Source organism: Kaistella palustris DSM 21579 (assembly GCF_000422265.1).
Classification (GTDB): domain Bacteria; phylum Bacteroidota; class Bacteroidia; order Flavobacteriales; family Weeksellaceae; genus Kaistella; species Kaistella palustris.
This window is the reverse complement of record NZ_AULL01000018.1, coordinates 114,466-156,056: the sequence shown is the minus strand read 5'-3', so window position 1 is coordinate 156,056 and position 41,591 is coordinate 114,466. Positions and strand designations below refer to the sequence as shown.

At 42.0% G+C, this 41,591-nt stretch carries 40 protein-coding genes (1 of these 40 running past the window's edge); 16 read left to right on the top strand and 24 right to left on the bottom strand.

Translation table 11 applies throughout. The features are described from left to right. Together H562_RS0109130 and H562_RS0109125 are read right to left on the bottom strand one after the other, a co-directional pair. On the bottom strand, positions 1–1,100 hold a 1,100-nt coding region (locus tag H562_RS0109130), incomplete at its 3' end, for a right-handed parallel beta-helix repeat-containing protein (RefSeq protein ID WP_027377225.1). A 252-nt stretch (positions 1,101–1,352) separates the two neighbouring features. After that, positions 1,353–2,579, bottom strand: a complete 1,227-nt coding sequence (locus H562_RS0109125) for an exo-beta-N-acetylmuramidase NamZ family protein (protein WP_027377224.1) — start codon at positions 2,577–2,579, stop codon at positions 1,353–1,355. Here H562_RS0109125 and H562_RS0109120 point away from each other — a divergent pair. Beyond that, the gene (locus H562_RS0109120) at positions 2,554–3,783 is read left to right on the top strand and encodes an ABC transporter permease (protein WP_027377223.1); all 1,230 of its coding nucleotides are present in this window, start codon (positions 2,554–2,556) and stop codon (positions 3,781–3,783) included. The genes H562_RS0109125 and H562_RS0109120 overlap by 26 nt on opposite strands. Positions 3,784–3,792: 9 nt before the next feature. Beyond that, positions 3,793–4,773, top strand: a complete 981-nt coding sequence (locus tag H562_RS0109115) for a PLP-dependent cysteine synthase family protein (protein WP_027377222.1) — start codon at positions 3,793–3,795, stop codon at positions 4,771–4,773. Positions 4,774–4,897: 124 nt separating this feature from the next. On the opposite strand, the gene H562_RS0109110 is transcribed toward H562_RS0109115, so the two are convergent. From H562_RS0109110 to H562_RS0109090, 5 genes are all read right to left on the bottom strand, one after another. After that, a complete protein-coding gene (locus H562_RS0109110; protein WP_034691003.1) occupies positions 4,898–6,199 on the bottom strand; it encodes a glycosyltransferase in 1,302 nt (433 codons plus the stop codon). Positions 6,200–6,253: 54 nt separating this feature from the next. Further along, complete coding sequence (locus H562_RS0109105; protein ID WP_027377220.1) at positions 6,254–6,559, bottom strand: GIY-YIG nuclease family protein; 306 nt, start codon at positions 6,557–6,559, stop codon at positions 6,254–6,256. 77 nt (positions 6,560–6,636) lie between these two features. Continuing rightward, positions 6,637–9,204: a YfhO family protein gene (locus tag H562_RS0109100; RefSeq protein WP_027377219.1), complete on the bottom strand. Its 2,568-nt coding sequence runs from the start codon at positions 9,202–9,204 to the stop codon at positions 6,637–6,639. A gap of 57 nt (positions 9,205–9,261) precedes the next feature. Continuing rightward, positions 9,262–9,486 carry a hypothetical protein gene (locus tag H562_RS0109095; RefSeq protein WP_027377218.1) on the bottom strand — a complete coding sequence of 75 codons (225 nt, stop codon included), beginning with the start codon at positions 9,484–9,486 and terminating at the stop codon, positions 9,262–9,264. Between the two features lie 65 nt (positions 9,487–9,551). Further along, the gene (locus H562_RS0109090; protein WP_027377217.1) at positions 9,552–10,613 is read right to left on the bottom strand and encodes a DUF6263 family protein; all 1,062 of its coding nucleotides are present in this window, start codon (positions 10,611–10,613) and stop codon (positions 9,552–9,554) included. A gap of 323 nt (positions 10,614–10,936) precedes the next feature. Here H562_RS0109090 and H562_RS0109085 point away from each other — a divergent pair, with 323 nt between their 5' ends. Beyond that, positions 10,937–12,985 carry a M3 family metallopeptidase gene (locus H562_RS0109085; protein ID WP_027377216.1) on the top strand — a complete coding sequence of 683 codons (2,049 nt, stop codon included), beginning with the start codon at positions 10,937–10,939 and terminating at the stop codon, positions 12,983–12,985. A 59-nt stretch (positions 12,986–13,044) separates the two neighbouring features. Here H562_RS0109085 and H562_RS0109080 read toward each other — a convergent pair whose 3' ends face one another. Both H562_RS0109080 and panD read right to left on the bottom strand, forming a co-directional pair. Then, positions 13,045–14,103 carry a lysylphosphatidylglycerol synthase transmembrane domain-containing protein gene (locus H562_RS0109080; protein WP_027377215.1) on the bottom strand — a complete coding sequence of 353 codons (1,059 nt, stop codon included), beginning with the start codon at positions 14,101–14,103 and terminating at the stop codon, positions 13,045–13,047. A gap of 20 nt (positions 14,104–14,123) precedes the next feature. Then, on the bottom strand, positions 14,124–14,474 hold the full coding sequence (gene panD / locus H562_RS0109075) for an aspartate 1-decarboxylase (RefSeq protein ID WP_027377214.1): 351 nt from the start codon (positions 14,472–14,474) through the stop codon (positions 14,124–14,126). A gap of 378 nt (positions 14,475–14,852) precedes the next feature. Here panD and H562_RS0109070 point away from each other — a divergent pair, with 378 nt between their 5' ends. Beyond that, on the top strand, positions 14,853–15,143 hold the full coding sequence (locus H562_RS0109070; RefSeq protein ID WP_027377213.1) for an HU family DNA-binding protein: 291 nt from the start codon (positions 14,853–14,855) through the stop codon (positions 15,141–15,143). A gap of 69 nt (positions 15,144–15,212) precedes the next feature. Here the strand turns inward: H562_RS0109070 and pdxH are convergent, their stop codons facing one another. Beyond that, a complete protein-coding gene (gene pdxH / locus H562_RS0109065) occupies positions 15,213–15,857 on the bottom strand; it encodes a pyridoxamine 5'-phosphate oxidase (RefSeq protein WP_027377212.1) in 645 nt (214 codons plus the stop codon). Between the two features lie 51 nt (positions 15,858–15,908). Between pdxH and H562_RS0109060 the strand changes: the two genes are divergently transcribed. Beyond that, a complete protein-coding gene (locus H562_RS0109060; RefSeq protein ID WP_027377211.1) occupies positions 15,909–16,457 on the top strand; it encodes a YqgE/AlgH family protein in 549 nt (182 codons plus the stop codon). A gap of 129 nt (positions 16,458–16,586) precedes the next feature. Here H562_RS0109060 and H562_RS0109055 read toward each other — a convergent pair whose 3' ends face one another. The 9 genes from H562_RS0109055 to H562_RS0109010 form a co-directional block, all read right to left on the bottom strand. Further along, the gene (locus H562_RS0109055; protein ID WP_051190461.1) at positions 16,587–17,393 is read right to left on the bottom strand and encodes an aminotransferase class IV; all 807 of its coding nucleotides are present in this window, start codon (positions 17,391–17,393) and stop codon (positions 16,587–16,589) included. Between the two features lie 74 nt (positions 17,394–17,467). Continuing rightward, positions 17,468–17,854 (bottom strand): START-like domain-containing protein, encoded by a 387-nt coding sequence (locus H562_RS0109050; RefSeq protein WP_027377209.1) that lies wholly within the window; start codon positions 17,852–17,854, stop codon positions 17,468–17,470. A 242-nt stretch (positions 17,855–18,096) separates the two neighbouring features. Beyond that, entirely contained in the window at positions 18,097–19,272 is a 1,176-nt protein-coding gene (locus tag H562_RS0109040; RefSeq protein ID WP_027377208.1) for an aspartate aminotransferase family protein, read from the bottom strand. A 129-nt stretch (positions 19,273–19,401) separates the two neighbouring features. Next, positions 19,402–21,138 (bottom strand): OstA-like protein, encoded by a 1,737-nt coding sequence (locus H562_RS0109035; protein ID WP_027377207.1) that lies wholly within the window; start codon positions 21,136–21,138, stop codon positions 19,402–19,404. Continuing rightward, positions 21,138–21,611: a Fur family transcriptional regulator gene (locus H562_RS0109030; RefSeq protein ID WP_027377206.1), complete on the bottom strand. Its 474-nt coding sequence runs from the start codon at positions 21,609–21,611 to the stop codon at positions 21,138–21,140. Before H562_RS0109030 ends, H562_RS0109035 begins: the two co-directional genes overlap by 1 nt. A gap of 76 nt (positions 21,612–21,687) precedes the next feature. Continuing rightward, positions 21,688–23,679 (bottom strand): KUP/HAK/KT family potassium transporter, encoded by a 1,992-nt coding sequence (locus tag H562_RS0109025; protein ID WP_027377205.1) that lies wholly within the window; start codon positions 23,677–23,679, stop codon positions 21,688–21,690. A gap of 110 nt (positions 23,680–23,789) precedes the next feature. Further along, positions 23,790–24,773 (bottom strand): pyruvate dehydrogenase complex E1 component subunit beta, encoded by a 984-nt coding sequence (locus tag H562_RS0109020; RefSeq protein ID WP_027377204.1) that lies wholly within the window; start codon positions 24,771–24,773, stop codon positions 23,790–23,792. A gap of 114 nt (positions 24,774–24,887) precedes the next feature. After that, positions 24,888–25,307, bottom strand: a complete 420-nt coding sequence (locus H562_RS0109015; protein WP_027377203.1) for a DUF2147 domain-containing protein — start codon at positions 25,305–25,307, stop codon at positions 24,888–24,890. Positions 25,308–25,500: 193 nt separating this feature from the next. After that, positions 25,501–27,423: an LTA synthase family protein gene (locus H562_RS0109010; protein WP_027377202.1), complete on the bottom strand. Its 1,923-nt coding sequence runs from the start codon at positions 27,421–27,423 to the stop codon at positions 25,501–25,503. 189 nt (positions 27,424–27,612) lie between these two features. Here H562_RS0109010 and H562_RS0109005 point away from each other — a divergent pair, with 189 nt between their 5' ends. The 5 genes from H562_RS0109005 (at position 27,613) to H562_RS0108985 (ending at position 30,748) form a co-directional block, all read left to right on the top strand. Beyond that, complete coding sequence (locus tag H562_RS0109005; protein ID WP_027377201.1) at positions 27,613–28,323, top strand: CDP-alcohol phosphatidyltransferase family protein; 711 nt, start codon at positions 27,613–27,615, stop codon at positions 28,321–28,323. 45 nt (positions 28,324–28,368) lie between these two features. After that, positions 28,369–29,133, top strand: coding sequence for a 3'-5' exonuclease (locus H562_RS0109000; RefSeq protein WP_027377200.1), 765 nt, complete (start codon positions 28,369–28,371; stop codon positions 29,131–29,133). A gap of 19 nt (positions 29,134–29,152) precedes the next feature. Continuing rightward, positions 29,153–29,575 (top strand): putative signal transducing protein, encoded by a 423-nt coding sequence (locus tag H562_RS0108995; protein WP_027377199.1) that lies wholly within the window; start codon positions 29,153–29,155, stop codon positions 29,573–29,575. 23 nt (positions 29,576–29,598) lie between these two features. Then, entirely contained in the window at positions 29,599–30,207 is a 609-nt protein-coding gene (locus H562_RS0108990) for a fumarylacetoacetate hydrolase family protein (protein WP_027377198.1), read from the top strand. A 106-nt stretch (positions 30,208–30,313) separates the two neighbouring features. Next, positions 30,314–30,748 carry a universal stress protein gene (locus tag H562_RS0108985; RefSeq protein ID WP_027377197.1) on the top strand — a complete coding sequence of 145 codons (435 nt, stop codon included), beginning with the start codon at positions 30,314–30,316 and terminating at the stop codon, positions 30,746–30,748. Between the two features lie 80 nt (positions 30,749–30,828). On the opposite strand, the gene H562_RS0108980 is transcribed toward H562_RS0108985, so the two are convergent. Beyond that, entirely contained in the window at positions 30,829–31,062 is a 234-nt protein-coding gene (locus H562_RS0108980; protein WP_027377196.1) for a hypothetical protein, read from the bottom strand. A gap of 42 nt (positions 31,063–31,104) precedes the next feature. On the opposite strand from H562_RS0108980, the gene H562_RS0108975 reads away from it, so the two are divergent. From H562_RS0108975 to H562_RS14920, 3 genes are read left to right on the top strand one after another with little or no spacing between them, the layout of a single operon-like run. Beyond that, positions 31,105–32,013, top strand: a complete 909-nt coding sequence (locus H562_RS0108975; protein WP_027377195.1) for a DUF6427 family protein — start codon at positions 31,105–31,107, stop codon at positions 32,011–32,013. A 5-nt stretch (positions 32,014–32,018) separates the two neighbouring features. Continuing rightward, entirely contained in the window at positions 32,019–32,603 is a 585-nt protein-coding gene (locus H562_RS0108970) for a DUF3109 family protein (RefSeq protein WP_027377194.1), read from the top strand. A gap of 24 nt (positions 32,604–32,627) precedes the next feature. Then, positions 32,628–33,272 carry an MgtC/SapB family protein gene (locus H562_RS14920; RefSeq protein WP_051190460.1) on the top strand — a complete coding sequence of 215 codons (645 nt, stop codon included), beginning with the start codon at positions 32,628–32,630 and terminating at the stop codon, positions 33,270–33,272. Between the two features lie 124 nt (positions 33,273–33,396). Here H562_RS14920 and H562_RS0108960 read toward each other — a convergent pair whose 3' ends face one another. The 4 genes from H562_RS0108960 to H562_RS15410 form a co-directional block, all read right to left on the bottom strand. Then, complete coding sequence (locus H562_RS0108960; RefSeq protein WP_027377193.1) at positions 33,397–34,731, bottom strand: trigger factor; 1,335 nt, start codon at positions 34,729–34,731, stop codon at positions 33,397–33,399. A 96-nt stretch (positions 34,732–34,827) separates the two neighbouring features. Further along, on the bottom strand, positions 34,828–35,385 hold the full coding sequence (locus H562_RS0108955) for a hypothetical protein (protein ID WP_027377192.1): 558 nt from the start codon (positions 35,383–35,385) through the stop codon (positions 34,828–34,830). 11 nt (positions 35,386–35,396) lie between these two features. Continuing rightward, positions 35,397–37,781 carry a TonB-dependent receptor gene (locus H562_RS0108950; RefSeq protein WP_051190459.1) on the bottom strand — a complete coding sequence of 795 codons (2,385 nt, stop codon included), beginning with the start codon at positions 37,779–37,781 and terminating at the stop codon, positions 35,397–35,399. A gap of 79 nt (positions 37,782–37,860) precedes the next feature. Beyond that, positions 37,861–38,217: a hypothetical protein gene (locus H562_RS15410; protein WP_051190458.1), complete on the bottom strand. Its 357-nt coding sequence runs from the start codon at positions 38,215–38,217 to the stop codon at positions 37,861–37,863. A 165-nt stretch (positions 38,218–38,382) separates the two neighbouring features. Between H562_RS15410 and pfkA the strand changes: the two genes are divergently transcribed. From pfkA to H562_RS0108920, 3 genes are all read left to right on the top strand, one after another. After that, positions 38,383–39,369 (top strand): 6-phosphofructokinase, encoded by a 987-nt coding sequence (gene pfkA / locus H562_RS0108940; RefSeq protein WP_027377190.1) that lies wholly within the window; start codon positions 38,383–38,385, stop codon positions 39,367–39,369. 33 nt (positions 39,370–39,402) lie between these two features. Next, on the top strand, positions 39,403–40,413 hold the full coding sequence (gap, locus tag H562_RS0108935; RefSeq protein WP_027377189.1) for a type I glyceraldehyde-3-phosphate dehydrogenase: 1,011 nt from the start codon (positions 39,403–39,405) through the stop codon (positions 40,411–40,413). Positions 40,414–41,190: 777 nt separating this feature from the next. Beyond that, positions 41,191–41,591 carry the start of an oxygenase MpaB family protein gene (locus H562_RS0108920; RefSeq protein ID WP_394330173.1) on the top strand. Its footprint extends 409 nt past the window's final position, so only the first 401 of its 810 coding nucleotides appear in the window; it begins with the start codon at positions 41,191–41,193; its stop codon lies beyond the right edge, outside the window.

The window sequence follows — 41,591 nt, the reverse complement described above, 5'->3', positions numbered from 1 at the left end:
GTTGCAGCATTTACATAAATACCGTTTGAACCGTAACCTGTAGCATTTGTATTGCTTACATCGGTAACCTGGTTACCGGTTACGGTACCGTTGTTAATGGCTGCTCCAACCAAGATCCCTGAGGAAGTGGAAGTAGATGCCGTGCTTACACCGGTTATTTTGTTACCGCTGATCGTGAAGTTTTTTGCATTCTGCAAAGCGATTCCACGGAAGCCCATTCTGTCCAAAGGATCAGTAGAACCAATCGTGTTGTCTTTAATAACAGCACCATCATCCTGACTGGTAGCAAGTCCCAGGATGAACATGGCGTTCTGTGCTTTGGTAAAGGTGTTACTTTCAATAGTAAGGTGATTGTTCGGAATTGTTCCCGCCGAACCAAAAGTAGGTCCGGATACCAGAACTCCAGCAATTGTACCTGAGCTCGATAAACCTGTAAACTTAATATTTTTAAAGGTTACGTAATCCGCACCATCTGTCGCTGTACTTGCAACCCAGGCTATTACTGGATTGTCTGCTGCTGTAGCGTCTGTATTGTTCAGTGTAAGATTATCGGTGTTTGTGCCGTTATTGCTTCCGTCAATGGTCACGTAATCTGCACCGTTCACTTTGATTAAAACAGGAGCTGACCCGGAAATTGTGGCATCCACATCAACAGCTGGTTTTATAGTCAACGTATTGGTTTCACTTGAACCGGCATTCGCGTTGATGACGATTGGGAATGTTTCAGCGGTATAAGCAGCATCCAACAGCGTGAAGGTTACCGGACCAGTTATCGCCGCGGAATTAAAGTCTGCAACAGCGGCCGTCAAGGTCGGATAATCCCCTGCTGCACCCACGGTATACATACCGCTTAGCGCCACTGCCCGGCGGGCAACAGAGTTTTTCGGAGTTGTTCGGTTAACCTTTGCTGCGGCAGCGTTGATCTGCGCATCGTAACTTAGCAGCGCCAGTGCGGCCGGGTTTTCGGTAACCCTCATGCTTTGTGCCTGTGAATAATTCACAGCGGTTCCAATTAAAACGCAGGTAAGTGCGATCTTGAAGGAACTTCTGAAAAACGTACTTTGTAACGCACTTTCAGAAACAATGTAATTTTCTTTCATAAAATTGATTAATTTATATTAAACTCGCACCAAATTTAAACAAACATTATGAATGACAAAATATAATTGCTCTTATTTTCTACATAACTGTTATTTTTTTTGTTAAAATCTCCCTACGTCCCATTACTGCAGTGAAAATGAGATAAAAAAAACCTCCGGAAAGGAAGTTTTTGGCAAAAAAGTAAGCCGGTTTTAACTAAAAAACAGCGTTTTTCGCAGTTTTAATATTTATAATTATTTCGAATTTTACTTTCAGTCGTCGTAAATCATATATTTTTCTCGGATTTTTTGAAAGTCCTTTAAATCATTTGCCCAACTCTTGCGGATTTCACTTTCCGTTTTACCGGCCAGGATTTGTTTTCGTAAATCATCTGTACCCGCGAGTTTATCAAAAAACAGATTTTTTAGAAAGAAGTCCTGCCGCGGATTCTCGTAATTATTAAATGCATTCAGCAACCAGGTTAAATTGATTGCCCGAAGATCATCCGTCGATCCCGAAAGGTTCTCGCCATAACACAATTTTCCGTTCAGAAAAGGATTTTTAGCACCCGCAGTTGGGTGTGGTGTAAACGTGTAAGGTAAGTTTTTTGTCCAGGGCGAACCGTAAATCTGAAAAGGAAGTTCGGTACCCCGCCCTACAGAAACCTGTGTGCCCTCAAAAAAACAGAGACTCGGATACAGATTTATAGCGGCAGCATTTGGCAGATTTGGCGATGGCGCTGCAGAAATTTCATAGCGCTGCTTTTTATGATAGTTCTGCATGGGAATTAAGGTGTAATCTGCCTGAATTCCGTCTTTCAACCACCTTTCACCATTAACCATTTTCCCGTATTCGCCGATTGTTAAACCGTATACCACAGGAACGTTGTGCATGCCCACAAAACTCTTCCATGGATCTTTTAGAACCGGTCCATCAATATATCCGTCATGAGGATTTGGGCGGTCCAGCACGATCACTTCAGTGTTATTTTCCGCCGCGGCTTCCATCACATAAGTAAGTGTAGAAATGTATGTGTAAAACCTCACGCCTACATCCTGAATATCAAAAAGAATAATATCAATGCCCCGCAATTGTTCAGCCTTAGGTTTCTTATTGCTTCCGTAAAGGGAAATCACTGGAATTCCAGTCTTGGAATCAACCCCATTTTTTACTGTTTCACCAGCACCTGCTTCACCGCGAAAACCATGCTCCGGTGCGAAAATCGTTTTAACAGTGACGCCGTTTTTAATAAGGAAATCGACAAGGAAAGTTTTATCCTGCAGTAAACCTGTTTGATTTGTGACCACTGCCACCGATTTGTTTTTAAGCAGCGGTAGGTACAGTTCCGGGCGGTCGGCGCCGGTTTTAAAGCAGTTTTTGCCAATATTCTGGGCACCTGCGAAACTGCAAAAACCAAAATAAATTAGCACAAGTAGAAGTAAATCTTTAATTTTGGCACTTAAAGTAACCCGCTTGAATTTTCCGTTATATTTTTCCAAAAAAATAGCTTTTTCCAAAGATAATAAAAATAATCTCTCACGGATTATTGTGTTTATTGGTCGGCTTTCTGTGGCTTTAGGTGTCATAGTATCACTGATCACTGTTTCTACAGGTGTGGGTTCAAAAAAGGCGATCAAAGAAAGAATGGCTGATTTTTCGGGACACATTTCCATTAAATCAAAACAGTCCAACAATTCCTATAATTCCTCGGTCGTAAGTAATGACGGACTTCAGCTGAAAAAGATCCAGGCGTTGCCTGATGTAGCATCCACCCAGAAATACGTTTCGGTGAGTGGCATATTAAGAAACGAACATAATTTTGCGGGCATCATATATAAAGGCGTAGGAAAGGATTTTGATGCGGCTCGTTTTAAGAAATTCCTGGTTGCCGGCACGGTTCCCAAAATAACGGAAGTAGGTTACAACAATGGAGTCTGCATTTCCAAAAAAATTGCGCAGGATCTTCACCTGAATGTGAAGGACAGCATTGTGGCCATATTTTCCAAAGGCAATCAAAGCCCGCTGTACCGCAAATTTGAAGTGGTAGGAATTTACAAGACCGACATCAAAATGATCGACGACCTGTTCATCATCGGTGATATCAACCACGCCAAAAAAATTCAGGGCATGACGGGTTCCGAAGTAGGCGGAATTGATGTATTTCTAAAGAACATCAACAATATCGATAACGATGCGCCCATTATCGATAAACTCGCAGGCTACAAAAACTATACGGTGAAGGCGACAGACGCCTATCCGCAAATCATGGATTTCATCGCCATTTTCGATACCAATATTGCGCTCATCATCATCATCATGCTCATAGTTGTGGTAATCAACATTGTGATGGTGTTGCTGATACTGATAATTGAACGTACAAATTCTATCGGTATGCTGAAAACTTTAGGCGCGACAAATGGCCAGATCCGCACGATATTCATTAATTATACTTTGATGATAATGGTACCCGGCTTAATTTTCGGAAATCTGATCGGCATCGGCTTTCTCCTGATCCAGAAATATTTTGGCCTCATTAAGCTGAATCCCGAAAATTATTACCTCAGCGTGGTACCCGTAGACCTTAATTTACTTTACATCTTTGCAATATCTGTGGGGATACTCATCGTTTCCGCAGTATCCCTCATTTTACCAAGCTATCTGATCAGCAAGATCTCACCGGTAAAAGTCCTTAAATACAATTAATTACAATTTATGAAATACGCTCAAAATATTCTTGAAACCATAGGAAATACGCCACTTGTAAAACTCAACAAAGTGTTGGGCGAAGATTTTCCGGCCCTGGTTTTAGCGAAAGTTGAAACATTTAATCCCGGTAATTCCGTGAAAGACCGCATGGCACTGAAAATGATTGAAGATGCTGAAAAAGACGGCCGCTTAAAACCCGGTGGAACCATCATCGAGGGAACTTCCGGAAACACAGGAATGGGTCTGGCGCTTGCCGCAATAGTAAAAGGTTATAAATGTATTTTTGTAACCAACTCCAAACAGTCAAAGGAAAAATGCGATATTATGCGTGCTGTAGGTGCCGAAGTTATCGTATGCCCAACTGACGTAAAACCCACGGATCCTCGCTCCTACTATTCCGTCTCCAAAAGACTCGCCACCGAAACCGAAGGCGGCTGGTACGTGAATCAGTACGACAATCTCTCAAACAGAGCCGCACATTACGAGTCAACAGCGCCCGAGATCTGGGAACAGACCGAAGGTCAGCTCACCCATTTTGTAGCCGGTGCCGGCACAGGCGGAACTGTGACAGGTTGTGGCCAGTTTTTTAAAGAAAAAAATCCGGACATTAAAATTATTGGCGTAGATACATACGGCTCAATTTTAAAGGAATTTCACGAAACGGGTGAACTTCATCCGGAGCACGCCTACACGTATATCACTGAGGGAATTGGCGAGGATATTATCCCGGAGAATTACGATATGTCCATCATCGACCATTTCGAAAAGGTAACTGATAAAGACGGTGCCATCTACGCCCGTAAACTGGCTAAAGAAGAAGGAATTTTCTGCGGCTATTCTGCCGGAAGTGCTATCGCCGCTCTAGTGCAGATGAAAGACCAGTTTACCAAAAATGATGTAATTGTGGTTTTACTCCACGATCACGGTTCCCGGTATGTGGGTAAAGTCTACAATGACGAATGGATGCAGGAACAGGGTTGGCTCTAGAATTCCCCTTCCCTGAAGGGGTGGCAAAATTTTATTTAAAATTTTGGCGGGGTAGTTTTCCACGAATTATAAAATTAAGCCGGTGATTCGCCGGCTTTTCATTTAATGGTTCCGTATGTGTTCGCTAAAGTCCCAGTAATTCTGCTAGCTTCTGTGTGAGATTTTTCCTCGAAAACTGAGCAATTTTTCCAGTGTTGGCATGCGCATTTCCAGATTTCCACTCTGCGTATTTATCAAGTAAAAAATGCTTTACCTTTTCCTCATCGCTGTATGTAAAATGTTTCCCGGCCTGGGTTTCTGTAAGGATTTGCTTTACGTCACTGTCAGCAGGTCCAAAAGAAATGATCGGTTTTCCGGTGGCTAGATATTCGAAAATTTTTCCCGGAATAATACCTTTCGAAGTTTCTTCGGGAAAATTGGTCAGCAGCAGCAGATCCGAGTTCCACATTTCAGCATTTGCCTCCGCATGCGGAAGATATCCCAAATTAAGAAGGTGATTTTTAAGGCCGGAATTCTCGAGGTAATGTAATATTTTATCATCGATTCTTCCCACAAATTTTAATTCGATATCATTTTTAAAATTTTCATTTTCCGTAATGATTTCGTTTAAAGTTTTCCATAAAATCGTGGGATTCCGCAGCTGCTCGAGCATTCCGATATAACTCAGGGTAAATTTTTTATTTTCCCCGATGTTAACCTTAACCACTTTCGAAGCGGTATTTACATCAAAACCATTGGTGATACAAAAAGCGTTTGCCCCTTTCCGACGAAAGTTTTCGGCATCGCTGAAACTTGTCGCCAACGTGATATCTGCCTTGTCAAAAACCTGCTGTTCGAGTTTCCGGTGTTTCCTGTCAGAAGTTGCACTAAGTTTCAAATGTTTGTAATAGGAAATCTCAGTCCATGGATCCCGAAAATCTGCGATCCATTTCAGGTGCGGAAATTCCTTTTTCAAATGCAGACCGATTAAATGAACAGAGTGTGGCGGACCAGTCGTCACAAAAGCTTCAAAATTATTTTCCTCTAAATATTTCCTAAGAAATTTCACCGAAGGTTTTACCCAAAAAACACGCGCGTCAGGAATGAAAAAATTTCCCCGGATCCAAATCGAAAGTCTGGCTTTCCAGGACTGATTTTTGCCTACATCAAACTGTCCGGCTTTGAATTTTTTATTATCCTTCCCGAAAAATTCTGCCAGCTGATAAGGTTCCCAGATTGGCTTTCTAATAATTTCCACTTCCGCCGGGACTTCTGCCGCCAAAGTTTGATCTACCAGTGGATAGCTTGGGTTTTCAGGAATGTAAACAGTAGGCCTCCACCCAAACTCCGGTAAATATTTAACAAATTTCAGCCACCGCTGTACACCGGGACCACCGGCCGGCGGCCAATAATAGGTAATGACTAATATTTTTTTCGGTGTACTGATTATATGATTTTTTAATTTGTCATTCTGAAACGGAGTAAAGCGAAGTGAAGAATCTCAAATTTCATCATTTAAGAATCTCCAAGTGGGATTAACCAAATTAATTAGATCTTCCTTCTTCTTTCTCGTCCATCCTTTTATTTGCTTTTCTCGGCTTATTGCCGTCTCAATATCTTGAAATTGCTCGAAGTATATAAGATAAAAACATTTATACTTCGTAGTGAAATGTTTCGAAATTGCTTCAGGATTGCAATGCCAACACACCCTTTCTGCAAGGTTGATTGTAACTCCAGTATATAAAACCGTCTTCATCTTATTTGTTAAAATATAAATAAAGTAGTTATGTGTTCCTAGAGTTTTCATTGATCGTTATTAGTTAGATTCTTCACTTCGCTTTGCTCCGTTCAGAATGACAGAAACAATAAGTTAACAAAAAATAATCACTTCTTTACCAACTCCTTTTCCTGTCTTTTCCGGTATAAAAAATAAATCCCCAATCCACTCAACAATAAAAATACTCCAAATGCGATCATCGAGATCAGTTTTCCTTTCGCAATCACTTCCGGAGCGAAAATCATCTTGACCGTATGCTTCCCTGCCGGAACATACACGGCACGCAATAAATAATCTGCTTTGATGTAAGGTACCTCCTTCTCATCCACAAGCATTTTCCAGCCTTTAGGATAATAAATCTCGGAGAAAACGGCGAGTTGCGGTGTTTTTGACTGCGAACTGAATTCCAGTTCGTTTGGCTGATATTTTACGAGATCTAAAAATGCCGTGGAATCCGGCTGCAGATTTTTCCCGGTGAAATAATTTTTGTCGTCCACTGAGACAATGGCGACTCTTTTTGTATCAACTTCGCCGATCTGTTCAAGTTCCTCATTCGGCGATTTTACAAACTGTACTTCAGAAACAAACCACGCGTTACCGTTGGCCTGCGGGTTTGGGACCGCCTGCGGCTGCTCAGCATCGCCAAAGATCATATATTTGGTATTGAGCATATTTAAGATACGCGGCACTTTGGCGGTATCCATTCTGCCAAAAAAATATTCATTGATCAGATCGTCGTATCGACGGAGTTTCACGGCGTGATAGCCGCCTATCGACGACTTGAAGTAAGACGTGTTTGTCTCGCCAAAAGCTCCCAATACCTGATTATAGATTCGGTAATGCGTTTTGTCTTTTTCCGCAATGGTTTCCAGCGTTTTATTCACTGCCGCGTTGGCAAGCAGTGACTGCAGGTTTTGGTTATCTCCCACTTTCTGCATCAGCAATTCCGAATTTTCGGTCTGAAAAGGATTTTCTGTAAATGTCTTATCAATGAAGTTTTCATTGTTCAGGTAACGTTTGTTTACAGACCATAAATCAAATAAACTCACCAGAGCAATGATAACGATTACCACGTTTTGGTTCAGTTTTTTCCTTAAACCTAAAAATAAAGCCACGCTGCAAATACCGACGTACACCATTGCTTTTACCGCGTCGACACGGAACATTTTTGCTCTTGCATCAACTAAAAAATCCAGCAGATAAGGCGGCAGATATGTTTTCTCAGTCGGCGTGTAAAAACCCAACAATGATTTTCCGAATAGGAGCAACAGCAGTGTAATCCCCAGAACAGCCGAACTCACATAAATCAGGATTTTCTTTTTATAATCATCATTCAATACATTTTCCGGCGAAGTTTCCGTTTTTTCATCTGAGTTGAAAAAGCGGTAAAGTCCTATTATGGCAATAAGCGGAAAAAGAAGCTCTACTACTACCAATATAGAACTCGGCGCGCGGAATTTATTGTAAAACGGTACTACCTCAATAAAAAAATCCGAGAGCGGTAAAAAGTTACTACCCCAGGCTAGCAGAACGGTCAGAATCGAAGCCGACAATATCCAGTAGCGGTATTTTTTCCAGGCAAAGAAAAATCCCAGAATCGCGAGAAAGCAAACTGCTGCTCCCTGATACGCAGGTCCCGAAGTGCCCGGCTGTTCGCCCCAGTATGTAAGCGAACCCGACAAACCTTTTGATATCTGGTCCATTTCCTGTTGCGAAGACACGTTACTCTGTACCATATCCTGGATTTGGCTCATCATTTCTGCAGAACCTTCTTCTGTACTGGAGCCGCCCATCAGCCGTGGGATAAACAGGTTTAATGTTTCCAGTTTGCCGTAACTCCACATAAGCATACTCTCTTTATCCATCCCCGATTTTCCGGAAGAATGGGTTTGTGTATCAAGTATTTGTTTTCCACGTACTGTTTCTGTAATGTATTCGGAATTCGCCATGATCCGCTGCGAATTCATACCGACACCCAGCACAAAAGCAAGTGCCAAAATTCCCGTGGAAATACCAAAATGCTTCCAGCCGGTTTTTCCCTGTATCGCGCGGATCAGCTCCGAAAGAAATAAAAATGCAAGCGCCAGAAATAAGTAATAAGTCATCTGCGGGTGATTTGCCGCAATTTGAAGGCCCATGAAAAGTGTGGTGACAACAAAGCCGGTAATATATTTTTTCCGGATGTACACCAAAAGTACTCCGGCCAGCAGTGGCGCAAAATAGGCAACCGTATGGATTTTACCGTTATGTCCGGCAGCAAGCGCAATATAAAAATAGGTTGAAAGTCCAAAAAAAGTCGCTCCCAGAAACGCATATTTCCAGTTTCTTACAGCAACAAGACCAAGCAGGAAAAAGCCTCCAAAAAGAAGAAAAATGTAGTTCGCCGGCTTGGGCAGAAAGTTCAGAAGATCATCAACGGTCTTTATCACGTCCCCACGAAACTGCGCACCCATCTGGTAAGTCGGCATGCCGCCAAACATAGAATCGCTCCAATACGTTTCTTCCCCGTTTTGTGCACGGTAATCCAAAAGTTCTTTAGCACCGCCTTTGTACTGCACAATATCATGCTGAAAAAGCTGCTTGCCCGTGAGAACAGGATTTGCGTAAAACAGGGCGATCAGCACAAAAACCACCAGGCTTCCGACAATAAAAATAGTATTTCTGTTTTTTAACATATTGAGTCAGCTGTATAAAAAAACCTTCCGAAAGCAGGATTCTCGAAAGGGTATAAATTAGTTTTTGGTTTCGTTGCCGTCTTTTATTTCTTCATAATCCACGGTTTCCGCGTCCCAGTTAATCCGGGAATCCAGATTTTTTTTCGTTTTCTGTGTCGCCGTGCCTTCGTCTTTTCGGGCGGTTGGGAACTTGAAAAGTGCCGTAAAAAAAAGCCGCTTCAGAATATTCCAAAGAAAGAAAATAATGATTGTGGCAATTATTATTTCAAAGATAAACTTCATACTGTAGAAGAATTAATTGAGCCGGTCTGCGGCTACGTTCGCAAAATGCTCATCACTATTAAAAATTATTTCCCAGGATTTACATTGACTGTTGAGTTGGATACACTTTTCATTGTCTGGGTCTGTTTTCCGTCAGAGAGTGTTTCAGCCTGCGTGGTCTTTACATTAATGGTTTGATTTTTAATCCAGCCCGTATTTTCGTCCAGGGTGATTTTTCCGTTTTGTGAAAGTTCAGAACTCATTGTTCTTGTAATTCCTTCCTGCGTTCTCTTGTCGGATTTGTGCGGAATACCGCCCGCCACATCAATTACTGCTACACCGTTCCCCACACTTTTCAGTGTGTAGGTTGTAGTAAGTTTAATCTTTCCGTCGGGTGTTGCATTTTCTGATTGCGTCCACTTGCTGCCAATTTTCGCCCCGTTTGCAGGAATGATGGTGAGATTTTTTGAGAACTGATCCGTAAGCACTTTCTGGTTAAAGCTTTGTTTAAAGTTTTTTGCAAATGCAGCTTTTTCCTTTGCATCCTTGATCGTTCCTGCGAGTGATGAAGTGACCTTGGTGTAGATCGGGTCAAAACCGGTAATTGAAAGGACTTTGCCAGTTTTGTCCATCTTCAAATTGAGTTTATTTCCCACCAGCGCTTTGTTCACTTTCCACATCATTTTAAGCTGCTCCTCTTTAGGCTCGCCCAGATTGGTATCTACTACAATGGATTTTCCGTTTGCGGCCTGCGAATTCTTCTTTCGTAATAGGTTAATGGTGATGTCATAAACACCATTTGTAAAATCATTTACGGTAAAAGTCATCTCATCGGTACTTTCGCTTGTGCCGCTTTGGGTTTTACCATCGGGCGCGGTCATTGTCTGCACGTCTTTCTGATTGGTGGTCAGTGGATATGTTTTACCTTTCTCGAGTTTAAAGGACTGATAGTAAACACCCAAAGAATCTTTAATGGCCGGCGATATCACAGCAGGCTTGTCGGCAACTGTTATTGAACTGTCGCTCGCAGGAACTTCTACAGTGACGGTTTTTCCGGTTTCCGGATCGACTTTGGTTACGGTTTTGGTTTCTTTTTTACAGGAAATTAAAGCTATTGAAAGTAAGGAAAGGACTGCAATTTTTCTCATTAAATTTTTTCTGATATTATCTTTATTTACGCCCTCCACAGAATTTAATGTTTTCCCGGAAGAGCAACGACAAATTTAAGGTAATAATTTTTCATGGTTTCAAACATTATAATTATTTTAACAGCCTTTGGCCTGCAAAGTTGCTGTTACCGATGCTAATTAGCTGAAAATTTCAGTATCGCTGAAATCTCTTTTTAAAGTTTAAATATAAGTACGCGATCAGTGAAGCTTTTTCATACTGATAAATTAGACTAAATTTTGTTTTCAGTAAATTTGTTTTCCATTATTTAAAAAACCAAAGATCACAACCCGATACGATAATTATGCAAAACCCACTATTACAACCTTTTACTACAAAACATCAGTCTGCTCCATTCAACGAAATTAAGGAAGAACATTTTCTGCCGGCTTTTCAGCAGCTTATTGCAGACTCTGAAAAAGAAATTGAAGAAATAGTGAACAGTGAAACAGCGCCTACATTTGAAAATGTGATCGAAGCACTTGCTTTTTCGGGCGAACAGTTAGAAATGGTGTCAAGCATCTTTTTCAACCTCAATTCTGCCGAAACCAATGATGAAATTCAGAAGATCGCTCAGGAAGTTTCGCCACTGCTCACCGAATATTCCGCCAGGATCTCTCAAAATGAAAGGCTTTTCGCAAAAATCAACACCGTTTTTACAGAAAAAGCAAACTATTCCCTGACCGAAGAGCAGGAAATGTTGCTGACCGAAACCTACAAAGGTTTTGTAAGAAGCGGCGCACTTTTAAATAAAGAACAAAAGGAAAAATTTAAAGAAATCAGCATTGAACTTTCGAAAAAATCTTTGCAGTTTGGCCAGAATGTACTTGCAGAAACCAATAATTATTTTAAATTAATTACTGATGAAAAGGAATTGGCAGGCATTCCGGAGGCGGTCCTGAACCAGTACCGGGAAGAAGCAAAAGAGCGCGGCCTTGAAGGATTTGTGGTGACTCTACAGTATCCAAGTTTTCTGCCGCTGATGACTTACGCCGAAAACCGCGAACTGCGGAAAGAAATGGCTTTGGCTAACGGAAAAAAAGCCTTTAACAACAATGAGTTCGACAACCGGAACCTGATCACGGAAATCATTTCACTGAAGCAGGAAAAAGCGCATCTGTTGGGCTACAGCAGTTATGCAGATTATGTTTTGGAGGAACGTATGGCGAAATCGCCTTCTGCCGTCAAAAGTTTTTTGAATGAACTTTTGGAAAAAGCAAAACCCTACGCCGAAAAAGAGATCGAAGAGTTAAGGGCGCTTGCTAAAACTGATGGAATCAGTGAGATGCAGTCTTATGACCACGCATATTATGCTGAAAAACTGCGCAAAGAAAAATACGATATCGATGATGAAGAACTGAAACCGTACTTTCCTTTAGAAAAAGTTCAGGAAGCCGTTTTCATGCTGGCCAAAAGACTTTTTAACCTGGAATTCAAAGAAACAACGGAAATTCCAAAGTATCATGAAGAAGTAAAAACCTACGAAATTTTCGAAAATCAGGAGGCATCAACCGACCAACAACAATCCACAAACCAATTCAAAGCCCTGCTTTACGCTGATTATTCCCCGCGGAAAGGAAAAAGAGCCGGTGCGTGGATGACAAGTTTTAAAAATCAGTTCAGGAAAAACGGCGTAGATCACCGTCCGCATATTTCCGTCGTCTGCAATTTTTCCAAACCTAACGGAGATCTGCCGAGCCTGCTGACTTTTCAGGAAGTCACTACACTTTTCCACGAGTTTGGCCATGCGCTGCACGGGGTTCTGGCAGACACAACCTATCCGAATCTGTCTGGAACCTCTGTGAAATGGGATTTTGTAGAACTGCCTTCGCAGTTTCTGGAAAATTTCTGCTACGAACCGGAATTTTTAAAAACCTTCGCCAGACATTATGAAACGGGAGAAATCCTGCCAGATGATAAAATCCAGAAGATATCGGACTCGAAAAATTTTATGGAAGGTTACCAGACTTTGCGGCAGATCGGTTTCGGTATGTTAGATATTGCCTACCATACGGATGCGGCAAAAGTGGGTGACGTGAAAACCTTCGAAGTTGAAGAAACAAAAGCCACAAATCTCTATCCCTCAAATCCCGAAACCGCGATGAGCACGAGTTTCTCCCATATTTTTCAGGGTGGCTATTCCGCAGGATATTATTCGTATAAATGGGCTGAAGTTCTGGACGCCGATGCATTTCAGTACTTTAAAGAAAACGGAATTTTCAATCCCGAAATCGCTGCGAAATATAAGAAGCTTCTTTCTGCGGGCGGAACTAAAGACCCGATGGAACTGTATAAAAACTTCCGCGGAAGTGAGCCGAAAGTTGAAAGCTTGCTAAAACGCGCATTTGGTTAAAATGCCTAAAACTGCAGAATAAGATAACAGGAAACTGTAAGAAAATGAGCGCCGGTGTTTTATATGCCGGCGTTTTCTTTTTGTCTTTTGCTGAGCGCCAGACGCGCTTTAGCCAGGACCGGAATCGATATCATACCGAAAACGATCATCAGCACAAGCTGCATGGTATGCGAAATAAAAGCATAGGCAAGCCCAGCTTCGGCACCGGCTTCAGCACTTTTTCCCATTGAGAGGAAAAGCGCGGTCATTCCGAGTTTCAGCGCGAAATGAAAAGCACCGATGCCGCCCGAAGCGGGAACCATCATGCCGAGCGTTCCCACCACGATAATAAAAAAACCGTCGGCAAATGTAAGATCCGAGGTCTCCGGCAAAGCGAAACAAACGAGATACGCTGCCAAATAGTAAGAGATCCAAATCGCCAGCGAAAGCAGAACAAATTTACCTTTCTGTTTCAGTTTAAATATAGAAGTCAGGCCATGCAGAATGCCTTTCGCGAAGTCCAGCACTTTTTTGTACAGACTCAACTGCTCAAGTTTTTTACGGAAAACAAAAAAAAGGAATAGCAGCAAAACAACAGCTGCAATGGCTATATAGATTGGCGAATTGCTGTGGGATTCGGCAGTCTTGCTTTTTTCCGCAGTCACGGCACGATAAAAAGAAAGTATTGCTTCATATTTAAACAGCAGTGTGAGCCCGAGAAAACCGACCATGCAGATCAGGTCCACTACCCGCTCCAGGATAATTGTGCCGAAGCTTTTTTCCACCGGAACTTTTTCTACGCCGAAAAGGGCTGTAGACCTTGCTAGCTCGCCACTCCGCGGAATCGTAAGGTTCATTAAATATCCAAAAGAAATAGTCCAGAAAGCATTTGAATTTGATATTTTGTAACCCATGGGTTCCAGCAGCAAATTCCAGCGCACCGCGCGGAAGTAATAAGCCGCCAAGCCAAAAAGTGCCGCAGCAAAAACCCACATATAATTGGCTTTCTCAAAATAGCCGGCGATCTTTTTAACCTCAATTCCCTTGAGCGCCCACCACATAAAAAGTGCCGCAATAGCGATGGAAACTACCGTGGTGAGGATTGATTTATAAGGATTGGATTTTTTGCTTTCTTCCAAAACGAAGCTGTTTTCAGAAATTAGGTAAGCAGATTGGTTTTTTCATCAGGAAATATGATCCTTGGCTGAAAACTTTTTGCTTCTTCCGGTGTCATGTGTGCATAAGCCATGATGATGATGATGTCGTCTTTCTGCACGCGCCGTGCCGCAGGACCGTTCAGGCAGATTTCGCCGGATTTTCGTTTTCCCTTGATCGCGTAAGTATCGAACCGCTCACCATTATTTACATTCACAATATATACCCGCTCGCCCACCACGATCCCCGAAGCCTCAAGCAGATCTTCGTCGATCGTGATGCTGCCGATATAGTTAAGATCTGACTCTGTGACCCGTACGCGGTGAATTTTGGATTTAAAGACTTCAATTAGCATGGCGCAAATTTAATTATTTTAATTAAGAAATAACCCAAAAAAATCCCAGTGCTTCTATGCGTCTTCCCAAATCTTTACAGGCTTGAATTTCAGTTGATTCAGAGATTTAATTGGCTGAAGATTTTAAGGTTTCAAATTAAATTATTCATAATTTAAATCTGTGGTTGAGCGATTGCCAAGAAGTGCGTCTGGCAAAAGGACTTTTGCATTTTAAGTATCCCGCAAACAGCGATAATCTGTAAAATTTAAAAATTGAAATTTTCTGTTAATATTTGAATTTGAATGAGGTTTTATTAAATTATTCTAAAAAATTTGCATAATATGAAAAATGTTTTATATTTGCTTTAGTAATAGAACTAACCTTAACACATAATCATTATGAACAAGTCTGAATTAATCGACGCTATCGCTAAAGATGCGAGCATCACAAAAGTTGCTGCAAAAGCTGCTTTGGAATCATTTATCTCTAATGTAACTTCTACCTTGCAACAAAAAGACGGTAAAGTGTCTTTGGTAGGTTTTGGCACATTCTCCGTAGCCGACAGAGCTGCAAGACAGGGCATTAACCCTGCAACGAAAAAACCAATCAAGATTGCTGCCAAGAAAGTGGCGAAATTTAAAGCTGGTGCTGATTTAGCGGGAGCTGTAATGGGTGGAAAGAAAAAATAATCTCCTGATTATAAAAACTAAAACCTCATCGATATGAGGTTTTTTTTATGGCTGATCTTTCATAAAATATTACGGTGCCAATCTTGCGATCTGCCAGTTGAAATCCGGCTGCAGTTCATATATGATCCTGTCGTGCAGGCGGTTTGGCCTACCTTGCCAAAATTCAATTTCGTAAGGTTTTGCAATATAACCGCCCCAGTTTTGCGGTCTTGGCACTTCAGTATCTTTATATTCTTCCTCCAAATTTTTTAAGCGCACTTCCAGGAAATTGCGGTCCGGAATAACGGAACTTTGCGGCGAAACAACGGCGCCGAGCTGGCTGCCTTTTGGGCGCGAATGAAAATAGCCGTCGCTCAGGTTTGCAGCGACCTTTTCTACATTTGCTTTAATGGTGATCTGGCGCTCCATACCGGGCCAGAAAAAGTGCAGACAAGCTTTGTGCGTTTCCTCAAGTGCGCGGCCCTTTCTGCTGTCGTAGTTGGTGTAAAATATAAAACCTTCATAGGTATACGCTTTCAGTAAAACGATTCTTGTGCGCGGACAACCATCATTTTCCAGGGTCGAAACCGCCATGGCATTGGCCTCGGAAATAGCAGGATTTTCATCGGCTTCCATAAACCAGTCCCGAAACTGTTCCAGCGGATTTTCTTTTATCTGACTTTCAAGAAGTTCGGCCTTGTTGTAAACTTTTCTTTTGTCATGCAGGTTTTCCATGAATTTTTTTTATATTTGATTTAAGGTTTTTTATTTGACCCTACATTTCAGATGAACAATTCTTACAAAGGTAAAATTTTAATTTCCACTCCTGATATTTCGGGCGATATATTTTCCCGTTCTGTAGTGCTCATCATCGATCATAATGCGAACGGCACTTTCGGACTTATTCTCAACAAGAAAAACGCAAAATTAAGCAGCAGACTCTTTCATATTTTTGGATTTGCGGTCGATGTGTATGAAGGCGGCCCGGTTGAGAACGACAAGATATTCTTCATCAACAAAGGCGCAAAAGTCACCGAAAATTATTCGGAGATCAATGATAAATTTTACCTCACCGATGATATTGAAAATGTAGTTTCGGGCCTGATCGAAGAGCAAATCTCCTTAGGCGAGATCAAGGTGTTTTCAGGCTACTCCGGGTGGGGTGCACAGCAGCTCGAAAGCGAGATCAGCCGTAAAATGTGGACGGTGGTTGATGTGGATACTTTAGATTACACTTTGCCCAATGATCAGACTTTGTGGAAAAGTATCATGCAGAATCTGGGCGGTGAATTCCTGCTGTGGGCCAATGCGCCGGAAGACATTTCAATGAACTGAAGACTTTAACAAAACTTTAATATTCTGCCGTATAATTTTAAAATCAACGCGGCGTTATATCTGTAGAATTGCCCTCAAACTAAACCCGGTAAAGGACCTGAAAAGGTTGTTTCCCGGGTTTGTCAATTTTTACAGGAAACTGGCGCGCCATTTTGCGACAAGGTCCGTAAATGTTGTGTTATCAAAAGTTTTCTTTCGGATCTGCCGCACTGTAAATATGCCTTTTTCATCAGAGATCATCAGAATTTCTTCGGCTTTTTGCGACTCGAAGGCGATCATTTCACTTTCCTGAATTTCGGCCAGTGCATTTTTGTGAAGAAAGGTCACGAAATTTTCCATTAGCGGCGAGATGTATGCACCTTCCGACTGTTTCGGTATTTTGATGATATTACCTTCCAGGAAAAGATAATTACCATAAATACTGCGTGCAATACGTTTTTCAGGATTCAGGAAAATCACATCATCCAGCTCATTTTCGGCAGCATAAATTTCTGCATAAATATTCTCTGCAGATGGTGTCCGGATCGAACTCAGGAAATTCCGGTTTACATTTACTTCCTTTATGAGGTCAACTTCAATGCTGCTGCGGATCTTCAGCACATCCTCAGTTTTTTCGACTTTAAAGTAAAAGGCCACGGCAGCTTTTTCCAAAGGTCTAACATCAGAATTACGGTACGCCATAAGATGAATGATGCCATTGCGTACGTCATGCGCCAGCACTTCTTTCTGAAAAAGATCCCGGAAGAATTCCAGCGTGTAGGTGAGCGAAATCTGCATGCGCAGCTTCCGCATCGAGGCCATCAGAAAAAAATAGCATTCCTCATCCATTATAAGCTGCGAGTTGCGCACAAAGAAAAAAACCTTTACGGAATCGCCGGCCAGAAACGCGCGGTTTTGTATAGTTGTATCGTCCGAAAAATAAGAAACAGTGTTCAAAACAAACCGAATTAGTATTTAAAAAAATAATGAACGAAAAATCGTTCATCATATAAGTTGGTCTTCAATTAAAATTAGGCTGCACCAAGTTTGATGCGCAGATTTTCGATCAGATTTTCCCAGTAGAGCTGGTTTTCATCTTCGTCACCGGCGTCACAAAAATCGGTGATATTCAGCGCCAGATCATCGGTGATATCATCAATCACGATGGTCATTTCGAAGAAATTTTTGGTACCTTCATCTTCTTCCCAACGAAAACGCACGAAGCTTTCGGGCTTGTAGCGGATCAGCGTGGCTTTTTCTTCCGGCCCATTGCTCCAGCTGAAGAAAAAATCGTCGCCTTTCTCTGTCACCTCGTCGGCAAACCATTCAGAAAGTCCTTCTGCACTTGCCATGTATTCGTATAAAATCTCCGACTGACAGTGCATTGGAAATTCGTATTGCACTTTCGTTTTCGCCATATCGCTACCTAATTTTTAATGTGCCGCAATATATAAATTAATTTCTGATATACACAAAATTATAGAGCGAAAAGTACGGGCTGTATTTGGAGCACCAGGGTCTGTTTTTTCCCGAAAACCGTGCCGGCTGTCCACTATATCCCCGATCCGCAAACTTCGCCGGCACCGGCATGATTTTTATCATCGGGGGATGCCGTTCCCATCCGGGCTAAAAGAAAAAGTAGTTTGTTTTCCGAAGATCTTTAAGCCTCGTTCAGCACTTCAAGAATGATTGCGCAACCCTCGCGGATTTCATCAAAAGTTAAAGTCAGCGGTGGCGATATACGCAGATATTCATTTCTGTAGAGCTGCCAAAAAACAACCAGACCTTTTTCCATACATCGCTTTGCTACGTCCAGCGTGTATTCAGGTGACCCGAGGTTTACGGCCAGCATCAGGCCTTTTCCGTTGATGTTTTTAATTTTGGGGTGAACCAATAATTCACGGAACAGGTTTTCTTTTTCTGCAACCACGTCCATCAAGCCACTTTCCAAAACCTCGTGCAGTGTAGCGTAACTGGCTGCAGCAATCAGCGGATTGCCGCCAAAAGTAGTGATATGGCCCAGTTTTGGCGAGTGCGAAAGTGAGTGCATGATCTCAGCAGAACTCATAAAAGCGCCCACCGGAACGCCGCCGCCCATTCCTTTTCCTATGACTAAAATATCCGGCACGATGCCATAATGTTCGAAGGCGAAAAGTTTCCCGGTCCGCCCAAAACCCGGCTGGATCTCATCTAAGATCAGCAGCGCACCAACTTCTTCGCAGCGCGCTTTCAGTTTTTTCAGATAACTTTCTTCAGGCAGAATGAATCCGGCGGCACCCTGAATGGTTTCGAGCAAAACGCACGCGGTTTTTTCGGTGATCTTTTCGAGATCGCGCTCATCATTAAAATGAATAAAATCCACCAATGGCAGCAGCGGCCGGAATTCCCGCTTGTGGTATTCGTTGCCGGAGACCGAAAGTGCGCCGTGGGTATTGCCGTGATAAGAATTGTGGAAAGAAATAATTTCTTCCCGGCCCGTGAACCTTTTAGCCAGTTTCAGACTGCCGTCGATAGCTTCTGCACCGGAGTTCACCAAATAAGTTACTTCCAGATTTCCCGGTGTGGCATCTGCCAGAAGTTTACAAAGTTTCACGGGCATTTCCTGCGCGTATTCGCCATAAACCATTACGTGCAGATATTTTTCTGCCTGCGTTTTTATAGCTTCTACAATTTTCGGATGGGAATGTCCCAACGTATTTGCCGAAACACCGGCCACAAAATCGAGGTATTTTTTGCCGTCTTTGCCGTAAATGTAACTTCCCGCGGCTTTTTCTACTTCGAAACCAGCGGCGACTTGGGTGGTTTGAGCTTGATATTTAAAGAAATCGTTTTGCATTTTTAAATAGAACTTTAATTTGTTGAATCTGCGCCCCGACCGGAGTGGATCTCTCCGCCGCAGCGGAAGCGGGAATCCTTCGACAGGCTCAGAATAAACGATGATTGGATACAGACGCCTTAAAAAAAATTACTTCCGCACGCGTTTCGGCTTTTTCGCTTCCTCCTTGGCTTTTGCGTCGTCAATTGCTTTTTGCGCCTGATTGTACAGGGTGTCGTCGGATTCGTACTTTACTTCTTCATACGTCGGAGAGTCGAGGAAAATATCTTCCCATTTCCGCAGCCGGTCTTTGGTATTCCAGTTGAAATCGGGGAAAAAACGCTTTTCCCGGGAGATCTGACTCATGGGATAAATGTCGGTATTCGCGCCGATGTTGCAGGAAATGATCTGGACTCTTCTTTCCTCAAATTCTGCTTCGATCGTGCCGCAAGTAGATAAAGCGATGCCGATTCTTTCTACTTCTTTTGTTTTCTCATTTTGATCGTCGGCGTACGTGATCGCCTGAGCGTTACCGATTACTTTGGCGAGGTTGATCTCGTTCTTTTGGTAATAAACGGTCATCAGTTTTCCCTTGATCTGGTTGAATTCATCTTTTAGATTCAGGGAATCAGCTTTTGAGATCGCGAAGGCATTGCCGATCACGCGCAGCGAATCGATGTATTCATTTTCGGTATCGAAATATGCTTCGATCCTGTCGCCTGTTACCTGTTTCTCGCCACTCCAGGCGATGGGTTTTCCGTCGAGATGCATCACGCCGTCGGTTTCATTAAAACTCAGCGAATCAGTACGCACCTGGATATTCGATTTGAACATTCTGGCTTTGCGGTATGCGCGCAAAAAGCTTTTCTTCTTTAAAGGATCTGCTTCACCCGGCTTCTGATAAGCCAAAATCCGCTGCGCGGAAAAATACATTGAATCTTTTTCGAGGATCTTCACGGCATACGGACGTTCGGTCATCATGGCAGAATCCTTTTTCTCGTATATTTCTCCGTAGCCACCTTTTATATAGCGTTTTTCCTGCGGATCGCGGAGTGTTACATTACCTTTTGCCGTGCCGAATCCCGTGATCTGGTTAAAGTACATGTCATCGCCCGTGAGGATTTTACCGTTGTAATTGATGCGCGAGTTCTTCTTCAAATACACTTCTTTGGAGTTCATATTGTATGTCCCCTTTTCGGTATAGATTACATTGGCCGGATTTTTTTTATTCGTAATGGTTGTCGGCCCGTTGAAGGTCGCCGTATTCGTATTCTGGTTCTGAATGATGTTGACACCGTCTACAGTATATTCCGGATTATCAATCTTTACGTTGCCGGTAAAATCTATAATTCGGCTCGTCAGATCGTAGGTTGCGGATCTGGTGTACATCACGTTACCATCTTTGGTGATCGTTCCGCCGGTATTGAAATAGGCTTTATTCGAAATGCGGTCGTAATAGAGCGTTTCGGTTTGTATGGTTTGTCCGGGATCGGTCAGCACGACTTTTTTACAGGCGATACCTTTCTGCGTATTTCCGTCGTACTCCATTTCTCCCGAGGTGATCACCGAGCCGTCGGCATTTTGCAGTGTCACGTTGCCAATTGCCTTTACAAAGTTCTGGTCCTGATAAAAGATAACCTCATCGGCAGTAAGCACCGAACCCTGATGCGCAAACTGTACATTGCCGGAGAAATAAGGATTTCCGCCGTATTTATCTGCAGTTTTCTGAAAGAAATCCGAGTGAATGAGTTTTACTTTTTCGGTAGCGCCGCCATTTTTTGGTCCGTTGAAATAAGGATCTTTTACCAGCGCCTGATTGGGCTGGGTGTTGATCTGCGCAAAAACATTGACACTGATAAAAAGAAAAAAAACAAAAAGATTCTTCATTAATCCTTTTTGGTTCCGTAGAAATAAAGCGAGTGCGAATCTATCTTTACACCAAAAGTACTTTCGATGGAATCTTTGATTCCCTGGATCCGGGGATCGCAGAACTCGATAATTTCGGCAATCTGTTTATCGGAATTGTTTTTATAGATCACCAGATGATCATGCTGCTTGTCGAAATACGATTTCTCGTAGGAAGAAGAGGTCAGCGTTTTTTCGCCAAACTGATGTTTGCGGATCAGGCCTGCATCCAAAAAGATCTCAATGGTATTGTAAATGGTTGCTTTGGAAACATGGTATTTCTTCTGCATCATCAGCAGGTAAAGATCATCCACATTAAAATGATGCTCCATCATATAAATCTCCTCCAGAATTGTGTAGCGCTCGGGCGTATTGCGAAAACCTTTCTCGAGGAGATACTGCCTTAAAACGTCTTTTATAGTGGTAAGATTTAGCTCTTTATGTTTAGCGTCCATTGTAAATATTTATTGTACAAATTTATCGAAATTTTATTACACGGGTTCTGCACAATATTTTGGAAAAATGAAAATATCAGGAGTTGTAGTGGCGAAAATTAACCTGTTTTATTTTCTGGGTATTCACCTTCTGATCCATTAATGGTGCGGATTCTACCACCACATTATGGGCCGAAACGCCCCAGGCTTTAAAATCATCGCTGCCGATATATTTTACAAAATTGTAAATGTTAAGGATAATTTTTTCCTTAATTGTCAATAAAGTATCGTTGATATATGTATTGTCGATGATGACGTATTTAAGGTCCGGTGGAATATTGTGTGCGCGGAGCGATGGGTGACTGCTGCGTTCCGGAATTGTACCTTCATCCATCAGATCCTGTAAAACCTGGTCGAAGTAATCGTTGATCCTTCTGTCGATCTTAAATCCAAGAAGGAAATTGATCTTGTAAATGGTTCCGGGCATAATCTCATCTACCGTATATTTAAAAGTAAAGGGATCCTCCTGATTCACGATATTCAGAATAAAGTAATGATCGGCACGCTTTGGCTGCTTGCGCATGATCGAATAAATGATCTTGGCTTCGATCTCATCTTCTTTCTTTGCACGGCTCAGAAACGCAAGATTAGTGGCATATTTCGGAATGGTTTCATCGAGTTTCAGCTCTTTAATTATAGAAACATACTTACCCAGTTTTACAAATTTGATGAATTTACCTTTAATACTTCTGCCGTTATACCAGGCATACATACAGACCGCAATAAATCCGCCGAGAACCATCGTCAGCCAGCCACCGTCGAAAAACTTGATCACATTTGCATAGAAGAAACCCAGTTCTATAAAAAGATATACCGCGATAAAGCCGACGGCAAACACGCGTGTGGATTTGTTTCGGCTCAGCCAGAAGAAGAGCAGAACGGTCGTCATCAGCATGGTAATTGTAATGGTGAGGCCGTAAGCAGCTTCCATCGCTTCCGATTTCTGAAAATAGATCACCACAATAAAACACAGGAACATAAGACCCCAGTTGATCCGCGGAATGTACATCTGCCCCTTAACACCGGACGGATAATCAATTTGTTGATTAGGCCAGAAAGTCACCGACATGGCTTCAGAAAACATGGTAAATGAACCGGTGATCACCGACTGACTCGCAATGATTGCCGCAAAAGTCGCCAATATAACGCCCGGCAGAATTGCCCATTCCGGCATGATCCCAAAAATCGGGTTAATTCCCTGCGCTACACTGTCTGGATTATCCAACAGCCACGCACCCTGGCCGAGATAATTAAGTATCAGCATCGATTTTACAAATGCCCAGCTTACGCGGATGTTCTGCTTCCCACAATGTCCCAAATCGGAATATAGCGCTTCAGCTCCGGTTGTACACAGGAATACCGCGCCCATAATTACGATGGCACTTGGCGAATGCGTGATTAAATTGTACGCATAATAGGGATTGAATGCCCTTAAAATGTTAAAATTCTCGAAAATATGCACCGAACCGAAACCACCAAGAACCAAAAACCATAAAACCATGACCGGTCCGAAAAGTTTGCCGATCGATGAAGTGCCAAACTGCTGTACAAAAAAGACCAAAGCCAATATGACCAGAGTTATTCCTACAACAGGCGTGTGCGGCGAGAAGATCTTCAATCCTTCCACCGCGGACATTACAGTTAGCGAAGGTGTAATGATACTGTCGGCGACAAGAGTTGAAGCGCCGATTATGGCAATTACGTACAGCCACTTTTTCTTGAGTTTCTTTACCAGGGAATATAAAGAGAGAATTCCACCTTCACCTTTGTTATCTGCGCGAAGGGCGATCACTACATATTTCAGTGTGGTCTGCATGGTAAGCGTCCAGATGATACATGAAAGTGCACCTTCGATATATTCATCAAAAGGCAGATTCCCGCCTTCGCGTCTGGCGTTTACTATCGCCTTCATCACGTAAAGCGGCGAGGTCCCAATGTCTCCAAAGACAATTCCCAGGGAAACCAGCACTCCGATGGCTGTGAGTTTTTTGGTATCAAAATGCTGACCGCCTTCGACTGTTTCTGCCATTTTTCAATTTTAATTAAGGTGCAAAATTAAATTTTAAAAAGCAATTGCGCAGGTTTTTTGCGCAATTAATTTAAATTAAAAAAACTCCCGTTCAGGAGTTTTACAAATGCTTATGCTTTGATATACATGGCTTTTTTAATTTCTTCCTTTACTGTTTCCAGTTTTGGGAACCATTCTGCAAAGAGTGCCGCGGAATATGGCGCAGGAGCATCCGGCGTGGTAATTCTCTTGATCGGCGCATCCAGATAGTCAAATGCTTTTTGCTGAACCATATAAGTGATCTCTGTGGCGATGGATCCCAACGGCCAGGCTTCCTCTAAAATAACCAGCCGGTTTGTTTTCTTTACAGACTGTAAAACAGTATCGTAATCAATAGGCCGTACAGTTCTAAGGTCGATCACTTCCACAGAAATACCGTCTTTCTCCATATCTTCGGCAGCCTGCATGGCGAGCTTCATGATTTTACCAAATGATACCAGAGTGACATCTTTACCTTCTTTTTTTATCTCTGCTTTTCCGATTGGGATGTAGTATTCTTCTTCAGGAATTTCCATTTTGTCGCCATACATCTGTTCAGACTCCATGAAGATGACAGGATCGTTATCCTGAATAGCACTTTTCAACAGACCTTTGGCATCGTATGGATTTGAAGGAACAACCACCTTTAAACCCGGAACATTGGCAAACCAGCTTTCCAAAGCCTGCGAGTGTGTTGCACCCAACTGACCTGCAGAAGCTGTAGGACCGCGGAAAACGATCGGGCAATTCCACTGGCCACCACTCATCTGCCGAATTTTTGCAGCGTTGTTTATGATTTGGTCTATACCTACCAAACAGAAATTGAAGGTCATATATTCAACGATCGGCCGGCAACCGTTCATCGAGGAGCCAATCGCGATTCCTGTGAAACCCAGTTCGGCAATGGGTGTATCGATCACACGCTTAGCACCGAATTCATCTAACATTCCTTTGGAAGCTTTGTAAGCACCATTATATTCTGCTACTTCCTCACCCATCAGGTAGATGGATTCGTCTTTTCGCATTTCCTCGCTCATTGCCTGCGCAATTACTTCTCTAAAAGTATATTCCTTCATAATAGATTGAAAAATTAGACTACAAAAGTAAAGATTTTTTCGCACATTTTCCAGGCAAGCACGCACAAAAAAAGCAACTCTTTCGAATTGCTCTTTTTAAAGTTTATTTGCCTGTTATTTCACAGCATGCCACGTCTGCGTTCTTCCGATAAGGGAGAATCCTACGTAACCTCTTACATTTAATTTGTCACCTTCTCTGGTAATATTACATTTATAAGTTTTGCCGGTTTTTGGATCTGTAATTGTGCCGCCGGTAAACTCGCTGCCATCTTTTTTCATATCGCGAATGACTTCCATACCCAGGATCGGTTTGTTTTTTCGGTCATCTTTACAGTCTGAGCAATTTGGATTTGCAGGTTTTATTAAAAGCTGCACTACTTTTCCGTAGTACTGACCATTGGGTTTTTTAGTGATCTCTACGATGGACTTGGCCTGGCCGGTTTCATCGTCGATGGTTTTCCATTTTCCTTCGATCTGAGCGTAAGAAAGGGTTGCAAAAAGTAAAGCAACGAAAGAGAAAATTATTTTTTTCATTTTAAAAATATTTTAATTTTTTTGTTGGATAAATGTAACTAAAAAAAGTTAAACGCCAAATATATAATTATTCATAACATACATCACAAAGGAATTCCGCAAAAATCGGAAATCAAACAGATGTTTAGATAAGCGAAAGCAAAATCGATAGTTATGCTTCTCATCATTAAAAAAAAAAGCATTTTAACAGATTCTAATTGAGTTTACGGTTGATCACGCGATCCATATAATCCTGATACCATGCTTTGGCCTTCATTTCGCCTTTTTCAATTTCGGGTGACTTGGTTTTTCCCAACAGATTATGGGAATATCCAAGATCTTTTGCATCGTAAATTCCCGTAAAATCTTTGCCATCAAAAAGATAGATATAGTTGCCGATAATAAACTGCTCCACTCCACTTGAATTAACGATTATATAATCTTCTTTTTTATCTGAAACCAAACTTCTTCCCCAACTCCTGATTTTTTTATTATAACCCATAAGATCTGCCAAAGTGGGATAAATATCAATCTGCTGCGCAGGCTCTGTAATTTCACCTTTCAAATGATATGCAGGATTAGGCGAATAAAAAAGGATCGGAATCGCAAAACGGTTCATCGCTTTTTCATATTCGGGATAGCCTACCTGGTTGGTGTGATCTGCCACCAGAACAAAAATAGTATTTTGAAACCACGGCATTTTTTCAGCGGTCTTGAAGAACTGTTTCAACGCATAATCGGTGTAGCCAATCGGCTCGTGAATTTCCAGCGGACCTTTTTTAAACTTGCCTTCGTATTTCGCGGGTATTTTAAAAGGATGGTGCGATGAAACTGAAAACAGCGTGGCCATAAACGGCGTCTTTTTCTGATTCAGAGTGCGCGCAAAATACTGAAAAAAAGGCTCGTCCCAAATGCCCCAGATTCCATCGAAATCTGCATCATTGTTATATTCGGTCTTGCCATAATAATGCTTGAAACCCAGAATATTCCCAAAGCCCAGGAACCCCATGGAACCATTGGGCGCGCCATGAAAAAACGACGTGTCATAACCCATATCATTGGAAACTGAAACAATCGACTGTATTTTCTGGTTGGAATAAGGCGAACTTGTAAATGCATCTTTCAGACTTGGGATTCCCGCCAGCACCGAGCTCATACCATGTATCGACTGCCTGCCATTGGCAAACGCGTTTGTAGCGATCAGGCTCTGCGTGGCCAAACTGTCGAAAAAGGGCGTATAAGAAACAAAATCCTTGATCTGCGTATTTCTGTTAAAGGCGCCGGAATATTCCTTGCCAAAACTCTCAAGAATAAAAATGACGATATTGGGTTTGGGTTCTACATTTTCGCGGACATATAACTTGTAAGTTTTCACATTTTCATTAATAAAAGTTTGGTCAACGAAATGTACTTCCTTAAAATTATTGGTGTTCATTGTCCGGAAGAACGAAAAAACACTGTTCAGAACAACATTTGCCTGCAGCGGATTTTTTACATGCCGGTTGGCATCAACCAGATTTATCGGACGGGTGGAATGTTTAAAATCACCACGGATACCGCCCACGACCAAAGTGGCAACAAGACACAAACTCACCACAGAAGATCCAAAATAAACCCACTTTTTTTGGGGACAGAATTCTTTAACCCTTACTTTTTTATAAAGAAAAATCCAGGAGATCATTAAAACTAAAAACCAAACAATGACGAAAGGATGTTCCAGCACCGATACAAGAAATATTTTCCCAAGGTTATTTTCATGCTGCGCAACGTTCATTGCCGCCGTTGTGAGGCGTGCCTGCGAAAAACGGTAGTAAATAAAATCGCCGAAATTCATTCCGTACGCAATACCATTGGTAATGAAATACAGATAAAAAAGAAATCTTTGGTAATACTTTTTAGTATTGATGACCAGCGGCAGAAGACTCAGCAGAATAAAAAGTGAGTTTACATATAATATAGCTGTAGTATCGAAGGCGATTCCGTGAAAAGAAAGGCTCAGGTAATCATACACCGAATCGATCCTAATCAGATCCTTATTGAAAAACCAAAATAAAAGCCGTGCGATCTGGTAAAAGAAATAGGCTAGAAATATCCGGTAAAAAAGAGTGAAAACTTCCTGTAATCTGATTTCTTTCATTTAATAAAAGGGAAAATATTGCTGCAAATTTACATTAAATTCAATTTCCCGCTAAAACATCTTTAAAACAGAAAACGCCGAGGGAGGTTTTCGGAAAAGCCTTACTTTTGTCTTTTTACAGGACTCCAGCAGCTCATCGAAAACCTGCGATTTGAAATCCCGGCATTACATTAAAACTTTAAACCAAAAATGAATTTCATTAAAAATAATCTGGCAAACGCCTTCACACTTGCAAATCTCGTCTCCGGCAGTGTCGGTGTACTGCACTTAATTACAGGCGATTACAGGATCACAGCACTCTGTATAATCCTTTCCCTGGTTCTGGACTTTTTTGATGGGTTCGTCGCCAGAGCGCTGAAATCCAATTCAGATCTTGGTGCACAGCTCGATTCGCTTGCGGATATGGTAAGTTTCGGCCTACTGCCCGGCGTAGTGATGTACAAAGCGCTGGAACCCTTCGGCGCACAGTTTTTTAGCTTCGAACTGCCTTTTGATATTAAATATTTTGGCCTGCTGATCACCATGTTTTCATGTTTGCGGCTGGCGATCTTTAACCTGGATGAAGAGCAGACCTATTATTTTAAAGGACTGAATACACCGGCGAATACCATACTTGTCTTTGGTCTTTTTTACGCTTTTAATGAAAAGGGCAGCTTCAGCACTTTCTTTCAGAATCCGGCGCTGCTGCTTCTTTTTACTGTTGTATCCGCGTGGCTGCTTGTATCACCTTTAAAGATGATTGCACTGAAATTTAAATCCATGCAGCTTCGGGATAATTACCCTAAAATTGCGTTGGTCCTTGGCGGGATGCTTCTTTTGTCGTTTTTTGGTCTCGTTGGTATTCCGCTGGTGATCGTGTATTACATTTTAGTTTCGCTCGCTTTTTCAAAACAACTCTAATAAAATACCGCGCTGAAATATGAATTTTGCGCAACCCTATAAATCATGAATTTAAAACTCCACAAACCACTTTGCATCTTCGATCTTGAAACCACCGGCGTAAATGTCGCCAAAGACCGAATCGTAGAAATTTCAATTTTAAAGGTGTATCCTGATGAATCGCGGGAAAGCCGCACCTGGCTGGTAAACCCCGAAATGTATATCCCAAAGGAATCCACAGCTGTACACGGAATCACCGACGAAAAAGTGAAGGATTCACCAAAATTTAAAGAGATCGCACCTAAGATCATCGATATGATCTCGGGAACAGATCTTGGCGGGTTTAATTCCAACCGTTTCGATGTGCCGCTGTTGGCAGAAGAACTCTTACGGGCGGGAATCGATTTCGATCTGAGTAAATTTAAACTTGTGGATGCGCAGACGATATTCCATAAAATGGAACCGCGCAATTTAACTGCGGCTTACCAGTTCTACTGCAGAAAAACACTTGAGAACGCGCACTCGGCAGAAGCAGATGTACTGGCCACTTTCGAAGTGCTGGATGCGCAGGTTGGTCATTATCCCGATCTGCCTAATGAGATCGCGGGCCTGAGCGAGTTTTCATTTCACAACCGGTTTGCTGACCTCGCCGGTTTTATTGCTTTCGATGAGGATGAAAAGGAAATTTTCAGTTTCGGGAAGTACAAAGGACAACGGGTAAAAGACGTCTTTCAGAAAGACCTTGGTTATTACGGCTGGATCCAGAATGCAGATTTCCCGCTATACACCAAGAAAATCCTGACCGGAATACAGCTCCGAAGCAAGTTTTAAATTATAATAAAGGAAATGTATGCCTTCACTCGTCAAATTTAAATTTTACAGCAACAGCATCGAAGCGAACCGTGATAAGCAGATCCTGGCCAACCACGGGCTCGAGAGTTTTATCGCCAATGAGCAGACGATACAGTCAGACTGGCTTCTGTCGCAGGCTTTAGGTGGAATACAGCTGCAGGTCTTTGATAATGAAAAAGAAAAGGCTGAAGAAATTCTGAAGAACTTTTTAGATAACGAACGTGTAGAACTTGAGGTTGAACACACGATTGCAGAGCCCGAGTTTAAATATGTATGTCCCGAATGTGGGTCCAATCACCTGTACCGCGACGAGAATCCCGGTGGCTTATTTGGGATCTCATTGTTATTCCTCGGTTTCCCGCTCAAAACACCAAGTCACCTGTACCACTGCTACTATTGCGGCAATGAATTTAATGCCTGAAAACTTTAAAAAATAAAAGAAAAATGAAAATAATCTGTATCGGCAGAAATTATGCTGAACATGCAAATGAGCTTGGCAACAAAATCCCCGAAAGTCCGGTGATCTTTATGAAACCTGATACTGCCGTACTTAAGAAAAACAGCGATTTTTACATCCCTGAATTTTCAAATGATGTACACTATGAGCTGGAAGTTGTACTGAAAATCTCAAAAGGCGGTAAATATATACAGCCTGAAAATGCCGGGAAACATTTTGAGGAAATCGGTTTGGGAATCGATTTCACCGCCAGGGATCTTCAAACCAAACTCAAATCCAAAGGTTTGCCGTGGGAACTGGCAAAAGGATTTGACGGAAGCGCAGTGCTGTCAGATTTTTTTCCAAAGTCGGATTTCGACCTGAAAAACCTGAACTTTTCATTAATCAAAAACAAAGAAAAAGTACAGGACGGAAACACTTCACTGATGATTTTTCCGCCGGAAGAAATTATTGCTTTTGTTTCGCAATTTTTTACATTGCGCGTGGGCGATTTAATTTTTACGGGAACCCCCAAAGGTGTGGGCAAGGTTGATGAGAATGATTTTCTGGAAGCATTTCTGGAGGAAAAAAAAGTATTCGACCTTAGAATACAGTAATTGCTGATATCTGTCATTTTTTTGGTAAATGCGGGTGCAGTAAATGGTTGTGGGTTTTTTCAGTCTGAAAAAAATGCCTAACTTTAAACAACAAAAAATTATTACCATGGTCAATATCGTATTACCTGTAGACTTCGGCGATTCTACAGATCATCTTATAAAATGCGCCGTTAATTTTGCCAAGGAAATTAAAGGAAAGATCTGTCTAATTCACGTAGCGCCGGCAGATATTGGATTTGCCATAGGTGATCTCGGTTTTCAGTATTTCCCCGAAGTGGAACAGAACGAAATCAAAGAGGAACTTTTACGCCTGAACAGTATTGAACAGCGGATCATTGCCGAAGGCGTGGATTGCGAACATCTCCTGAAACAGGGCGTTGCCGGCGACATTATTCTGGAATATGCCGCAGAGAAAAACGCAGGATATATTGTAATGGGTTCGCACGGCAGAAGCGGAATTTATGATGTTTTTGTGGGTAGCTTAACCAAAGAACTTACGCGGCGCGCCAGAATTCCGGTTTTGGTTATTCCCATGCACTAAAAAACATTTAAGGTTAAAAACATTAATCCCGGAATTGCAGTAATTCCGGGATTTCTATGATAATAAACAGTATCAATTATTTAGTTTTCCTTGCTGTAAATTTCGGGGTCGTAGTAAGGATGTTTGCCTTCTGTAGGCGAAACATATACCTTATCTTTGTTGCCACCCAAAACGGAAATCAATACGTACACCCAATAGCAGAAAATGGCCGATGCCACGAAAAACAGAATCCAGTTGACCACGTTTCCCGCAAAGTCGAAAAATCCAAAAGACCACTTGAAAAACCTGCTGATGAGCAAAAATATAGACGTCATTATTTTCCTTTTTTAAATTAACTTTGCACAAATTTATAAAAAATGTTTCGATTACTTTCAAAAGAAAGCAATATATTTTCGATACCCGTCTACATTGGTATTCTTCTTTTAATCGTAATCGGTTTTAATTTTCTGGATTTCAATACCTTGGATCTGCTTTCTGCAGTGATCACTTTTGCCGGTGTAGCGCTCGGATATTTTTGCTTTAATGCCATCGCGCTGAATTACCAGACTCACCTGCCGCTTTTTCTTTATACGACCATAGTTTTTGCGCTGTATACCGGCGATCTGGATATTGGCCTTGCCGTGACACTTTTTACAAACTCTATTATTTTGCTGATGCTCACCAACGTGGATATGGGCATGCGAAAAAACTACTACATTTTGGCAGGAACGCTGGTGGCTTTGAATTTTATTTTCCTGCCTACGACGTGGCCGATGGCAATTTTCGTAATTTTGCACGTGATTGCAACTTCGGACCGGATCGGGCTGCACGTGTTCAGATTGTTTTTCGGCTTTTTTCTGGTCGCACTTTCCTATTTCGGCCTTGCGTATTATATGGGAATGAATTCCTGGAACACGGACTACTGGCCGTTCGAGAAGTTTCATATTTCAGAATATCTTGAAAATATGGTTTGGCTGATTCCCATCGTACTGATGCTTATACATGCAGTGATGGATCATTTTAAACATTATAACCGCAAAAGCCCCACAAGTAAATTTAAGTACACTTTCTTACTCGTATTTACTGTAGCGCAGCTGATCACCATTGTTTTATATATGGGCAACACTTATGAATATCTGCTGCTGCTCGCATTACCGGTCTCCATAATTATAAGCAGAATGCTGAAATTCCTGCCAAAATACTGGCTGAAGGAAGCAGGACTCTGGCTTTTTATTTTTTGTCTTGTGCTGTTTAAACTCACAAGCTATTTTAATTTTACTATTTAATAAAAATGATTCAAATCGATAACAGATTGCTTTCCGAAGACATATTCGCCGAAGAATTTGTATGCAATCTGAGCAAATGCAAAGGAGCCTGTTGTGTAGCCGGCGATGTAGGCGCACCGCTGGATAAAGCCGAAACCGAAATTCTGGACCGGATCTTCGACAAAGTGAAACCCTACCTTCGTCCCGAGGGTATAAAAGCGCTGGAGGAACAGGGAACCTGGACCATAGATCCCATGGACGGCGATTATGTTACGCCAATGGTTAACGGTGCAGAGTGCGCTTATGTTATTTTCGATGAAAAAGGCATTACCAAATGTGGCATCGAAAAAGCATATGAAGACGGCGCGGTAGACTGGCAAAAACCGATCTCGTGTCACCTTTACCCAATTCGCGTCACCGAATACTCCACCTTCACTGCGTTAAATTACCATGAATGGGAAATCTGTAACGATGCCTGTATCTTAGGCCGCGAGCTGAAAGTCCCTGTTTATAAATTCCTGAAAACACCGCTCATCCGTAAATATGGCGAAGAGTTTTATGAAACCCTCTGTGAAGCTGCCGAGGAATGGAAACGTGAGTTCGGTTCCTGAAAATTTTTTATCTTTAAATAAAAAATGTCTGAACACTTTGAATTTTTAGATATTTATAAAGCGTTGATTTCGCTGCTTGCCGGACTTATTCTGGGTTTCGAGCGCGAAATGAAAGATAAGTCTGCAGGTTTAAAAACCATTACCGTAATTTGCCTGGGTTCTACACTGTTTTCCATTCTTTCATATAAAGTGTCGGGTACGGGCGACCCGGCAAGGATTGCTTCATATATTGTAAGTGGCATTGGTTTCCTGGGCGCAGGTGTCATCTTTAAATCAGGTTTTAATGTTTACGGTCTGACCACGGCCGGAATTATCTGGATTTCGGCGGCAATAGGTATGGCTATTGGCTTTGGCGAAATTTACATCGCCTATACTTTTTTGATTTCCGCGCTCATAATCATTTATTCCGCAAAGTATCTCACAAAATATTTTCTGCCGCAGAACCACAACAAAGTTTTGCGGCTCACCTTCACGAGCGAGCATTTTCACAAAAAGCAAATGATCTTGACGGAAATCGCTGCGATTGCCAAAGACCTCACCGAGACTTCATTAGAAAAAAAAGGCAATTTTCTGCATGCAACCTTTGATATTCAAATTACAAGCCTCGGACTTACCAGACTGGAGAATTTTCTGGTGACAAATACCGATCTCGAAGCATTCAGCTACTAATAAACCAGTAAACATTCTTTCGGAGAAATCAGCATTGCTTTTCTGCAGACCGCTAAAAACTAAGGCTAATAATAAAAAAATCCGCCTCACAGAAATGAGGCGGATCGTATAAATGTAATAAAAATTACTTTTTCAATTCTTCAAGAAACTGCTCGTGAGAGATTCGTGTTTCTGTCTTAGTGGCTTTTTCCAGGATCACATCTTTCAGTTTTGCCATGCCTACTTCCGATGAGATCTGGCGAACCTGCTCCTCGTCTTTCAACATTTCAACCGCATATTTCTGTACTTCTTCATCGGATAAGTGGTGAATGCCGTACATCGCCAACTGGTTTCTTACAAGTTGCTCAGCCTGTGCCAACACATCGGCATAATCAAGCTGGATTTTGTTGTCGTTCATCAGTTTACCTTCCAGGATCTGATATTTCAGCTGGTTTTTTTCTGATTCTAAAATTTCCTTCGCTTTGCTTTCTTCATTAATGTTTTCATTGCTGAACATTAACCATTTCACCAAAAACGCTTCCGGAAGTTTTACTTCTTCCTTTTCGTTGATCTGTTCCAAAATTTTATTCACGAAATGAACATCGGCATTTTGCTGAAAATATTCGTCGAGTTCGCTTTTAACACGTGCTTTTAACTCTTCTTCAGACTTAATATTTCCTTCGCCGTATACTTTATCAAAAAGTTCCTGATTAAGTTCGGCCAGATTTAAACCGTAGAAGTCGGTTACTTTTACTTCGATCTCATTATGGTGAAGATGGTCGGTTTCTTCTTTGCTGAAGCCTAATTCCTTAGCCAGCTCTTCGTTATTCTGAAGTTCTTCTTTTGAAACTTTTACCGACTCATCCATTTTCAAACCTTTTACAAGGTCAAAAGCTAGTTTACGTTCAGCATTTACGACAATTGATTTTGGTGGGTGGTTGTGTGCACCTTCCGCATCGTCTTCCACTACCTGGCTGATTTCGAGCGCAATATGGGAATCGTCAGCGATCGCTTCCTGTGGCACCTGTTCTGCAAAGCGCTTCTGCATGTTTTCGATACTTTGGTTGATCTCCTTATCAGAAGCTTCTACCTTAAAATGTGGCGCTTCATATTTTGAAAGATCAATCGTGAATTCCGGCTCGTAACCTACTTCGAAACCTACTGAAAGCTGCTCAGCGTTATGGTTCAGTTCTTCGACTGGCTGTGGCACAGGCTGCCCGACCAATCTCAGGTTGTTGTCTTTTACGTAATTGTTCAGCGCATCAGAAACCTGTTTGTTGATCTCCTCAAAAGCGATTCCGGCTTCATACTGTTTCCTCACCATGCTCAACGGCACTTTTCCTTTCCGGAAGCCCGGAACCTGCGCGTTTTTTGCGTAATTGATGAGTTGTTTTTCAACTTTATCCTTGTAATCTGATTTATCTAACGTAACTGTAAGTAAAGCACTTACTTCGTCGTGGTTGGTCGCTGTAACGTTCATTATTGTTAATTGAAATTTTAGGTTGCAAAAATAGGAATTTTTTTTTGATTTATTTAAAAAGGGTTTTAAAGTTCAAACCCGCTCTTTGCATATACTTTACTTTGAAATTGAAAAGGTCGCCACCGCATCTGTTTCGCCGCCAACGGCGGAACCGAATTCGCTTCCGGGCTGGCCCGCGCTCACCGATACCGGCTCGTGAACCAAAGTTAAAACGAATTGTGGATTTGTGCCGTTCTCTGCTTTATTGACGGTCCATTTCGTTTTTAAACCGATCTTAATTCCGTCGGTATTGGTAGAAGATTCATCATCCATCCTTTCCACGCCGACGTTGGAATTCTGAAAATGAAATAACAGGAAATGTTCATCTTTTGCTTCTTTGATGCTTTCGGTTTCGTCCTCGTTTCCGTTCAGGAAAACAGCGTTTACCGTATAAGTTTTTCCGTCGGTTAAATTAATCCGGGGATTGGTGGTTGAATTTACCGTGTAGTTATACGTATTTGTAATACCGGTGGCATCATCTTTTATAGTAAGAATAACATTCGAAATATCTTCCTGTGAAAGCACATCTTCATCTTCGTCGGCGCGGCTGCAATTCACTGTTATCACAGTTATGAATAATATGACGATATATTTCAGTTTTTTTAATGATTTCATTTTTGGCGGTTCTAGAAGTTATACTTAATGTTGAAGATGATATTTCGGCCCATTTCGTAGGAGAAAAAGCGCATTCTGTTCAGATAATCTTTGTAGTTGGTGTCAAAAAGATTGGTCACACTCAGTCCTGCTGAAAAATGGGTATTGAAGTCGAAACCGGTTTGCAGACTCCACAAAGTATAAGTCGGCGGAGGTGTAGAAAGATCCAGCGTTTTCGCGGCCTGAACGCCGTTTTCAAAAATACTTATGGTCGGATTGTAAACCGGAAACCTATTCTGATGCAGGAAAGTCTGTTGCTGAACCTTGAAATAGAAATTCTTCCACGCAACGTTTTTAAATTCCAGACTGTTGCTGAAATTCGTCGGCACCATCAAGATCAATGGCTCATCATCCGTTTTATTTTGACCTTTGATGTAGGAGAAATTCCCGTGGTATTCCAGCAGGTCGTTTAATTTCAGTTGCGCGTCGGCATCCAGACCATACATTCTCGCATCAATCTGCTGATAAGACCAAACCGGGAACACACCGCGGATCGTATTTTGAATTCCGGTCGGTATTTCTGTAATGAAGTTTTTAGTTATGAACAAATAAGGATTGATGTTAATTCTCATACCATTCAGAATATTGATTTTTCCGTCGATGTTCAGATTAAACTGGTTGCCGTCTTCATTTTTAATCGCCATGTTTCCCACTTCGATAATGGCTGCGGAATGATGCAGACCATCGGCGAAGAGTTCTGCGATATTAGGTATCCTGCCGACTTTCGCGTAATTCAGTTTCACATCGAAATTTTTCGTAGGCTGAAAATCCAGGCCGGCATTAAAAGACAAATTTTCGAAAGTCAATTTTGGTTTCGTGAAGACACGGTTACCGTCGGTTTTTACATAAAAACGCGAAAAATCTTCGGCGTAAAGGTTTTCCCAGTCACTCAGGTCATACCATTTTTTTACATTATAAGTGGTAACATCATAACGTAAACCCGCTTCCGTATTCAGTTTCGGCGTAATTTTATATTTAAAGACCGAATAAGCTCCGCCTGAATACTGATTGTAATTCGGCACCAATCTTCTCGCCATCGTTTCCGGTGTGGAATAATTAAACTGGTATTTCAGGTCGATGCCCGTTTCCAGACTCCAGTGTCCACGCTCGATAAAATCATTGATATTGAGCTGGTTCGTATATAATTCCAGGTCTAAAGACGGAACCTCTGCAAGTTCACCTCGCCGTACATCATATTCCCTTCTGTGATTGTACTGGAAGTTGTAATCGACAGAAACTTTTCCCAGGTTTTCAAATCTTTTAAAAGCGGAAATCTTCGCAATATGGTGTTGCACGTCCTGTTTTGGATTATCTATCGAGTAAGAAAAATCCCTGCTGTAAATTGGGATATCGGAAGTCAGCGCCTTATAGAAATCTTCTAAATTCCCTAAATCAGAACCTCTGTAAATGCCGATTTCAGAATCCGTAACGCTGTAATCAAAAGAGATTCCCTGTAAGTACGTATTATTTTGAACGGTTAAACTGAACGAGTGATTTTGCAAACCAGTATTCATCAAGTTATAATCCGGCGTTTTTAAGTCACCTAATTTCTTGAATCCACCCGTTGTTTTAACGGCCCAGCCGTTTTCCCAGGTTTTAAGTACATTCAGTCCGAAACCAACGCCATTCCCGTTAGAGATTGCCGAAAGATTCGCACTGCCCTGAAGGGTGTCTTTTCTTTTATAAACCGCAGGTTCCAAAACAACTACACCACCGATGGCATCGCTTCCGTATTTTAAGGCGGAGGCTCCTTTGATCACATCTACGTGGTCGAACTGATTCACATCGATATTTGGCGCATGTTCTACGCCCCATTCCTGCTCCGCCATTTTTACACCGTTGTTGATGATCGGAACGCGGCTTCCGTAAAGTCCGTGAATAATGGGCTTTGCAATGTTATTGCCGGTCTTTAAAGCACCGACACCCGAAATACCAGCTAAAATATTTCCCAGATTTTCGGTAGAATTCCGGTCGAGTTCATTTTTATCCAAAGATCTTACGATCAGGGAATTCGTGTTTTTATGCGTTCCGTGTAACGTTATGGTTTCAATGTCGGCTACGTGATGTTCCAGCTGGATCGTAACTTCAACATTTTTATTAATGGTGATCTCTTCAGAATAGGCAGCACAGTCGGGATGGTTTGCGAGCAGTGAATATTTTCCGTTCGGTACTGCTTTAAACGTAAAATTCCCGCCGGCATCTGAAACCTGCGTGAATTTCCCAAGGGTAACGGAAGCCTGTTGTAATGGTGTTTTATTGTGATAGTCGATCACTTTCCCTTTGACGGTAAAGTTGGTTTGTGCGTGAGCGAACAGCAACCCAAAAAAGATTGCGATGATATTTATTATAAATTTCATTTAAAATAGATTGTAAGATTGAAAAATTTAAAAAAATGCAGTGCATTTTTTTAGCTCCACTTTTCCGTGGAAAAGCGCTTTAAATGAAAATTGAAGGTGGACCGCGTAGAAATACGGTGTAAACCCTGCGACTGACCAGCAGCTGATCTTCCGAAAAGTAAGGGATGGCTGTGAAGTCTGGAGTCCGGCAGAAAGAAGGTTGCTCCGGGGGAACAAGAAATTTACCTTCGTGAAAGATATGGCAGGAGAGGCAGCCGCCAGCTTCAGCAGCTAATTTCGACGGCGAAACAGATTTCTCGGTTTTCTGAAAATGATATTCTTTAAATACCTCGCTGCTGCCGTGATTGTGGAAGAACTGGGAAAATAGAGCGACGAAAATATAGATTCCTGTAAAAAGAAAAGATATTAAAGTTTTGTTTTTATTTTTCCGCAGCATTTTGCAAAAATAGTAATTTATATTCTAAAAGAATTCACAGCATTTCCGCCAAGTTCAGTGCAACATTTAAGGGCAAATAACTTTGGGCCGCAAAAGGGAAATGTGGCCGGTAAACAGTAATTTAATTGGGCGGATTTTCGTAAATTTGTGCTGAAATTATGATATATGAATGAAAGTGCTGTAAAGAAGATTGCAGTTTTCACTTCAGGTGGCGATGCACCTGGCATGAATGCGGCTATTAGAGCAGTAGTAAGGTCGGCAAGTTACTATAAAATAGAATGTTACGGCGTTCGAGAAGGTTTCAACGGTCTTATAAATGATGACTTCACGAGAATGGGTCCCCGCTCCGTAAAAAATATTATCACCGAAGGCGGCACAGTTCTCAGATCCGCGCGCTCCCTGGAATTCCGCACCAAAGCCGGCCGACAGAAAGCCTACGACAACTGCAGGAAACACGGTATCGACGGCATTGTATGCATCGGTGGCGACGGAACCTTCAACGGTGCTAAGATATTTTACGAAGAATTTGGCATCAAAGTCATCGGTGTTCCCGGCACAATCGACAATGACATTTTCGGTACCGACAACACGATTGGCTATGATACCGCGCTGAATACAGCAATGGAAGCCATCGACAAGATCAGGGACACGGCAACCTCACACAACAGGATTTTTTTTGTAGAAGTAATGGGCCGTGATGCCGGATTTATCGCTCTGAACAGCGGTTTGGCTACAGGAGCCATAGGAATATTAATTCCTGAAAAGAAAGACAGTATCGAAGATCTGTTTTCCACCTTTGAACGCGCCGAAAAAGCCGGAAAAGCATCGAGTATAGTAGTAGTTGCAGAAGGTGAAAAACTGGGCAACATTTATGACCTCGCCAAGGCAACCCAAGCCGGCTTTCCTGATTACGATATTCGGGTGGCCGTTTTAGGACACATTCAGCGCGGTGGTTCGCCAAGTTGTGCAGACCGCGTGCTGGGAAGCCGACTAGGTTATGGCGCAGTGATAGGACTTATGGCCGGGAAAACCAATGTAATGGCAGGAATGCAGTCGAACCGGTTGACCTTTACACCTATCGATGAAGCCATTAAAAAACACAATGAAATGGATCAGGAATTACTGAAAATATCCGAGATCCTTGCAATATAAATCACAATTAAATTTAATAAATAATCAATTATTATGTCAACAATTAAAGTAGGAATCAACGGTTTTGGTAGAATTGGCCGACTTGTCTTCAGAGCAATGGCTGAAAGAGAGAATATCCAGGTCGTGGGAATTAATGACCTTATCAATGCCGAATATATGGCATATATGCTGAAGTATGACTCGGTCCACGGTGAATTCAAAGGCGATATTTCTGTAGAAGGAAACGACCTCATCGTTAACGGTAAAAAAATACGTGTTACTGCAGAAAGAGATCCTAATAATTTGAAATGGAATGAAGTAGGTGCAGAATATATCGTAGAATCCACAGGCTTATTCCTTACCAAAGATCTGGCTCAGGCACACCTCAACGCGGGCGCAAAAAAAGTAGTTCTTTCCGCTCCTTCCAAAGATGATACACCAATGTTTGTAATGGGTGTAAACCATAAAGACCTTACAGATGATATTCACATCTTCTCGAACGCATCCTGTACGACCAACTGTCTGGCGCCGATTGCAAAGGTAATGCACGACAACTTCGGTATTGTTGAAGGTTTGATGACGACCGTACACGCTACCACTGCAACCCAAAAAACTGTTGACGGACCCTCAATGAAAGATTGGCGTGGCGGGCGTTCTGCGCTAAACAACATCATCCCTTCTTCTACAGGAGCTGCAAAAGCCGTGGGAAAAGTAATTCCTTCCCTGAACGGAAAATTAACCGGAATGTCTTTCAGAGTACCAACCGCAGACGTGTCTGTAGTTGACTTAACGGTAAGATTAGAGAAACCGACTTCTTACGAAGAAATCTGTGCAGCAATGAAGAAAGCTTCAGAAGGAGAACTGAATGGTATTTTAGGTTACACCGAAGATGCGGTTGTTTCTCAGGATTTCGTCGGTGAAAAAAGAACCTCAGTTTTCGACAAAGACGCCGGGATCATGTTATCACCACAATTCGTGAAAATCGTTTCGTGGTATGACAACGAAATGGGTTACTCCAACAAATTAGCTGATTTATTGGTGCATTCCGCATCTTTACAGTCTTAAATTCAACACCCAATATACTTAACCTCCTGCATTTCGGGAGGTTTTTTTGTGTCATAATTTGGGCAATCCCCTCGCCCTGGCTTTCCTGCCGCACGGGTCGGGCTATCCGTTGCAATTCCTCGTTTCGGGGCAATCCGCCGCGGCGGATTGCCCCGAACCTGCGGGATTTCCACTGCTATCCCTATTGCAATGGGTATCTCAAAAATCAATCGGCGTGGAAATTGATAAAAAACAATATTAACACACCAACGAAAAAACCGGGTTGAATCCGCGGATTACCGAAATTTACCTTCGTAGCATGAGACACCGTCGGAACCATACCTTCAAAGTGTTTAAATCTTTGGGATTTTACCGTAAAATAACTAAACTATTGCAGGCACATAAACCATGACACCAAAATTCCAACACGCCACGCATTTCAGAAACTTCTGGGAAAAAGGAAATGGCAGAGACCTGCTCGACTGGGCCGCTGTCCGCCCCGAAATTCAAACCTTTTATAAATATGCGCCGCTCTATCATCAGACCGATGGTTACGGCGACGATGCCGTGAAAGAAACGTACCTGAAATTACCCTACAGTAAAGCAAATGCCCTCATCACAAAATATTCTGAACAGCCAATCGATGCAAAGGAAGACGTTTCTGAAAGTTTAATAAAACTTTTTCTTCAAATGCAGGACATTCCTGCCTGGTTTGATGAAAATTTAGCCGACAAAGGTGCACGGTTCTGCATGCGTACCGGCGCTAACGGTTTGATCGTCCTGCGTGATTTCAGTTTGATGGGCGGCTATGATTTCGCATACATAGGCAAACCTCTGGTTTTTACCGGAGTACTAAAGAAAGGAGCCGTAAAAAGGCTGAAGGACACGCTGGAGTTTTGGATTCATGTGACACGCGAGGGCGCACTTAAACCCAATTCGTACGCATATCAGCTTATTGTAAGAACGCGTCTTATGCATTCTTATGCGAGGTTAAAGATAAAAGAAAAAACCAAAGACTGGGATATTACCAATTGGGGCGAGCCGATCAACTATTGGGATATGATCGCGACTTACACGGGATTTTCCCTTGTTTTCATGCAAGGTCTAAGAAAACTGGGAATTCAGATTTCGGAGCAGGAAGAAAGTGGTGTATTCCATCTCTGGAAATATGTGGGCTATCTTCTTGGCATTCCTCCAGA

What these genes read in the sequence shown, in the direction of transcription:
- H562_RS0109105 (WP_027377220.1), bottom strand. Translation starts at nt 6,559, where the DNA reads ATGAAAACTCTAGGAACACATAACTACTTTATTTATATTTTAACAAAT.
- H562_RS14920 (WP_051190460.1), top strand. Translation starts at nt 32,628, where the DNA reads ATGTCTGAACACTTTGAATTTTTAGATATTTATAAAGCGTTGATTTCG.
- H562_RS0109000 (WP_027377200.1), top strand. Translation starts at nt 28,369, where the DNA reads ATGAATTTAAAACTCCACAAACCACTTTGCATCTTCGATCTTGAAACC.
- H562_RS0109090 (WP_027377217.1), bottom strand. Translation starts at nt 10,613, where the DNA reads ATGAGAAAAATTGCAGTCCTTTCCTTACTTTCAATAGCTTTAATTTCC.
- H562_RS0109020 (WP_027377204.1), bottom strand. Translation starts at nt 24,773, where the DNA reads ATGAAGGAATATACTTTTAGAGAAGTAATTGCGCAGGCAATGAGCGAG.
- H562_RS0108995 (WP_027377199.1), top strand. Translation starts at nt 29,153, where the DNA reads ATGCCTTCACTCGTCAAATTTAAATTTTACAGCAACAGCATCGAAGCG.
- H562_RS0108955 (WP_027377192.1), bottom strand. Translation starts at nt 35,385, where the DNA reads ATGAAATCATTAAAAAAACTGAAATATATCGTCATATTATTCATAACT.
- H562_RS0109115 (WP_027377222.1), top strand. Translation starts at nt 3,793, where the DNA reads ATGAAATACGCTCAAAATATTCTTGAAACCATAGGAAATACGCCACTT.
- gap (WP_027377189.1), top strand. Translation starts at nt 39,403, where the DNA reads ATGTCAACAATTAAAGTAGGAATCAACGGTTTTGGTAGAATTGGCCGA.
- H562_RS0108975 (WP_027377195.1), top strand. Translation starts at nt 31,105, where the DNA reads ATGTTTCGATTACTTTCAAAAGAAAGCAATATATTTTCGATACCCGTC.
- pfkA (WP_027377190.1), top strand. Translation starts at nt 38,383, where the DNA reads ATGAATGAAAGTGCTGTAAAGAAGATTGCAGTTTTCACTTCAGGTGGC.
- H562_RS0109030 (WP_027377206.1), bottom strand. Translation starts at nt 21,611, where the DNA reads ATGGACGCTAAACATAAAGAGCTAAATCTTACCACTATAAAAGACGTT.
- H562_RS0109015 (WP_027377203.1), bottom strand. Translation starts at nt 25,307, where the DNA reads ATGAAAAAAATAATTTTCTCTTTCGTTGCTTTACTTTTTGCAACCCTT.
- H562_RS15410 (WP_051190458.1), bottom strand. Translation starts at nt 38,217, where the DNA reads ATGCTGCGGAAAAATAAAAACAAAACTTTAATATCTTTTCTTTTTACA.
- H562_RS0109085 (WP_027377216.1), top strand. Translation starts at nt 10,937, where the DNA reads ATGCAAAACCCACTATTACAACCTTTTACTACAAAACATCAGTCTGCT.
- panD (WP_027377214.1), bottom strand. Translation starts at nt 14,474, where the DNA reads ATGCTAATTGAAGTCTTTAAATCCAAAATTCACCGCGTACGGGTCACA.
- H562_RS0108950 (WP_051190459.1), bottom strand. Translation starts at nt 37,781, where the DNA reads ATGAAATTTATAATAAATATCATCGCAATCTTTTTTGGGTTGCTGTTC.
- H562_RS0108990 (WP_027377198.1), top strand. Translation starts at nt 29,599, where the DNA reads ATGAAAATAATCTGTATCGGCAGAAATTATGCTGAACATGCAAATGAG.
- pdxH (WP_027377212.1), bottom strand. Translation starts at nt 15,857, where the DNA reads ATGGAAAACCTGCATGACAAAAGAAAAGTTTACAACAAGGCCGAACTT.
- H562_RS0108960 (WP_027377193.1), bottom strand. Translation starts at nt 34,731, where the DNA reads ATGAACGTTACAGCGACCAACCACGACGAAGTAAGTGCTTTACTTACA.
- H562_RS0109050 (WP_027377209.1), bottom strand. Translation starts at nt 17,854, where the DNA reads ATGGCGAAAACGAAAGTGCAATACGAATTTCCAATGCACTGTCAGTCG.
- H562_RS0109095 (WP_027377218.1), bottom strand. Translation starts at nt 9,486, where the DNA reads ATGAAGTTTATCTTTGAAATAATAATTGCCACAATCATTATTTTCTTT.
- H562_RS0109070 (WP_027377213.1), top strand. Translation starts at nt 14,853, where the DNA reads ATGAACAAGTCTGAATTAATCGACGCTATCGCTAAAGATGCGAGCATC.
- H562_RS0109005 (WP_027377201.1), top strand. Translation starts at nt 27,613, where the DNA reads ATGAATTTCATTAAAAATAATCTGGCAAACGCCTTCACACTTGCAAAT.
- H562_RS0108985 (WP_027377197.1), top strand. Translation starts at nt 30,314, where the DNA reads ATGGTCAATATCGTATTACCTGTAGACTTCGGCGATTCTACAGATCAT.
- H562_RS0109010 (WP_027377202.1), bottom strand. Translation starts at nt 27,423, where the DNA reads ATGAAAGAAATCAGATTACAGGAAGTTTTCACTCTTTTTTACCGGATA.
- H562_RS0109040 (WP_027377208.1), bottom strand. Translation starts at nt 19,272, where the DNA reads ATGCAAAACGATTTCTTTAAATATCAAGCTCAAACCACCCAAGTCGCC.
- H562_RS0109060 (WP_027377211.1), top strand. Translation starts at nt 15,909, where the DNA reads ATGAACAATTCTTACAAAGGTAAAATTTTAATTTCCACTCCTGATATT.
- H562_RS0109100 (WP_027377219.1), bottom strand. Translation starts at nt 9,204, where the DNA reads ATGTTAAAAAACAGAAATACTATTTTTATTGTCGGAAGCCTGGTGGTT.
- H562_RS0109025 (WP_027377205.1), bottom strand. Translation starts at nt 23,679, where the DNA reads ATGGCAGAAACAGTCGAAGGCGGTCAGCATTTTGATACCAAAAAACTC.
- H562_RS0108980 (WP_027377196.1), bottom strand. Translation starts at nt 31,062, where the DNA reads ATGACGTCTATATTTTTGCTCATCAGCAGGTTTTTCAAGTGGTCTTTT.
- H562_RS0109035 (WP_027377207.1), bottom strand. Translation starts at nt 21,138, where the DNA reads ATGAAGAATCTTTTTGTTTTTTTTCTTTTTATCAGTGTCAATGTTTTT.
- H562_RS0108970 (WP_027377194.1), top strand. Translation starts at nt 32,019, where the DNA reads ATGATTCAAATCGATAACAGATTGCTTTCCGAAGACATATTCGCCGAA.